At 47.7% G+C, this 57,671-nt stretch carries 47 protein-coding genes and 1 pseudogene (1 of these 48 running past the window's edge); 40 read left to right on the top strand and 8 right to left on the bottom strand.

What is annotated here, in order from left to right; translation table 11 throughout:
• The 8 genes from DWZ61_RS08710 to DWZ61_RS08675 all read left to right on the top strand — a co-directional run.
• On the top strand, window positions 1–1,098 hold the 3' portion of the coding sequence (locus DWZ61_RS08710) for an ABC transporter substrate-binding protein (protein ID WP_117465049.1). It extends 237 nt beyond the left edge of the window; the window shows 1,098 of its 1,335 coding nt (coding positions 238–1,335); its start codon lies off the left edge, out of view; the stop codon is at window positions 1,096–1,098.
• Window positions 1,099–1,223: 125 nt separating this feature from the next.
• Window positions 1,224–2,138, top strand: coding sequence for a sugar ABC transporter permease (locus tag DWZ61_RS08705; protein ID WP_117465050.1), 915 nt, complete (start codon window positions 1,224–1,226; stop codon window positions 2,136–2,138).
• A complete protein-coding gene (locus DWZ61_RS08700) occupies window positions 2,122–3,003 on the top strand; it encodes a carbohydrate ABC transporter permease (RefSeq protein ID WP_227063484.1) in 882 nt (293 codons plus the stop codon). Before DWZ61_RS08705 ends, DWZ61_RS08700 begins: the two co-directional genes overlap by 17 nt.
• 76 nt (window positions 3,004–3,079) lie before the next feature.
• Window positions 3,080–6,202: an alpha-mannosidase gene (locus tag DWZ61_RS08695; RefSeq protein ID WP_118538094.1), complete on the top strand. Its 3,123-nt coding sequence runs from the start codon at window positions 3,080–3,082 to the stop codon at window positions 6,200–6,202.
• Window positions 6,203–6,224: 22 nt separating this feature from the next.
• On the top strand, window positions 6,225–7,583 hold the full coding sequence (locus tag DWZ61_RS08690) for a glycosyl hydrolase family 28 protein (RefSeq protein WP_118538093.1): 1,359 nt from the start codon (window positions 6,225–6,227) through the stop codon (window positions 7,581–7,583).
• Entirely contained in the window at window positions 7,570–8,736 is a 1,167-nt protein-coding gene (locus DWZ61_RS08685) for an MFS transporter (protein ID WP_118538125.1), read from the top strand. Before DWZ61_RS08690 ends, DWZ61_RS08685 begins: the two co-directional genes overlap by 14 nt.
• Window positions 8,737–8,764: 28 nt before the next feature.
• On the top strand, window positions 8,765–9,658 hold the full coding sequence (locus DWZ61_RS08680; protein WP_118538092.1) for an ROK family protein: 894 nt from the start codon (window positions 8,765–8,767) through the stop codon (window positions 9,656–9,658).
• Between the two features lie 394 nt (window positions 9,659–10,052).
• Window positions 10,053–10,820, top strand: coding sequence for a zinc ribbon domain-containing protein (locus DWZ61_RS08675; RefSeq protein WP_118538091.1), 768 nt, complete (start codon window positions 10,053–10,055; stop codon window positions 10,818–10,820).
• Window positions 10,821–10,859: 39 nt separating this feature from the next.
• Here the strand turns inward: DWZ61_RS08675 and DWZ61_RS20380 are convergent, their stop codons facing one another.
• Window positions 10,860–10,985 carry a hypothetical protein gene (locus tag DWZ61_RS20380; RefSeq protein WP_265104439.1) on the bottom strand — a complete coding sequence of 42 codons (126 nt, stop codon included), beginning with the start codon at window positions 10,983–10,985 and terminating at the stop codon, window positions 10,860–10,862.
• Between the two features lie 19 nt (window positions 10,986–11,004).
• A complete protein-coding gene (locus DWZ61_RS08670) occupies window positions 11,005–11,838 on the bottom strand; it encodes an AraC family transcriptional regulator (protein ID WP_118538090.1) in 834 nt (277 codons plus the stop codon).
• 263 nt (window positions 11,839–12,101) lie between these two features.
• Here DWZ61_RS08670 and DWZ61_RS08665 point away from each other — a divergent pair, with 263 nt between their 5' ends.
• From DWZ61_RS08665 to DWZ61_RS08645, 5 genes are all read left to right on the top strand, one after another.
• Window positions 12,102–15,011, top strand: coding sequence for a glycoside hydrolase family 2 TIM barrel-domain containing protein (locus DWZ61_RS08665; protein WP_118538089.1), 2,910 nt, complete (start codon window positions 12,102–12,104; stop codon window positions 15,009–15,011).
• 52 nt (window positions 15,012–15,063) lie between these two features.
• Entirely contained in the window at window positions 15,064–18,393 is a 3,330-nt protein-coding gene (locus DWZ61_RS08660; protein ID WP_118538088.1) for a DUF5107 domain-containing protein, read from the top strand.
• A 55-nt stretch (window positions 18,394–18,448) separates the two neighbouring features.
• A complete protein-coding gene (locus DWZ61_RS20180; protein WP_118538087.1) occupies window positions 18,449–18,847 on the top strand; it encodes a beta-galactosidase in 399 nt (132 codons plus the stop codon).
• On the top strand, window positions 18,745–20,478 hold the full coding sequence (locus DWZ61_RS08650) for a beta-galactosidase (protein ID WP_243026380.1): 1,734 nt from the start codon (window positions 18,745–18,747) through the stop codon (window positions 20,476–20,478). The genes DWZ61_RS20180 and DWZ61_RS08650 overlap by 103 nt, the downstream gene beginning before the upstream one ends.
• 61 nt (window positions 20,479–20,539) lie before the next feature.
• Window positions 20,540–21,874, top strand: a complete 1,335-nt coding sequence (locus DWZ61_RS08645; RefSeq protein ID WP_117465058.1) for an MATE family efflux transporter — start codon at window positions 20,540–20,542, stop codon at window positions 21,872–21,874.
• Between the two features lie 28 nt (window positions 21,875–21,902).
• Here the strand turns inward: DWZ61_RS08645 and DWZ61_RS08640 are convergent, their stop codons facing one another.
• Window positions 21,903–22,901 (bottom strand): helix-turn-helix domain-containing protein, encoded by a 999-nt coding sequence (locus tag DWZ61_RS08640; protein ID WP_117465059.1) that lies wholly within the window; start codon window positions 22,899–22,901, stop codon window positions 21,903–21,905.
• A gap of 441 nt (window positions 22,902–23,342) precedes the next feature.
• Between DWZ61_RS08640 and DWZ61_RS08630 the strand changes: the two genes are divergently transcribed.
• From DWZ61_RS08630 to DWZ61_RS08590, 9 genes are all read left to right on the top strand, one after another.
• Entirely contained in the window at window positions 23,343–24,296 is a 954-nt protein-coding gene (locus DWZ61_RS08630; RefSeq protein ID WP_118538085.1) for an ABC transporter permease subunit, read from the top strand.
• A 12-nt stretch (window positions 24,297–24,308) separates the two neighbouring features.
• The gene (locus tag DWZ61_RS08625; protein WP_117465061.1) at window positions 24,309–25,238 is read left to right on the top strand and encodes a carbohydrate ABC transporter permease; all 930 of its coding nucleotides are present in this window, start codon (window positions 24,309–24,311) and stop codon (window positions 25,236–25,238) included.
• 143 nt (window positions 25,239–25,381) lie between these two features.
• Window positions 25,382–27,109: a sugar ABC transporter substrate-binding protein gene (locus tag DWZ61_RS08620; RefSeq protein ID WP_117465062.1), complete on the top strand. Its 1,728-nt coding sequence runs from the start codon at window positions 25,382–25,384 to the stop codon at window positions 27,107–27,109.
• Window positions 27,110–27,318: 209 nt separating this feature from the next.
• Window positions 27,319–28,371 carry a glycoside hydrolase family 88 protein gene (locus DWZ61_RS08615; protein WP_022313448.1) on the top strand — a complete coding sequence of 351 codons (1,053 nt, stop codon included), beginning with the start codon at window positions 27,319–27,321 and terminating at the stop codon, window positions 28,369–28,371.
• A complete protein-coding gene (locus DWZ61_RS08610; RefSeq protein ID WP_117465063.1) occupies window positions 28,372–29,784 on the top strand; it encodes a rhamnogalacturonan acetylesterase in 1,413 nt (470 codons plus the stop codon).
• 37 nt (window positions 29,785–29,821) lie between these two features.
• The gene (gnpA, locus tag DWZ61_RS08605) at window positions 29,822–32,017 is read left to right on the top strand and encodes a 1,3-beta-galactosyl-N-acetylhexosamine phosphorylase (protein ID WP_243026377.1); all 2,196 of its coding nucleotides are present in this window, start codon (window positions 29,822–29,824) and stop codon (window positions 32,015–32,017) included.
• 71 nt (window positions 32,018–32,088) lie between these two features.
• Window positions 32,089–33,399 carry a glycosyl hydrolase family 28 protein gene (locus tag DWZ61_RS08600; RefSeq protein ID WP_117568633.1) on the top strand — a complete coding sequence of 437 codons (1,311 nt, stop codon included), beginning with the start codon at window positions 32,089–32,091 and terminating at the stop codon, window positions 33,397–33,399.
• Between the two features lie 89 nt (window positions 33,400–33,488).
• On the top strand, window positions 33,489–34,997 hold the full coding sequence (locus tag DWZ61_RS08595) for an alpha-L-arabinofuranosidase C-terminal domain-containing protein (protein ID WP_117465148.1): 1,509 nt from the start codon (window positions 33,489–33,491) through the stop codon (window positions 34,995–34,997).
• A gap of 15 nt (window positions 34,998–35,012) precedes the next feature.
• Window positions 35,013–35,285 (top strand): DUF6171 family protein, encoded by a 273-nt coding sequence (locus tag DWZ61_RS08590; protein ID WP_022313442.1) that lies wholly within the window; start codon window positions 35,013–35,015, stop codon window positions 35,283–35,285.
• 9 nt (window positions 35,286–35,294) lie between these two features.
• Here DWZ61_RS08590 and DWZ61_RS08585 read toward each other — a convergent pair whose 3' ends face one another.
• Window positions 35,295–36,926, bottom strand: coding sequence for a mannitol dehydrogenase family protein (locus tag DWZ61_RS08585; RefSeq protein WP_118538084.1), 1,632 nt, complete (start codon window positions 36,924–36,926; stop codon window positions 35,295–35,297).
• A 44-nt stretch (window positions 36,927–36,970) separates the two neighbouring features.
• A complete protein-coding gene (gene uxuA / locus DWZ61_RS08580; RefSeq protein ID WP_118502857.1) occupies window positions 36,971–38,044 on the bottom strand; it encodes a mannonate dehydratase in 1,074 nt (357 codons plus the stop codon).
• 186 nt (window positions 38,045–38,230) lie between these two features.
• Here uxuA and DWZ61_RS08575 point away from each other — a divergent pair, with 186 nt between their 5' ends.
• The 3 genes from DWZ61_RS08575 to DWZ61_RS08565 all read left to right on the top strand — a co-directional run bounded on the left by DWZ61_RS08575 (window position 38,231) and on the right by DWZ61_RS08565 (window position 41,437).
• Window positions 38,231–39,148 (top strand): AraC family transcriptional regulator, encoded by a 918-nt coding sequence (locus tag DWZ61_RS08575; protein WP_181968612.1) that lies wholly within the window; start codon window positions 38,231–38,233, stop codon window positions 39,146–39,148.
• Window positions 39,149–39,297: 149 nt separating this feature from the next.
• Window positions 39,298–40,449 carry a GGDEF domain-containing protein gene (locus DWZ61_RS08570; RefSeq protein WP_243026376.1) on the top strand — a complete coding sequence of 384 codons (1,152 nt, stop codon included), beginning with the start codon at window positions 39,298–39,300 and terminating at the stop codon, window positions 40,447–40,449.
• Between the two features lies 1 nt (window position 40,450).
• On the top strand, window positions 40,451–41,437 hold the full coding sequence (locus tag DWZ61_RS08565; RefSeq protein ID WP_118538083.1) for a Gfo/Idh/MocA family oxidoreductase: 987 nt from the start codon (window positions 40,451–40,453) through the stop codon (window positions 41,435–41,437).
• A gap of 102 nt (window positions 41,438–41,539) precedes the next feature.
• Here DWZ61_RS08565 and DWZ61_RS08560 read toward each other — a convergent pair whose 3' ends face one another.
• Window positions 41,540–42,271, bottom strand: coding sequence for an HAD family hydrolase (locus DWZ61_RS08560; protein WP_182427037.1), 732 nt, complete (start codon window positions 42,269–42,271; stop codon window positions 41,540–41,542).
• A 292-nt stretch (window positions 42,272–42,563) separates the two neighbouring features.
• Between DWZ61_RS08560 and DWZ61_RS08555 the strand changes: the two genes are divergently transcribed.
• The 3 genes from DWZ61_RS08555 (at window position 42,564) to DWZ61_RS08545 (ending at window position 46,414) form a co-directional block, all read left to right on the top strand.
• On the top strand, window positions 42,564–43,844 hold the full coding sequence (locus DWZ61_RS08555; protein ID WP_118502851.1) for a putative glycoside hydrolase: 1,281 nt from the start codon (window positions 42,564–42,566) through the stop codon (window positions 43,842–43,844).
• A gap of 72 nt (window positions 43,845–43,916) precedes the next feature.
• Window positions 43,917–45,575, top strand: coding sequence for a transglutaminase domain-containing protein (locus tag DWZ61_RS08550; RefSeq protein ID WP_118538082.1), 1,659 nt, complete (start codon window positions 43,917–43,919; stop codon window positions 45,573–45,575).
• Between the two features lie 212 nt (window positions 45,576–45,787).
• Complete coding sequence (locus DWZ61_RS08545; RefSeq protein ID WP_118538081.1) at window positions 45,788–46,414, top strand: flavin reductase; 627 nt, start codon at window positions 45,788–45,790, stop codon at window positions 46,412–46,414.
• On the opposite strand, the gene DWZ61_RS08540 is transcribed toward DWZ61_RS08545, so the two are convergent.
• Entirely contained in the window at window positions 46,411–47,058 is a 648-nt protein-coding gene (locus DWZ61_RS08540; RefSeq protein WP_022313576.1) for a Crp/Fnr family transcriptional regulator, read from the bottom strand. The genes DWZ61_RS08545 and DWZ61_RS08540 overlap by 4 nt on opposite strands.
• 141 nt (window positions 47,059–47,199) lie before the next feature.
• On the opposite strand from DWZ61_RS08540, the gene DWZ61_RS08535 reads away from it, so the two are divergent.
• The 7 genes from DWZ61_RS08535 (at window position 47,200) to mgtE (ending at window position 52,657) form a co-directional block, all read left to right on the top strand.
• Entirely contained in the window at window positions 47,200–47,523 is a 324-nt protein-coding gene (locus tag DWZ61_RS08535; RefSeq protein WP_118538123.1) for a cupin domain-containing protein, read from the top strand.
• A 335-nt stretch (window positions 47,524–47,858) separates the two neighbouring features.
• Complete coding sequence (locus DWZ61_RS08525; protein ID WP_118502844.1) at window positions 47,859–48,587, top strand: 4Fe-4S binding protein; 729 nt, start codon at window positions 47,859–47,861, stop codon at window positions 48,585–48,587.
• Window positions 48,588–48,641: 54 nt separating this feature from the next.
• On the top strand, window positions 48,642–49,067 hold the full coding sequence (locus DWZ61_RS08520; RefSeq protein ID WP_118538079.1) for a hypothetical protein: 426 nt from the start codon (window positions 48,642–48,644) through the stop codon (window positions 49,065–49,067).
• A 575-nt stretch (window positions 49,068–49,642) separates the two neighbouring features.
• Complete coding sequence (locus DWZ61_RS08515; RefSeq protein WP_118538078.1) at window positions 49,643–50,095, top strand: NUDIX domain-containing protein; 453 nt, start codon at window positions 49,643–49,645, stop codon at window positions 50,093–50,095.
• A 71-nt stretch (window positions 50,096–50,166) separates the two neighbouring features.
• Window positions 50,167–50,655, top strand: a complete 489-nt coding sequence (locus DWZ61_RS08510) for an HD domain-containing protein (RefSeq protein ID WP_022312746.1) — start codon at window positions 50,167–50,169, stop codon at window positions 50,653–50,655.
• Window positions 50,656–50,800: 145 nt separating this feature from the next.
• Complete coding sequence (locus DWZ61_RS20170; protein WP_243026375.1) at window positions 50,801–50,959, top strand: hypothetical protein; 159 nt, start codon at window positions 50,801–50,803, stop codon at window positions 50,957–50,959.
• Window positions 50,960–51,298: 339 nt separating this feature from the next.
• Window positions 51,299–52,657, top strand: a complete 1,359-nt coding sequence (gene mgtE, locus DWZ61_RS08500; protein ID WP_118538077.1) for a magnesium transporter — start codon at window positions 51,299–51,301, stop codon at window positions 52,655–52,657.
• Window positions 52,658–52,727: 70 nt separating this feature from the next.
• Here the strand turns inward: mgtE and DWZ61_RS08495 are convergent, their stop codons facing one another.
• Window positions 52,728–53,153 (bottom strand): MerR family transcriptional regulator, encoded by a 426-nt coding sequence (locus DWZ61_RS08495; RefSeq protein WP_117465077.1) that lies wholly within the window; start codon window positions 53,151–53,153, stop codon window positions 52,728–52,730.
• Window positions 53,154–53,349: 196 nt separating this feature from the next.
• Between DWZ61_RS08495 and DWZ61_RS08490 the strand changes: the two genes are divergently transcribed.
• The 5 genes and pseudogenes from DWZ61_RS08490 (at window position 53,350) to DWZ61_RS08465 (ending at window position 57,615) form a co-directional block, all read left to right on the top strand.
• Complete coding sequence (locus tag DWZ61_RS08490) at window positions 53,350–54,951, top strand: fused MFS/spermidine synthase (protein WP_227734029.1); 1,602 nt, start codon at window positions 53,350–53,352, stop codon at window positions 54,949–54,951.
• A gap of 207 nt (window positions 54,952–55,158) precedes the next feature.
• Window positions 55,159–55,386, top strand: a pseudogene (locus DWZ61_RS20455) (LysR family transcriptional regulator); the annotation flags it as partial.
• Window positions 55,387–56,063: 677 nt separating this feature from the next.
• Window positions 56,064–56,984 (top strand): ParM/StbA family protein, encoded by a 921-nt coding sequence (locus DWZ61_RS08475; protein ID WP_015568731.1) that lies wholly within the window; start codon window positions 56,064–56,066, stop codon window positions 56,982–56,984.
• Between the two features lie 11 nt (window positions 56,985–56,995).
• Window positions 56,996–57,436: a hypothetical protein gene (locus DWZ61_RS08470; RefSeq protein ID WP_005603533.1), complete on the top strand. Its 441-nt coding sequence runs from the start codon at window positions 56,996–56,998 to the stop codon at window positions 57,434–57,436.
• Window positions 57,437–57,441: 5 nt separating this feature from the next.
• Window positions 57,442–57,615 (top strand): hypothetical protein, encoded by a 174-nt coding sequence (locus DWZ61_RS08465; RefSeq protein WP_015568730.1) that lies wholly within the window; start codon window positions 57,442–57,444, stop codon window positions 57,613–57,615.
• The last annotated feature ends 56 nt before the right edge of the window (window positions 57,616–57,671 follow it).

Below are 57,671 nucleotides of genomic sequence, written 5' to 3'. Positions count from 1 at the left end.
CCCAATGTAGAGATCAAGGTGGAGTTTACCGACTGGTCCGGCTACTGGGATAAGCTTTCTGCAATGGCAGCAGGCGGCAACCTTCCCGATATTATCCAGATGGATTACTCCTATCTGCAACAGTATCAGCAGAGCGGCCAGCTTGCTGATCTGAGCCAGTTCATTGACAGCGGTGTCATTGACACCAGCAAGATTGCAGACAGCGTTATCGATAGTGGATCTATTGATGGAACCTGTTATGCATTAAGCCTTGGCAGTAATGCTCCTATGATGGTATATGACAAAGAAATCGTAGAACAGGCCGGTGTAGAGCTTCCCGAGCAGCTGACCATCGAAGAACTGTATGATATCGGACAGACCATTTACGAGAAGACCGGTGTGAAGACCTACTACGATGGCGGCATCAATATGATGCAGGTCATCGCAAGAACCCAGGGATCTCATTTGTTCGATGAACTGGCAGCAGGAACCAAGACTGCAAGCGAAACCCACTTCGCTAATGTAGATAAGTTCAACAAGGCTGAATCCGCTATTTCTCCTGATCTTCTGGCAGAGAAGAACCCGGATGTAGTAGAGACCAAGCCCATCATTGATGGAACCACATGGAATGACTTTTCTTATTCCAACCAGTACATCAGTATTGCCAATACAGCCGGTAGAGATCTGGGAATCACCATGTATCCGACTACCAGCGATGCAACCACCCAACCGATGTTCTTAAAGCCCAGCCAGTTCTTTTCTATTGCTGAGACTTCCCAGAATAAAGAGGAAGCTGCAAAATTCCTGGACTGGTTCACCAACAGTGTTGAGTGCAACAATATCCTGCTGGCAGAGAGAGGTATCCCTGTGAACAGTGATGTAGCAGAAGCAATCAAACCTAATGTGGATGAGAATTCCCAGAAGGTATTTGACTATATCGCAGAAGTATCCAAGATCGCAACTCCTATTGATGATCCCGATCCCTCCGGTAAGGGTGAAGTAGAAGCACAGGCCAAGACCATTGTTGAGAACCTGCGTTATGGAGATACAGATGCAGCGGGAGCAGCAGAAGAATTCGTAACCACATCTCAGAAGATTCTGAGCGAGGCGGCAAAGTAAGACGAGAAGTAAGACTTCTGAAGTAAGACCGTTATAACAAATTGTAATCAAAGGGCGCCTGGATCCCATCCGGCATCGGGCGGGAGCCGGGCGCTTGTTATAGAAACGGCAGAAGGAGAGGAAAAATGAGCAAAGAAAAGACTTCCCCAAAGAGAAAAAGAACATTGGGCCAGTGGCTGGATAGTCCTAACGTATCCGGATATGTGTTTGTCGGACCGTTCATTATCGGATTTCTGGCATTCATGATGGTTCCCATGCTTTTATCTTTTGCATTTTCATTTACAAGATACAATATTTTACAGTCCCCGACATTCATTGGGCTGGAAAACTACATTACCATGTTCACGGATGATCCGAAATTCTGGAAGGTATTCGGTGTCACCATGTATTACGTGGTATTTTCCGTACCTCTTCGTCTGATCATGGCATTGATCGTAGCAATGCTTCTGGTGAAGAGCACCAAGCTGTCCGGCTTTTACAGAGCAGTGTATTACCTTCCTTCCATTATCGGTTCCAGTGTGGCGGTTGCCATTCTGTGGAAAAGAATGTTCGCCAGTGACGGTGTGATCAACGGTCTGTTCGGACTGGATATCGCATGGCTGGGACGTTCCGATACTGCAATCTGGACCCTGATCATTTTGGCAGTATGGCAGTTCGGATCCTCCATGCTGATCTTCCTGTCAGGATTAAAGCAGATTCCCGTAAGCTTATATGAGGCAGCCACCATGGATGGAGCTGGCGGTGTCCATAAGTTCTTCAAGATCACACTCCCCATGCTGACCCCCACGATTTTCTTCAATCTGATCAACCAGTTGATCAACGGCTTTATGGCATTTACACAGAGCTATATTATTACACAGGGAAAACCAAGGGATACCACCCTTTTCTATACTGTATATATGTACCAGAACGCATTTACCTATAACAAACTTGGCTATGGATGTGCACTTGCATGGTTTATGATTCTGGTAGTAGGAATTTTGACACTGATCTTGTTCAAGACCCAGAACAAGTGGGTATATTATGAATCAGAAGGTTGATGGTGAGCGTATGAAAAAAGGATATAAAGAAAAAAGATTTGCTATCGGAGTGATTTATCATATCTTCACCTTCTGTTTTGCCTGCGTGATGATATATCCGTTAGTATGGATGGTACTTAGTTCTTTTAAGGATACCAATGAGATTATAAGAACGGCATCGGAATTGATCCCAAGACACTTCTCTCTGGAGAACTACAAGGTAGGCTGGCAGGGATTTGCCGGATACAATTTCGGAACCTTCTTCAAAAACTCTTTTGTGATCGCAGGTTTATCCACCATCGGAGCAGTGGCTTCCTCTGCTGTGATCGGATATGGCTTCGCAAGAATTAACTTCAAATTCAAGGGATTCTGGTTCGCCTGCATGCTGTTGTCCATGATGCTTCCGTTCCAGGTAGTAATGATCCCGCAGTACATAATTTTTAATAAATTAGGCTGGGTCGGTTCTTACCTTCCTATCATTGTTCCCCAGTGGTTCGGTCAGGGATTCTTCATTTTCCTGAATATCCAGTTCATCAAGGGGATTCCCATGGATCTGGATGAGGCGGCCAGAATGGACGGATGTTCTACCTATACGATCTTCTTCCGTATCATCCTTCCTCTGATCAAACCGTCACTGGTAACCAGTGCAATCTTCTCCTTTATGTGGAGATGGGATGATTTCCTGGCAGCACTGTTATACTTAAGCGATCCGCTGAAATATCCGGTGAGTTACGCTCTGAAGATGTTCTCGGATCCTACCGCAGGTTCTGACTGGGGTGCTATGTTTGCAATGGCAACCTTGTCCCTGATTCCTATATTTGTTATTTTCCTGACTATGCAGAAATATCTGGTAGAAGGAATTGCATCCACCGGTATCAAGGGCTAAAGCTGTCCGGCGGGGAGACTGTTCCGGTTCTCCCCGCTTTTCTTGTTTTCAGATAAAAATCAGAGGAGAGTGTGTTATGGACACTGTTAGAAATCGGATCAAAGCTGTTCTCGAAGCCGTAGAGCAGATGATATATAGTGACAGACAACCGGTAACTTCCGTGAAGATCGCCAAAGCGGATTACCATTTTGAGGAGGAATTCCACAGAGAAGGAAAGGATTTCCGGGATTTCGGCCGCAATGAGACCTGGGGTGAGCTGGATCAGCATTATTTCTTCCTGGCAGATGTGGCGGTCCCGGAGCAGATGGAGGGGCATACAGTCCGTGCCGTGCTGAATACCGGAGCCACAGATATCTGGAATACGGACAATCCCCAGATCATGGCTTATGTGAACGGCAGATTTGCAGCTACGCTGGATATGAACCATCAGTTTATCATTCTGTCGGAGCATGCCAAAGCAGGAGAGACTTACGAACTGGCTTTTTATGCGTATTCCAGTGCGTATGCAGGCACGTTTACCGGTACGAATTTCTTCCGCCTGGAGCTGGCAGTCTACCGGGAAGAGGCGGCGGGACTCTATTATGACATGCAGGCTGTCTATGAAGCTGCGGATCTTCTGCCGGAGGACAATCTATCCAGGATCGAGGGCTTTAAAGCACTGGAAAGATGCATAAATCTGTTGGATCTGCGCAGACCCGGATCCGCAGAATGCTTTGAGAGCATGAAAATGGCGGCGCAGGAGCTGGAAGGTACTTATTATGCCGACAGAAGACCGAATCCGGTGACGGTGCACAGTATCGGCCATACCCATATTGATGTGGCATGGAAATGGCCCCTGCGTCAGACCAGACAAAAGGCAGTGCGCAGCTTTGAGACGGTACTGAACCTGATGGACAGATATCCGGAATACCGTTTTATGTCCAGTCAGCCACAGCTCTATGAGTTCGTGAAGGAAGATGCTCCCGGGGTATTTGCCAGAATCAGGGAACGGATCAAAGAGGGCAGGTGGGAAGCGGAAGGGGCCATGTGGCTGGAGCCGGACTGCAACATTTCCTCCGGAGAATCCCTGATCCGGCATATCATCTATGGCCGCAGATTTTTTGAACAAGAGCTCGGTGCGGAAAAAAATGAAGTATTGTGGCTGCCGGATGTCTTTGGTTACAGTGCGGCGCTGCCGCAGATCCTGCAGAAATCCGGGATTCCTTATTTTATGACCACGAAAATCGGATGGAATGAGTTCAACCGGTTTCCTCACGACACCTTTCTCTGGAAGGGCATTGACGGAACGGAAGTGTTGACACATCTGATTTCTACCAGAAACTATCAGAAGCCGGGTGACCTGAAGATGGTGGGAAACCATTCCACCACTTATAATGGTCTGCAGAATGCCTCCCAGCTCATGGGTACCTGGCAGCGGTATCAGGATAAGGATGTGAGCACTGAGGTGCTGACCTGTTACGGCTATGGCGATGGCGGTGGAGGCCCCACAGAAGAGATGCTGGAGCAGAGCAGAAGGCTGGAGCACAGCATCGTGGAATGTCCTGCAGCAAGACAGACAAGGGTGAAGGAATTCTTTCATATTCTGGAAGACAAAATGGACAAAAAGCGTCTGGCGGTATGGGATGGTGAACTATATCTGGAATTCCACCGTGGTACTTATACTTCCATGGCACAGAATAAAAAATATAATCGTAAGGCTGAGTTCAAAAACGGCGAAACCGAGCTGTATGCAGCAATGGCATCACTTCTGGATCAAAAGTATCTCTATCCACAGGAACAACTGGAACACAGCTGGAAACTGCTTTTGCTGAACCAGTTCCACGATATTCTGCCCGGTTCCTCTATTAAGGAAGTGTATGAGGATTCCGCCGCACAGTATGAAGAGATTTTTGCTGCGGATGAAGAAATGATGAAAACAGCGAAGAAGAGCATCCGGGAAAAGCTGTTCCGGTATCGTGCGGAGAAGAATGAGGAGGTCTGCGCAGTATGGAATCCTTTGAGCTTTGCACGTACGGCACTGATCCGTAATGCAGAGGGCAGTTGGCAGAAAATAACAGCAGGACCCAGCGGTGTTACTGTGTGCAGAGCGGTGAACTCCGGAGAGGACAACTGTTTCACTGAGCTTGTAATGGAGGAAAACGGACGACCGGTAAGCTTCAAAACGCCCTATTTTACCGTAAGATTTGATGCCAATGCTGAGATCACAAGCCTGGTGGATATCAGGGAGGACCGGGAACTGATCCAAAAGGGCAGGATGGGTAACCGTCTCACCGTATATGAGGATCGGCCGGCAGAATTCGATGCCTGGAATATTGACGAGGGATATCTGGAGAAATCCTGGGATGTCATTGATGTGGAAGAATTCAAAGTATTGGAGAACGGACCGGAGACGGCGGCATTACATGTGCGCAGACGGTTCCAGGATTCCATGATCGAACAGACCATTCGTTTCTACCGGCACACCGCAAGGATCGATTTTCAGACCAGAGTGGACTGGCAGGAACATCAACAGCTGCTCAGAGTATCCTTCCCTGTGGATATTCTGGCACATGAAGCGGATTATGAGATCCAGTTCGGCAATGTAAAGCGGCCGACACACAAGAACACATCCTGGGATCGTGCAAGATTCGAGGTATGCGCACACAAATGGGCAGATCTTTCCGAGCCCGGTTATGGTGTGGCACTGATGAATGACTGCAAATACGGTTATGATGTCCATGAGGGTGTGATGGGACTGACATTGATCAAGTCAGGTATTTTCCCCAATCCCGATGCAGATCAGGGACAGCATGAATTTACCTACGCATTGTTCCCTCATCAGGGAGATTTCCGCAAGGGCAGTGTGGTAAGAGAAGCTTACGATCTGAACTGCCCGATGGCATGGGAGAAGGTACAGGGTATCTATGAAGACAGCTTCTCAATGCTGCAGATAGCAGAGGAAAATGTGATGGCAGATACTGTGAAAGCAGCAGAGGACGGCAATGGCATCATCGTACGTATCTATGAGACTTGGGGAATGCGTACCAAAGTGCATGTGAACTTCCCACTTGCTCCGGATGCACAGGTAACAGTCTGTGACTGCATGGAGAATTTTTCCGGGGTGGAGAATGCGGATATGACCCGTGCACAGGACGGATGGAGCTTTACTATGAAGCCTTATGAAATCAAGACCCTGCGTATTGTGAATGAAAAAAAGTGAGAGGGTTACGAAGGAGAAAATTATGATCAATATATTAGAATACGGTGCAGTGGGCGATGGACAGACCAATGATGCCCCTGTCATTCAGAAAGCAATCGATACGTGTGCAGAACAGGGAGGAGGCGTAGTCCTCTTCCCCGGCGGCAGGACATATTCTTCCGGATATGTGCTGTTGAAATCCAATGTGGAGGTACATCTGGAGCCGGGCGCTGTCTGGAAAGCCAGCAGCAATATAGAAGATTATTACCCGCTGAGCAACAATGGTAAAATCACAGCCCATGAATCCGGCCTGCCTTCTTTCCTGAACAGTGAATATGCAGGACGCCCGTTCCATGCCTTTATCTATGCGCTGGGACAGGAAAATGTGACGATCTCCGGACAGGGTACCATTGATGGCAATGAATCTGTCTTTTACGGAGATGACTCGGGTTATCATATCGAGGGTTCCTATTATCCCAGAGTTCCGCTCCTGCTATTGGAGGATGTAAAGCATCTGACCATCAAGGAAGTCCGCCTGACGAACTGTGCCTTCTGGACAGTGCATCTGGTAGGCTGTAAGGATGTGCTGATCGACGGTATCCGCCTGCTGAATAATCTGAAGATGGCGAATTCCGATGGCATCGATCCGGATCACTGTCAGAATGTCCGGATCAGTAACTGTCACATTGAATGTGGAGATGACGCCATCGTATTGAAAAATTCCGGGGATTATAAGAAATACGGTCCCTGTGAAAATATCGTGGTCACCAATTGTACCCTGGTATCCACCAGTGCTGCCATCAAATTCGGCACGGAGGGAGAGTCTGACTTCCGGAATATTCTGGTGGAAAATTGCTGTATTTCCAGAAGTAACCGTGGAATTTCCATTCAGATCAGAGATAATGGCAACGTGGAAAATGTAATCTTTTCCAACATCATTATGGAGACCAGAAGGTTCTCTTATGAATGGTGGGGAAGAGCGGAGGCTGTCTGCCTGACTGCGCTGGATCGCAAACCCGGAGTTAAGGCCGGTAAGATCCGCAATATCCGCTTCCAGAATATTACCTGCGAGGGAGAAAACGGCATTTTCCTGCTGGGCAGTGAAGACAATTATATTGAAGATGTGACCTTTGAGGGCATTCGGCTGACACTGGATAAGAAATCCAAGTGGGAGATCAACGGCTACGATAAGAGACCCTGCCAGGGAGAGGGAGAGATCCACACAAAGATTTCCGGAATCTATGCGGATTATGTGAAGAATGTCTCCTTCCATGATATTCAGATCACGAAGAAAGAAGGAATCCTGCCTTTTTACGAGGAGGACGTGACACTGGGAAATGTAGAAAATGTACGGATCGATGTAGAAGAGCCGGAAGATGGGAGCCAGAATGGAGAAGAGTAATAGAAGGATCGCTCTCATCGGATTTGCAATCCTGATGGTCGGCCTGGGAATCAGTGACAGCCTGAGAGGTATTTTCTCCGGCATTTTTCAGACGCATTTTGCATTGACGGCAAAGGGGCTGTCCACGATCATAGCCGTAAGCTATGCGGGAAATCTGTGCTTCCTGCTGGCCGGAGGCAGAATCATGGATAAGATCGACCGCAAAAAGGCTTTTTTGGGATTTCTCGCAGTATGGATGTGTGCAATGCTGGTATTCCTGCTTACAGATAACTATTATGCATTGCTGGTGGGAATGTTCCTGGCAATGGGAGCTTCTACGCTGTTGAATACGTCCATTACACTGATCACACCGTTCATTTTTGCCACATCACCGGCCATGATCGTCAATGTATTGTTCTTTACGCAGGGAATCGGTACCAGCGGAGGACAGAGTCTGATCGGAAATCTGGCTAACGATTTTGGCGGATGGAAAGCTGTGACAGGGGTGCTTTTTGCCATCGGCGTTCTGGCGTTTCTGATCATTTTAAAACTGCAGATCCCGGACAGCGGAGAAGTGAAGAAGGCAGAAAAGGATCAGCAGGGAAGGAAAATGAAGGGAAACTACCTTTGGATTGTCATGGTGGTGATCTTTGGTGTATACTTTATTGCAGAACATGGAATGCTGAACTGGTTTGTGATCTACGGAACCAATGCGCTGGGACTGGAGCAGGGAAAGGCTGCCAATTATATGGCGTTGTTTTTTGGCGGAATGACGGTGGGAAGACTGGTCTTTTCTCCGTTGGTTGACCGGCTGAAGGTATTCCCGAGCATTGCCTTGTTTTCTGTGATTTCTGCAGTGCTTTATGCGGCAGGGATCTTCAGTGGGGCACTCTGGATGCTGAGTCTGGCCGGACTGTTCTGCTCGATCATTTATCCGACACTGGTTATGGCCATCGGGAGACTTTATGATCCGTCGCAGGTGTCTACGATGTCCGGATTGATCATCAGTGTGGCATCCCTGTTTGATATTGGATTTAACTATATTTACGGAGACATTGCTGAAAAAACAGGATATGGCAGGAGCTTTCTGATCATGCCGGCAGCAATGATACTCTTTACTCTGTTGTTTGTGCTGGTGTTCCATAAGCGGATCCTGAACAGGGAACAGGCATAGTAAAAAGTTGTAATGGGAGGATGTTAGAATGAAATTAGGCGGAATTGAAGCCGGCGGCACAAAGATGGTATGTGCCATAGGAGATGAGCAGGGAAATATTTTCGATAGGGCAGTATTCCCTACGGAGACACCGGAGAGTACGGTGCCGAAAATGATAGCATATTTTCAGGATAAAGGAATCGAGGCACTGGGGATCGGCTGTTTCGGCCCGGTGGATCTGAATAAAAAATCGGCAACCTACGGCTATATTACCAGCACTCCGAAGTTGGCATGGAGATTTTATGATTTTGCGGGAGCGTTCCGGGAAGCACTGAAAGTCCCTGTAGGTTTTGATACAGATGTCAATGGAGCAGTGCTTGGCGAGGTACGCTTCGGCGCAGCCAAGGAGTGTGAGAATGCGCTCTATATCACCATTGGTACGGGAGTAGGTGTAGGGGCATATATTAACGGCAGACTGCTGCATGGCCTGATGCATCCCGAGGGCGGACATATCTTCCTGCGCAGGCACCCGGAGGATACCTATGAAGGCTGCTGTACTTATCACGGTGCCTGTCTGGAAGGACTGGCTTCCGGTCCTGCGATTCAGGGCAGGTATGGCAGAAAGGGAGCTGAACTGGCCGGAAGAGAGGATGTCTGGGAACTGGAAAGTTACTACATCGGACAGGCTGTGGCAGATTACATGCTGACTTACTCGCCGGAGAAGATCATTCTCTGGGGCGGCGTGATGCACCAGGAGAAGGTTTTCGACATGGTGAGACAGAATGCGGTGGAGTTTCTGAATGGCTATCTGCCGGAGACCAGCCTGCCGAAGGATATGTCACAGTATGTGGTGGCTCCTGCACTGGGCGAGAACCCCGGAATCATCGGTGCAATGTGTCTGGGAATGGATGCATACCTGATGGAATGTGGGAAGAATCTGTGAGGAGGCTTGATGAAGTAGCGGTTGATAATCCAGAGAGGGTGAGATCACCAGAGAGTTTTCGGCGATCTCGCCCTCTTTTTTGCGGTCCTGTAAGGCAAGGATCTCGGGAGAATCCGGTTTCGCCGTGTCGGGGTTGGCACCGCCGAGACGCCGGGGTACTGTAAGTGGTGTGTGGAACGTTGCTGGGCAGTTCCAAGATTGCGGAGATGAAAACGTGTAACAAAGATTTGAAATTATGTAATAAATAATCATAATTTTGTCAATACACTTTTGGCACTAAAAGCGAAAAGTGCCGAAAATATTTTGGTGGATGACAGGCATAGAGTATGGCAACAGCAGGTTGCTTTTCATAACATGAATTTATCTATATGATATGGTTATGGAGGTAATGACTATGGAAACAAAAAATATAATTTTGAAACTTCGCACAGAAAGAGGAATGTCACAGGACGAGCTGGCAGATAAAATCATGGTTACAAGGCAGGCGGTATCGCGTTGGGAAAACGGTGATACCGTTCCCAATACTGATACACTTAAGCTCTTATCAAAAGAATTTGATGTCTCCATCAATACGCTTTTGGGAGAACCCAGAAAGCTGATCTGTCAGTGCTGCGGAATGCCAATTGATGATGATTCCATATTGGGACGTGATAAGGATGGCACATTAAATGAGGAGTATTGTAAATGGTGCTATGCAGATGGAACGTACACATATAATGATATGGATGAATTGATTGATGTGTGTGTAAAGAATATAGTAAATGAAAACTTTACCGAAGAACAGGTACGTTCTTATCTGAAAGAAATGCTTCCAAAGTTAGATTACTGGAAAAGGTATGATGAACTTAGTGACAATGGGCAGTTTGAAGAGTTTAAAATGCAGTTGATAAATGAAATAAATGATCTGCATATAGACGGACTTCCCAGGGTAGATAAACTAAATGCACTTGTGGGGAAACATGTGAATCTGGAATATAGTCTGCCAAATGGACAGAAAATGAAATTCCTTGATGATCAGAAAACCTATCTGGGGAACCAACTGGAGTCTGAATTCGGAGGAGACAGATGCTTTGGCATTCTGGCAGGTATGGATTTTATTCTGGTATGTACATATGAGAAGAATGGTGAAAATCCGGAGCTTCTGATTTATAAAAAGAGATAATGTTAACAAAAAGAAAATTTCAGCTAACAAAATAGTGGTTTAAGCCGCTACTGCTTCCGGATGAAGTGCATTCCGCAGATATCTCGGTAGTCTTGATTCAAAATCAGCAGTAAATACAGCCAACTGCTCATTGCTGAGCTTTAGGATTTCCTGAAGGCTTGCCATTAAGGCATCCATCAGGATACTAAGTGATCTGCAGAAAGTAATGGGGTTCTTTTTTGGAAAAATATTGTGTAGGGGTCATGCCGTAGTGTTTTTTAAAAACCCGGTAAAAATAAGAAACGCTTTGGAAACCACAGGACTTGCTGATGACAGAGAGAGAATTGCCGCCCTGTTCCACCTGGTGTATGGCATGACGGAGGCGAAGCTTATTAATATATTCTTTTACGGTGAGGGATTCTGTCCGCCGGACAGCCCGGTGGACATAGCTTTCGGACACACCGCAGGATTCGGCGATATCCCGGACGGTCTGAAGCGTTGTATAGTTTGCGTTAATATAATTAATGATCCGCTGAAAACCGGAAGCTTTATTCTCACTGACAGAAATTTCATTTTCAAGAGGATACTGATAGCGAAAAGCTGCCAGATCTGTAAGAATCTGTGCAAGCAACAGGTAGGCAGTGGGAGATTTGCAGCAGGAAGCTGCGTTCCAGTCGACGAGCTTTTGTCTGTAATCCTCGGGAATGAAAATAATCGGTGCCTTGAAACAGGTCAGGTAGGAAGATACTACGGCAGGTAAAAAGTATTTTTCAAGATAGACTTTTGAAAAATGGATGCAGATCCCGGTATAATCCGTGTCACCGACGCTTCGGTGAGAGATATTGCTCTCAAACAGGCTTGCCATGCCGGCTTTTACCCGGTAGGTGATATCGCCGATGGTAACCAGACGCTCCCCGGAGAGCAGAATATAGATTTCATAGTTGGTGTGGTGATGCGAATAGGGCATGGACCATCCTTTTTTTGTATCTTCATAGGAAATTTCAAAATCTTCGCATAAAAAAGTTCTTCTATCTGTCATTTCTGATTCACTCCTCTCAGGTATTATGATGTCGGGGTCAAAAGCCCTTAACTTTGATGCCTACGGATTGTTCCGTGCTTATTGGCTTAGACCTTTCGCCCCTGGCATCATATTATATCAAAAAGGTTCAGAATAATGCAATGAATATAAAAAATAGTTCATGATAGTGAATTTAAAACACTAAAGTTAAGCTATATAATGATTCCGTGATCAAGGAGAAAACATCAGAAAATTTACTATGGATCCGCTAGGGGATTTTCTGTATGGAAAAGGGTCTGTGGGATGGAGCTTATATGAGAATATTGTTGAATGGAAAATGGCATGTAGTACTGGAGGACGGAACCACGGGACAGATGGATCTGCCGGGGACGTTGGATGAGAACGGGATCGGACATAGAGATGTGGGGGCGAATCAGTGGCATCCGGATGCGGTACTGGGGAATGCGGCGGGAGAGATAGACAAAGATGCACCGATCGCTACGAGATTTACCAGGCGGCATACCTATGAGGGAGAAGCCAGGATCAGTCGTAAGATAACGGTACCGGATTACGGAACCGACAGGCTGTTCGTACTGGCGGAGCGGGCACGGGCACTCCGGCTGCTAGTGGATGGAGAAGCGTGTGCGGTGTTCCGGCAGGGGACACTAAGTACACCTTATATTTTTGAACTCACCGGGGCGGCACCGGGAGAACATGAATTTACGTTTCTTTCGGATAACAGCTATCCGGGAATGCCCAAAGCTGCCATCTATTATTCTTCCGCAGCGACGGATGAGACACAGACAAACTGGAACGGGATACTTGGCGAATGCAGCATGTATACCAGACCGCAGAATTTTATAGACAGCCTCCGGGTATATCCGAGAGCGGTGAAAAAGGAAGAGAAAAATAAAGCAGGCGGATATGTGCTGGATGTATGTGTGGAACTGGCACCTGGCGCAAAGAAAGTATATAAAGATGCGAAAATCATATTACAGTCAGAGGCTCTGGCGGCAGGAGAGTTAGAAGACACACAGACATTGACGGAAATTATCAGCTATTCCGGGGAGGGATTAGCGGAAGCCGGAACAGATAAAGAGGAGAATCCGAAAACAATGGAAATCTGGTTCCGTGATCTGCCTCTGCGGGAGAATGTGAAACTGTGGGACGAAGATGAGGGCAATCTCTATGAGATGGCTGTAACCCTGGACAACGGTATGTCAGCAGAAGATAAAGGCGGTAGCACTGCTGAGTGCAGGACCCGTTTCGGCATCCGCTCTTTTGGTGATAACGGCAGCGGCAGACTGGCACTGAACGGTAGGGCAATTTTTCTGCGGGGTGAGGCAAATTGCGCAGAATACCCGGAGACCGGGCATCCACCCATGACAATTCCGGAATGGAAAGAGATGTTATTAAAATATCGCAGTTATGGAATCAACTTTGTAAGATTCCATTCCCACTGTGAGCCGGAAGCTGCGTTTGCGGCAGCGGATGAACTGGGAATGCTTCTGCAGCCGGAGCTGTCTCACTGGGATCCGAAGGATGCCTTTGGAACGGAGGAAAGCTATCGGTATTACCGGGCAGAACTTGTGGACCTATTGAAAACCTATGCCAATCATCCCTCTTTTGTAATGCTGACACTGGGCAATGAATTGCAGGCACAAGATGAAGGCAGAGAACGGATGCGGGAACTGGTCAGAACGGCGAAAAGGATGGATCCGACCAGACTGTATGCGAACGGATCCAATGCCTTTTATGGTGAAGAAGGATGTGACCCAGAGAGCGATTTCTATACATCGCAGAGTTGCAAGGATGTGGTGATCCGCGGAACATTCTCCGGCATGCGGGGGTATCTCAATGAAAACTATCCCTCCGCAGATCGAACCTATGATGAGGCGATGGCAGAGATACGAAAAGAGTATCAGAAGCCGGTATTCAGTTTTGAAGTGGGGCAGTTCGAAGTGCTGCCGGATTTTGAGGAGCTGGAAAGCTTTCATGGAATATCGGATCCGGTGAATCTGAAACTGATCAAAAAACGTGTAGAGGAACGGGGACTTTTGCCCACATGGGAAAAATACGTGGAAGCCACCGGAGAACTGTCGAGGCTGGCATACCGGGAAGAGATTGAAGCAGCTATGCGGACGAGAGAGCTTTCAGGGATTTCGCTCCTCGGACTGCAGGATTTCCCGGGGCAGGGGACGGCACTGGTAGGCATGATGAATTCCCATTTAGAACCGAAGCCCTATGATTTTGCCAGACCGGAAAGGTTCCGGGAATTTTTTCAAGAGTGTAGGATTTTGGTAAAGCTGCCACATTATACCTATGAGGCAGGAGAACGGCTGATCGCAGAAGTGGAAGCAGCGAATTTCGGCAAGGAAAATATCGAAGGAGTATTTTGCTGGACCCTTGCGGGAAAAAAGAGTGTGTCTGAGAATGGAAACTGTGAGCCGGCGGAGATAAAAAGCAAAAATACAGTTATCGCAACCGGAGAAGATACAGAGATAACAATCTGCCGCCCGGGAAGTTATACAGAGGTAGGAAGTCTGGATATTCCGCTCGACTTTGTGGAGAAGAATACCGCACTCACGCTTAAGGTGCGCATCGGTGACAGTATCAGTGCTTATCCGATATGGGTGTATCGAAAGACCACTCCGGTATGCCCGGAAAATGTATATGAGACCAGAGCCTTTGATATGAAGACGAGAGAAATCCTTCAAAATGGTGGAAGAGTCTATCTGTCTCCGGATGCAGACAAAGAGAGTCTGCCCAATTCCATTAAAACACAGTTTACGACGGATTTCTGGTCGGTGGGAACTTTTGCAGATCAGGAAGGCGGTATGGGGCAGCTGATCGATACGGAGCATCCAATTTTTAAGGAATTTCCGACGGATTTTCATACGGACTGGCAATGGTGGATTATGGCAACGAAGCGGGCGGTGATTCTACCGCATCCCATGAAGACGATCATTACGGAGATGGACAGCTATGCATTCTTACGTCCCATGGCACAGATGATAGAGTTTCGATGCCTGAAGGGAAAAGTATTGCTATCCACCATGGAATTGCATAAGAGTCAGCAGTATCCGGAGGTGAGGGCACTGCAGGCGTCAATTTATACGTATCTGTCGGGAGAGAATTTTGAGCCGGCGGAGGAAATAACGGAAGAAGAGTTAAGCATGCTGGTGCGAGGTTAAAATAATATCGGGCGGCGGAAAGAAAGCTGCACGGAGATAAAAGGAGGAAACCATGAATAAGGTTCAGGTCTGGGAAGAAAAAGTGATCATTCCCACATACGAAGCAGGAAAGCCGGATAAGAATCCGATGTTTTTGGAGAAACGTGTCTATCAGGGAAGCTCGGGAAGGATCTATCCCCACACGGTGATTGAGAAGATCAGCGATGAGAAAGTGGATAAGGAGTATACAGCGCTTTTTTTGGAGAACGATTATCTGAAAGTAATGATGCTGCCGGAGCTGGGAGGCAGGATCCAGAGAGCTTATGACAAGACAAATGGCTACGATTTTATATATTACAATCATGTCATCAAACCGGCGTTAGTGGGACTGGCGGGACCATGGATCTCCGGCGGTATTGAGTTCAACTGGCCGCAGCATCACAGACCCAGTACCTTTGATCAGGTGGAATATACCTATGCGGAAAATGAGGACGGGAGCGCTACAGTATGGATGGGAGAGATCGAGAATATGTTCCGGACAGAGGGCGTGCTAGGCATAACTTTGTATCCTGATAAGGCATATATCGAATTATCTGCACAACTCTACAACCGTACGAAAATGCCCCAGACTTTTCTATGGTGGGCGAACCCTGCCGTGGCGGTAAATGATGACACCATCTCCGTCTTTCCAGAGGATGTGACGGCGGTCTATGACCACGGCAAGCGGGATGTTATCAGCTTCCCCTATGCGGAGGGAACCTACTATAAGCACAAATACGATCATGTGAATATCGCACAGTATAAAAATATTCCGGTTCCCACCTCCTATATGGCATACCGTTCGGATTATAATTTTATAGGGGAGTACGATTACGGAAAACAGGCAGGACTTCTGCATGTGGCAGATCATCATATTGCTCCCGGGAAAAAGCAGTGGACCTGGGGATGCGGAGAATTCGGCAAAGCATGGGACCTTGCACTGACCGACGAGGACGGTCCGTATATCGAACTGATGACAGGCTGTTTTACGGATAATCAGCCGGATTTCACATGGATCCAGCCCCAGGAGACCAAGAATTTCAAACAGTATTTTATGCCCTATAAAAATATCGGCTATGTGAAAAATGCCACCATAGATGCCGCAGTGAATGTGGAATATGATGAGACTAAGGGACAGCTTACGGTATCGGCCTATACCACATCCGTGCAAAAAGAGGCAAAAATTCAACTGACACTGCCTGGAGAAAACGGCGGACAGGGAAAGGTACTGTATGAGGAAGTCTCAGATCTGTCACCTGAGCAGACCTGCAAGGTGAAGGTCGATCGGGAGACATTGCAGCAATTTATATCACAAAAAACAGAGAAGCAAAACGACACAGAGGCAATCTGCGGTCTGCGGGTAAGCGTCCTTGCTTCAGATGGCAGAGAACTGGTCTCTTACCGAATCCCGGAAAAGATCGAAGCGGAAGTGCCGGAACCGGCGAAGGCAGCACCGCTTCCCGAAGAGTGTGAAACCACGGAGGATCTGTTCCTTTATGGTCTGCATGTGGAGCAATACCGGCATGCCACTTACCATCCGGAGGATTATTATGTGGAGGGACTGCGCAGGGATCCTACCGATATCCGCCTGAACAATGCCTATGGAAGATGTCTGCTTAAAAAGTGTGATTTTGCCGGGGCGGAAAAATATTTCCGGAAGGCGGTGGAGAAGTCTGTCCGTTCCAATCCGAACCCTTATGATTATGAGCCGTACTATAATCTGGGACTTTCTTTGAAATATCAGGGAAAAGAAAAAGAAGCCTATGATGCCTTTTACAAGGCCATCTGGGGTGGCAACTTCCAGGCACCCGGATTCTATGAACTGGCCTGTCTGGATGCAAAAGCGGGAAGATTTGCAGAGGCTCTGGAACATGTAAACGAATCTATTCTCAGACAGTACCAGTGCATGAAAGCCCGGGCATTGAAGGAAAATATTTTAAAAAAACTGGGAAGAGTGCAGGAAGCGGAAGAATTACATAAGGAGAGCCTTAAGATCGATCCGCTCTATGACAGACAGCCGGAGAAGATCAACCATAACACCCTGCTGGAGCTGATGATCGATCTCTATGAGGCGGGAGATTACGCACAGGGAATCACCCTTGCCGAAAAATGGGTGGAACAACAGAACGTATCACGGCAAGAGGATATTTATCCGCTGGTATATTATTATATTGCTTACGGATACCAGAACCTGCATGGGAAAGAAAATACAGAACAGACAAATCATTACATGACAGTGTATGTGACACTGGGAGAAAATGCGGTAGCGGACGGCTGCTTTCCCCACAGAACGGAAGATTATATCGTATTAAAGAGTCTGGCAGAAGATTATTATCTGGATATGGTTTACTATTATCTGGGCTGCCTGCTCTATGACAGGAGAGCGTACGGCGAAGCCATAGCGGATTATGAAGAAGCGGCTCGCAGGTACCCGGATTTCCCGACGGTACACAGGAATCTGGCACTGGCATATTACAATGTGAAAAAGCAGCCGCAGAGAGCGTACGAGGAAATGGAGAAAGCTTTTGCACTGGATGAGACGGATGCCAGAGTGTATCTGGAACTGGATCAGCTGAAGAAGCGTCTGAATGTTCCCGTGAAAGAACGCTGGAGTGACATGGAAAAATATTTTGACCTGGTGGAAAGCAGGGATGATCTGTATCTGGAGTATGTGACACTTTTAAACACTCTGGGAGAACCTGAGAAGGCTCTCGGCCTGATCAAAGCAAGGAAGTTCCATCAGTGGGAAGGCGGTGAAGGCAAAGTGGCAGCCCAGTACCTGACCGCCTTGTATCAGCTGGCAAAAGCGGCTGTGGAAAAAGAGGACTATGCGGAAGCAAAGGAACTTCTTCTGCGGGCAGTCGGGGAATATCCTCATAACCTGGGAGAAGGAAAACTAGAGTCAGGGCAGGAAAATAATCTGTACTATCTGCTGGGACTGGTGCAGGAAAAACTGGGTGAAGCAAAGGATGCTTTCGAGAGCCTGACAAGGGCCTGTTGCGGAGAGTCAGAACCGGTGGGCATGATGTATTATAACGATCAGCCGCCCGAAATGATCTACTATCAGGGACTTGCATACCGAATGCTTGGGGAAGAAGAACAGGCAGTTCGCAGATTCCAAAAGCTGGTGGATTATGGCAGAGAACATATCAGAGATGATGTAAAAATAGATTATTTTGCGGTATCTCTGCCGGATCTGCTGATTTTTGAAGAAAACCTGAACGAGCGGAACAGAAAGCATTGCCTGTTCATGATGAGCCTGGGACTTAAAGGACTGGGACGGATAGACGAAGCGGAAAAGTGTGCGGAAGAACTACTTGCCATGGACAATGCTCACCAGGAAATCCGGGTACATGATCTGTAAAAAAGCTTGAAAAGAAAGACTTGAATAGGAAGGTTTTTGAGGAAAGGATTACAAAATGGAAAACATGGGAAAAGAGGTATATAGCTATAACAGCGAATGCTTAACCTGCAACGACAGACCGATCCTGCCCATCATGGGAGAATTCCATTTCTCCCGCTATCCGGAAGGGGAATGGAAAACAGCACTTAAGAAGATGCAACAGGGCGGCGTAGACATCGTTGCTGCGTACGTGTTTTGGATCCACCATGAGGAAGCGGAAGGTGAGTGGGATTTCTCCGGCAGAAGGAATCTGAAGGCGTTTTTGAACTGCTGTCAGGAAGCCGGGATGAAAGTATGGCTGCGTATCGGTCCGTGGGCGCACGGAGAGTGCAGGAACGGTGGCTCCCGGACTGGCTGGTGGAGAAAGAAAAGCGGGGCAAACTGTCTCTTAGAACGGATGATCCGCAGTATCTGAAGTATGTGGACATCTTTTTTACCAAGATTGCCGAGCAGGCGGATGGCTATATGCATAAGGACGGAGGTCCCGTCATCGGTATTCAGATCGAGAATGAGTACGGGCATGCCGGAGGTCCTTCCGACAGGGAGGAGGGCATGGCGCATATGCGCACACTCAGAGTTATGGCGGAGAAGAAGGGACTGACCGCTCCTTATTTTTCAGCGACCGGCTGGGGAGGTGCTTATGGGCCGGAAGGATTCCTGCCGGTGCTGGGCGGGTATGTGGATGCTCCGTGGGCGAATCATACCCACGAACTTGCGGCAAGCGAGAATTTCTTGTTTCAGCCTTTTCACGACGATGCCAATATCGCATCGGATTTCGCCGAAGGACAGAGTGGTTTTACCTTTGATACGTCAAAATTCCCTTACCTGACGGCGGAGCTGGGTGGGGGACTGCAGGTGACGGCACACAGGCGCACTTACCCGTATCCGGAGGACATCGAGGCACAGACGATCTGTATGCTGGGAGCCGGGGCAAATCTGATCGGATATTATATGTACCACGGCGGCGTGAATCCTGACGGAAAATATACCACCCTGCAGGAGTCGAAGGCGACCGGCTATGCCAATGACCTTCCTGTGAAAAGCTATGATTTTCAGACGTGCCTGAGGGAAAACGGTCTGCCGTCAGAAAGCTATTATCGACTGCGCAAGCACCATTTTTTTATAAAAAACACACAAGAACTGCTGGCACCGGCAAAGGTGTACCTGCCGGATAATATCTCCGAGCCTGCGAGTGCGGAGGACATGGAGACGCTGCGGGCAGCCTTCCGTTATAATAAAACGGCGGACTGCGGGTTCTTATTTATCAATAATCACCAAAGAAAACGGAAAATGACGGAGAAACAGATCACACCGGAAAAGCCATTACAGTTTACGGTGACAGATGTTGAAGGAATACAGAGGCAGATTATTTTCGACCGGATTCATGTGCGGACGGATGCGATTCTGGTGCTGCCTTACAATCTGCCGGTGGTGATACGGGGAGAGCAGTTCAGACTTCGGAAAACCAATGCCTCTTATCTGGGATGCTTTGGCGGAACTTATTATTTCTATACGGATGAGAAGCCGGAGGATATTTATTTCGAGTGGAGTGATGGCAATGATCATGCGGAAGCGGTAAGGATCCTTACCATACACGATGCGGAGCATTTTTGTTATGCGCAGGAAGGGGCAGATGAAAAGGGCAAGGTGAGTCTGCTGCCGGATCTGCACTTTGCGGAAGCCGGTAAGGTGCGGATCGCGGATGCCGGACAGGCAGTGGAAAGCATCTGGAACGTATATGGTCAAACAGAACCGAACGTCTATGAATTAACCTTGGAATATGAGTATCACCCGGCGGATGCACTGTCTGGCGATGTCTGGCTGGAACTGGATTTCGGTGGGGACTGCGCACGCTTGTATCAGGACGGAAAACTGATTGACGACTGGTTCTCCAATGGCGAGTTATGGCGCGTGGCACTGAAACGCTATGACTATCCGACAAAACTGACCCTGGAACTGGATCCTTTCAAACCGGATGTCTATTATGATCTGCCGCCGAAGCGGGAGAACCGCCTGGCAGGGGCGAGACTGCTGCGGTTAAGTTGACCGGAACCCGGTTTGGCAGGACTCACTTTGGAAACAGAAGGATAGAAAAGAGGATACAGATATGAAAGACATGACACAGGGAAAACCGTTAAAACTGATCATCGGCTTCGCCATACCGATGCTGATCGGCAATATCTTTCAGCAGGTATATAATGTGGCGGATACAGTGATCGTAGGAAGATTCTTGGGAGAGAGCGCGCTGGCGGGCGTGGGAAGCACGGGAACGCTGACCTATTTTCTGCTGGCACTGGTCAGCGGCATGTGTAACGGCGCAGGACTGGTGGTTGCGCAGTGTTTCGGCTGCGGGAATAAAGAGCGTCTGGCGAAGACGGTGACAGCACTGATCTGGGTGGCGGGAGTGCTGACCTGCATCATGTCACTGATCGGTATTTTCGGTGCGGAATTTTTCCTGCGGCTTTTAAGCGTGCCGGAAAATGTTATCGGCTATTCTGCTACGTATCTGCATATCATTTATACTTTTGTTTTCGGCAGTGTGGTCTACAACGGCTGTGCGGCGATCTTAAACAGTGTGGGGGATTCGAAGACTCCGCTGCGGGCGGTGATCGCTTCCTCGGTAGTGAACATCGTGTTTGACCTGTTTTTCATCATTGTGTGTAAGATGGGAGTAGCGGGAGCAGCTTATGCGACGATTCTGGCACAGTGTACTTCGGCGGTGATCTGTTTTGCAAAAGTCATGAAGGGGAGAGAAGAGATTGGCCTGTCTCTGATGAAATGGAAGCCGGAGGCTGGTTATATCCGGTTGGTAGTGAAGACCGGATTCCCGGCGGCATTCCAGTCCTGCATGATCGCACTGGGCGGCATGAGTGTCCAGAGACTGGTGAATTCCTTCGGCTCGTCCACCATGGCGGCCTACGTGGCGGCAAATCGTGTGGACAGTGTGGCGATCCAGGTCATCGTCTCTATTGGAACGGCACTTTCGGTATTTACTGGGCAGAACATTGCGAAGAATCAGTATGACCGGATCAGGGAAGCTCTCTATAAGACATTGGGTGTCATGGTGGGAGCCAGTATTTTTATTGCCTCCATGGTACTTATTTTCCGGGTTCAGTTAATGACGCTGTTTTTGGATGCGAACGAATCGGGAGAAGCCATCGGCATCGGCTGCACCTATCTGACCATTATCGGCGTGGCTTATGTGATCGCGGGGGTGATGCAGAGCTACCAGAATGTGATCCGGGGAGCCGGAGACGTCAATACCTGTATGGTAGCGGGACTGACGGAGCTGTCCGGCAGGATCGTGTTCGCGTATCTATTGTCCGGAACCCTGGGCGTCACGGGAATCTGGATCGCCACTCCTCTGTCCTGGAGTTGTGGCTGTGTGATTCCGGTGATCCGGTATTATTCCGGCAAATGGAAGCACAAGAGGCTGGCCTGATGACCGGAGTGACCGGAACACAGAGGGGCTATTCCGGCCGCATCCATCCGGCAAATTCCAGAATGGACTGGTTCTCAGCCTTTTTCTCGCTCTGCTGCATCTGCTTGCGGTATTCTCTGGGAGACATCTGCATAAGTTTGATAAAGTAGCGGTTGAAACTGGACACGGAATGGAACCCCACCATCTCGGAAATGTCCAGAATAGAGTGTTCCGTACTGCGTAACAGAATACAGGATTTTAAAATCCGGGTGTTGTTGACGTAGTCTAACGGTGAAGTTCCCATAATATCATGGAAAACCCGGCGGAAGTGCGTCGGGCTCCAGTGGCAGAGATCGGCCAGATATTCGATCGAGAACTGTTGCATATAATTTTTCTCAATATATTCCAGAGCGGGTGAGATCACCAGAGAGTTTTCGGCGATCTCGCCTTCTTTTTTACGTTCCTGTAAGGCCAGTATTTCAAGAGAGTCCGGTTTGGCCGTGTCGGGATTGACACCGCCGAGACTTTCGATCCGGTACAATTCAATATAAAGGGAGCATAACAGGCTTCTGGCACTGATCTGATAGCAGGGATTCTGCTCTTCCAGCTCGTGGATGATATGGGACACCAGATAGTTGATGTGGGGAAAAGACTCTTTGCTGAAAATATAGCGGAACCCCGGGAAGCCGTCTGTGGAGAGGTCGTGATTTTTCCAGGAAGCGGGGAGAAGATTGCGGAACAACTCCTTCGGATCCAGAAACAGATAGGACCAGTGGCTTTTTGTGCCCGGGGCACTATAAGTGGTGTGTGGAACGTTACGGGGCAATACGGTGACATCACCGGCATGGAAGGTCTGTTTTTCGCCATTGATCTCTAATGTGCCGCTGTCGGAATGACAGATCCCGATCTCCAGACAGTTATGAAAATGAAGGCTTCCGCTGGGAATATCGGAAATCTTCCAATAATCACCGGACAGAAGCAGTACCGGGAAGTGTGTTGGCAGATAATAACTTCGGTATTCTGTGACAGCTCGTTTGGATTTCGCCATAGTGTGCCTCCTGTTCCAGAGTTTCCTGAATCGCTTTGTGCATCCTGTATGATGATGCAACGGAAAGACATGCTGCAGTAGAAATAATGTCTATACATTATATATAACAATTAAAATGGATAAAATCAACCATTATGTTGCGAAAATGATTTTTTTAGGGTTTGCAACGTTTCCGTGGAAGAGATTAAAAAAGGCTAAAAATACCGTGAAACAGCGAATCCTACAGCAAAAACGCTCCAAAATTCACGTAAAATTTACGAAAATGCAACGAAACTTCAAAACTTACGAAAAACGACCATGATCTATAATGATTGTTTTTGCATAGTTTTCTATATTGATTGATTAGAAAAATATGACAACATGTATGATAATATGCTTACAAGGTTACAAAAAGTGTACAAAATGACGAGAAAATATAGTTGACACTTGAGGAGGTTCGACATGGCGAAGAAGAATGCAGCCAATGTGGTGGGTGTGAAAACAAAAACCACTTGGAAACAAGCTTTTAAAAGAGACTGGCAGTTGTATCTGCTGTTATTGTTTCCGTTGATCATGGTAATTGTATTCAGCTACGGAGCATACCCGGGACTACGGATGGCCTTCATGGATTACAAGCCGGCGAAGGGATATGCAGGCAGTGAATGGGTGGGAATGAAGACATTCATTAAAATATTTAAGGATGCCGATTTCATGAGAGCGCTCCGCAACTCCGTAGTGTTCAATCTGGCAGACCTGTTAGTTGGTTTCCCGATGCCCATCATTCTGGCATTGATCCTGAATGAATTAAGATATCCCAGATTCAAGAAAGTATCACAGACGATCCTGTATCTGCCGCACTTCCTTTCCTGGGCCATCATCGGAAGCGTAGCCATGACAATGTTCCGTCCGAACTCCGGTCTGGTGAACATTCTGCTGACCAACCTGGGAGTGATCTCCGAAGGAATTCCTTTCCTGAATGAGAAATGGCACTGGGCAATTACATATCTGCTGATCGGTGTATGGCAGACGATGGGATGGGGCACGATCCTCTACCTGGCAGCGATCACCGGTATCAACGGAGAATTGTACGAAGCAGCCATGATCGATGGAGCGAACCGTTGGAAGAGAATGTGGCATATCACACTTCCCGGTATCAAGAGCACAGTAGTAACACTGCTGATCCTGAACCTCGGACGTGTCATGGGAAGTAACTTAGAGCGTCTGACCGCGTTAGAAAATTCACAGGTCAAGGACTTCCAGTATCAGCTGGCTGTCTACATTTACAACAAAGGTATTGGAGCCGGAAAATTCAGTGCGGCGACCGCAGTTGGTCTGTTCCAGTCATTGATCGGATTGATCCTGGTTCTGTTATCTGATAAATTCGCAAAGAAGCTTGGCGAAGACGGATTACTGTAGGAGGTGAGAGAGATGAAGAAAAAAGAAGTTAATATTAATGAAGAATCTACCTCCGCAGGCGGAGCACATGCGGTCAACAAATTCCGCATCAGTGATTTCGTCATGATGGCAGTGATCGTCATCCTCTGCGCCAGCTGTGTATTACCGTTCTTACATGTAGCAGTAAAATCCATATCCGGTAATACCGCAGTAATGTCCAAGAGCGTTTACTTCTGGCCCAAAGACATCACCTTTGATGCTTACAAGAAGGTATTTGCAGATAACTCCATGACCTACTCCATGATCTTCTCGGTGATCGTTACCGTGATCTTCACCGCTCTGGGAATGCTGGTATGTACTTGTGCCGCTTATCCTCTCTCTAAGAAGAGATTAAAAGGTAAAAAGCTACTGACCTTCCTGCTGATGGTACCGATGTACTTCAGTGCCGGCATCATTCCCAGCTACCTGTTATATCAGAAGCTGCATGTGCTGGATACCATGTGGGTGTTGATCTTACCTCTGATCTATTCCCCGTACAACATGCTGATCATGAAGAACTACTTCCAGAGTACGATTCCCGACAGCTTAGAGGAATCCGCTTTCCTGGATGGTGCAAGTAATTTCCAGATCTTAAGCAGTATCGTATTACCGCTGTCCAAACCGATCCTGGCAACGTTGTCTCTGTTCTATGCGGTAGGCCGCTGGAATTCCTACGCAGACAACATGTACTATACCAAGAGCGCCGATCTGAAACTGATCCAGTATAAGTTATATCAGTTGGTGGCATCCGCAGCAGAAGCACAGACTTCCTCCCTGGCAGATACCGGCAGTGCGATCCAGTCCACTCCCGAAGTATTACAGGCAGCAAGTATCATGTTTGTAACAATTCCTATCATTATTATTTATCCTTTCCTGCAGAAGTACTTCGTACAGGGTACCATGATCGGAGCAGTTAAGGGCTAAAAGTTAAAAGGAACAAAACAACCAAGTTAGTTTTCCCCAAAACTGGGGGTACACATAAAACTATGTATAATTTTTAAAGAGGAAAATCCTCTCCTCGCCAGGGACTCGGATTTTTCCTTCGGAAAAACAAGGAGGATTGATTTATGAAGAAGAATACTCTTCACAAGGTAATGGCAACAGCACTTGTTGGTGCTATGGCAATGAGCACTCTGACCGGATGCGGCAGCAGCGCGGACAACACAACCGCAGATGCCGGAACAAAGGAATCTGTAGCAGAGAGTTCTGCAGCAAGCACAGATGCAGGAGCATCCACAGCAGTAGCAGGTATTGACGGATGGGAGCCTTTCGCAGACAATGTTACTCTGCAGATCCCCGTATACGATCGTGGTTCTTCCGGAAACGGATGCTCTGATGTAGAGAACAACTACTGGACCAACTGGGTACAGGAGAACTTCGGTGATAAGTACAACATCACGGTAGAATATGTAGGAATTACCCGTAGCGACGTTATGACTGATTACGCTATGCTGGCAGCAAGCCAGAGCCTTCCTACCATCTGTATGGAATATGACTATGATAAGCTGGCAAGCTGGCAGGCAGACGGCTATCTGCAGACCTACGATGTAGAAGAGTTCAAGCAGATCGCTCCTACTTACTGGGAGACCATGGTAGAGCACGGCAACGACGCTTACACCAAGCTGTCTGATGAAGATTATCTGGTACTTGGCTATAGACCTTACGGCAACACTACTTATACCTGGTGCACTTTCTATCGTCAGGACTGGCTGGAAGAAGCCGGCTTCTCTGAGTATCCTGTTGGCGACAACACCAAGCTGTTAGAGCTGTATGCAAAACTGGTAGAAAATGGTCACAAGTATCCCTTAAGCGGTAAGAAAGTAAGCGGCGCAGGTATCGACCAGAACTACGGATACAGAGATTATCCTCAGGATGAGACTACATGGGCAACCACCGGTGACTACCAGATCCCCGCTCTGTCCACCGAGGCTCAGAAGAGATTCTTAAAATGGGAGAATGAGCTGTACAATGATGGTTACTACAATCCTGAGTACTATCTGAGAGATGCTTCCGAGGCAGAGGCAGATTTCATCAACGGTGAAGCATTTACCTGGACCGGATATATCTCCTCCAGCATGAACGTACTGAACTCCTTCTATGATGCTAACCCCGATGCCAAGCTGGCAGTAGCAGTGACTCCTTCCACCTGGACACAGGATGAGACCTGGGGATCTTCCGCTTCTTACAGACCCGGAACCAACTTCGGCATGATGATCGGCTTCGCTAACGATGCTACCGAGGATGAAGTAAAGGCAGCTATGATGTACCTTGAGTGGCTGAACCAGCCCGAGAATCTGTTCACTATGCAGTGGGGTATCGAAGGCGTGAACTTCAATTATGATGATAACGGCGATCCCGTAGCAGTAGCAGATCAGACCGGTCTGGCTGAGCAGCAGGGACACAACAACAACGTAGACTACTGGTGTGCAGTAACCGCAGTTAAGACCCTCGGATCTATCGAGAAAGATATCCAGGCAGTTACCCCTCAGGGTATTCCTCAGGACTTCTATGATCAGATCCTGGCTAACTACAACGGACAGGTTGCTATCTATGAAGCAGGCAAGGCTAACTCCGACTGTCTGTTCGCAACTTCTATCGATGCAGTAACCGAGTACAACCAGACACTGTATGATCTGTACACCGAGTACCGTGATAAGCTGACCATGTGTTCTAAGGACCAGTTCGACGCTCTGTATGACGAACTGAGCCAGAAGTATCTGGATGCAGGTTATCAGGAAGTTATCGATGAGAGACAGGCTGCTCTGGATGCAGGTAACACCACCAGACTTCAGTAAGTAAAAAGTTTTATTACAGGAAGTACATACAGCCCCCAGGCATGAATGGCTTGGGGGCTATATTAAAAATGTAACTATTCAGAGCGATTTTGTGAATGGGGTTCTGAATAGTTGAAGATACTTTATGTCCTTTTCCGACCGACTGTTTTACAATAAAAACAACTGTGGGAAAAGAATATAAAGAGCCAAAAGGCAGAAATGGAGGAGCTATGTTAAAACTGGAATATGATAAGAAAGAAATAGAGGGAGTCATTGACAAGATCGTCAAAAAGACTATGAATATGGATCTCACTTGGGACTGGCCCTGTGGTGTGGCATATTACGGAATCAGCGATGCCTATGAAAAGACAGGCAAGAAGGAATATCTGGATCTGTTAAAGGATCGTATCGACGAACTGATCGATCTGGGACTGCCCAAGGTATGGACAGTAAACGCCTGTGCCATGGGACATTGCCTGATCACCTTATACCAGGCCACCGGAGAGCAGCAGTATCATGACATTCTTATGAGTAAGATCGCTTATTTAAGAAAAGATGCCCTGCGTTTCGGAGATCATGTATTGCAGCACACCGTATCTGCCAACAACGATTTTCCGGAGCAGTGTTGGTGTGACACTTTGTTCATGGCAGCGTTCCTGATGCTGCGTGTGGGCGTGATGGAACACGATGAAGAACTGATCGATGATGCCTTGAACCAGTACTACTGGCATATCAAATATTTACAGAATCCCAGCAGTGGACTCTGGTATCACGGCTATGACAATATTGCCGGAGATCATATGTCCGGCATCTATTGGGGAAGAGCCAATGCCTGGGCAGCATTTACCATGTCGCAGGTAGGCGGTATTCTGCCTCAGTGCTATCTGTATCCGAAGTATATCGATGTGGCCGGCTCCTTAAATGAGCAGTTGGCAGCCCTGAAGGTATACCAGACGGAGAATGGATTGTGGAGAACCGTAGTGGATGATCCGGAATCTTATGAAGAGATTTCCGCATCTGCAGGAATTGCCGCAGCAATGCTGACCAGAGGCAATCCTTTACACAGCAAATATATCAACAAGGCCATCAAGGGCCTGCTTGCCAATGTCAGCGAGGATGGTAAGGTGATGAATGTCTCCGGCGGAACTGCCGTCATGAGAGACAAGGAAGGATACAGAGGCATTCCCAAGGCGTATATTCAGGGATGGGGACAGGGACTGGCACTTTCCTTCTTTGCAACCTTGTTAATTTCCGATGATATTGAGAAGGATGGTGCGTTATAGATGTTTCGCAGGAATTTCCTGTTCGGAAAGGATGGAGGAACGGCCAATCTGATCGATGTGGGCAGCGAAGACCTCTATCAGCCGGGCAAAGGTTACGGTTTTGTAACAGAAAAAAACAGAAGAGAGCAGAAGTTGCTGCAGATCCGGGAACTGAATTCCTCTTTTGATACGATGTACTGGTATCAAAACGAACAGCTGTCCTTCCTGAAGGAAGATGAGAACGGCTGCTATCTGGATTCTGCGGAAGAAGTGGCAGCGTTGGAGAGGCAGTCGGGAGAACCGATGTCTGGCTCACCCAGGAGGATTCCGCTGATCTTCAAGGTAGATGTACCCAGACAGGGGAACTACAGGATCACCCTGACCATCCGATCAGAAGAGGAAATGGGAGAGATACTGATCTTCACCGGAAGAAGACGGCTGGCTTTTCATGGCACAGTGGGAGCCGGAGAGTTCACTTATACAATGATTACAAATGTCTGCGATATTGTACCTGTGGGTTATTCCCGGATTTTTGCGGATAAGACTGTGGATATTGCAGTACTGGCGGACAGACCAAGGATCAGTGCTCTTACGGTAGAAGAGGTGAACGGTCCTACGGTTTATCTGGCGGGAGATTCCACAGTGACAGATCAGCCCGGAGATTATCCCTATTATCCAGGCACCTGTTACTGTGGCTGGGGACAGATGCTTCCGGCATATTTTGACACACGTGTGGTAGTGTCGAATCATTCCCACTCCGGACTGACTACCGATAGCTTCCGCAAGGAAGGGCATTATGCGGTGATCTCTCAGTACAGCAAGCCGGGAGATTATGTGTTTTTCCAGTTCGGGCATAATGATCAGAAGCTTCCCGGGCTGCAGGCAAAGGGCGGATACCGGGCGAATCTGCAACGCTATATCAAAGAAAATCAGGCAAAGGGGGTCTATCCGGTATTGGTGACACCCATTGCAAGAAATACCTGGAGACTGCGGGATCAGACTTATCTGGATCTGCTGGAGGAATTCGCGGATGTATGTCTGGAACTGGGAGCACAGTACGGAATTCCGGTGCTGGATCTTCATGCCCACAGCAAGAAATATGTGTTGGAAAAGGGCTTACAGGATGCCAAACCCATCTTTTTCCCCGGGGACTATACCCATACCAATGACTTCGGTGCTTATAAGATGGCAGGATATGTGGCACAGGAGATCCGGGAGAAATGCAAAGGTCATTCTGAAAGAGCCTACGCTTATCTGGCAGAGTGCGTGACGGATGGTTTCGGCGCATGGGAGCCTGTGGGACAAATCAATGTTCCTAAGAAACCGGAGATCTACAAGGACATTCCGGATCCTGCAGGAGATCAGGTGCTGTTGTCTGAGGCAGAGCAGCTGGAACGTGTGGTCAGACTGTGTCTGAAAGAGGAATTGCTGTAACAGGACAGATATTGTACTGGAAAATAGAAGTGAAGAAATGACAGGAATGAAAAATAAGCAGGAATATGAGGAGGAACTCAGAATGGGAAAAGGTGGTTTTACCTTACCGGGAGAATCAGGATATGAAGAACTGACTCTGAAAATGGCGGAAAAATGGGGAGCAGATGTGATCCGTGACAGTGATGGGACCGTGCTTTCCGACGAAATCACCCATGCCGGTTACGGAATCTATTCTACCATTTGTATTATCAGAGATCACAATGCCTGGGCAAAGGAGAATCAGGACAAATTACAGCAGACCTTCCTGTGCACACCGCCCCAGGTAGCAGAGAGTGACACCCTGACCATCGGACTGATGGACAGCTTTTTTGCGGAGCAGTTCCGGATCAATGATAGCGCAGAGAGTCTGGAATATTGGGAGATTTATGACAGAACTACCAATGTGAAGATCGACAATGCGGACTGGAGCTATGACAAAGAGAAGGGAAGCGTGTCCCTGAGCGGCATCATCCCTTTTCATAAGTATACAGTAAGCTTCTTAGCCTATCGTATCTGGGAAGAAATCTCTATGTACAATCATACTACGAACCACTGGGACAAGGAGCATCTGATGCAGATCGATCCCAGATATCCTGAGACTCAGGAGTATCTGCTGGGCTGGATGAAGCACTGGTGTGAGACCCATCCGGATACCACGGTGGTGCGCTTTACCTCCATGTTCTACAATTTCGTATGGATCTGGGGCAGCAGTGAGAGGAACCGGAATCTGTTCTCTGACTGGGGTTCCTATGATTTCACTGTGAGCGTTCCTGCTTTACAGGAGTTCGAGAAACAATACGGATATCGCATGACAGCGGAAGATTTTATCAATAAGGGACAGCTGCATGTGACTCATATGCCTGGCAATGCGAAAAAGGCGGATTGGATGGCATTTATCAATGATTTCGTTATTTCCTTTGGCAGGAAGCTGATCGATATGGTGCATTCCTACGGCAAAAAGGCTTATGTCTTCTATGACGACAGCTGGGTAGGCGTGGAGCCTTATAATGGCAGATTTCAGGAGTTTGGTTTTGACGGACTGATCAAATGTGTATTCTCCGGTTATGAAGCCAGACTGTGTGCGGGCGTGGATGTGCCTACACATGAACTGCGTCTGCACCCCTATCTGTTCCCGGTGGGGCTGGGCGGTGCTCCGACTTTCATGGAGGGCGGCAATCCCACACTGGATGCGAAAAAATACTGGAACAGCGTAAGACGTGCCCTGCTGCGTGCGAAGATCGACCGGATCGGTCTCGGCGGATACCTTCATCTGGTGGAGGGTTTCCCGGATTTCTGTGATTATATTGAAAAAGTGGCAGATGAGTTCCGTCTGATCCGCAGCTTCCACGATGCGGGAGAACCTTACCGCATCAAGACCCGTGTGGCAGTGCTGCATTATTGGGGAAGCTTACGTTCCTGGACCTTGTCCGGACACTTTCATGAGACTTATATGCATGACCTGATCCACATCAACGAAGCTTTGTCCGGACTTCCTGTGGATGTGAAATTTATTTCCTTTGAGGATGTAAAAAATGGTATACTGAAGGACGTAGATGTCGTAATCAATGCAGGTAGAGCCGGAAGCGCCTGGAGCGGCGGGGATGCCTGGAAGGATGAGGAGCTTGTTACTGCACTTACAAAGTGGGTACACGAGGGAGGCTGCTTTATCGGTGTGAACGAGCCTTCCGCTGTGGAAGGATATGATACGTATTTCCGTATGGCACATGTGCTGGGAATTGACGAGGACACCGGCGCAAGAGTCTGTCACGGCAGATGGACCTTTGAGACAGCGGATCCTGAGCATCTGATCCCAGAGGGCGCAGATGTGGAAGCGAAGGAGAACCGGTATCTGACGGATGGAAAAGCACAGGTACTTCTGGCAGACGGCGGGAAGCCACTGATCACACTGAATCATTTCGGCAAGGGACTGGGAATCTATCTGTCTTCCTTCCAGGTGAACCTGTGGAATACCAGAATGCTGTACCAGCTGATCCGTTATGCCGGTGGAGAAGGCACCTTCGGCAGCTATATGACGGATAACCTGTATACGGAATGTGCTTATTACCCGGAGAGTAAAAAACTGGTAGTCATCAACAACAGTGATACTGAGCAGACTACCACCATCCCCACGGAAGCGGGCGCATGTACGGTAACCATTGCACCTTACGACACTACCTTTGTAGAAATCAGATAACCAACGATAACGATCAGGGCGGAAATCCTGTGTTCGTTTTCTGAGGGAGCAGAACGCAAAGGAGGCAGAGAATGCATAACGAAAAAGAAAGACCTACGGAATATTTCCCGGACGGAACTCCCATAGATGACTGGTTTTATGATATAGGGATGCCGGAGCTTGAGGAACTGGGCAGACCCTATGTCCTCACAGAGTACGGGATCTGGGACGACGGAAAAGTTTATACCAAAGAGATCCAGAAGGTGATCGACCTGGCGGCAGAAGAGGGCGGTGGTGTCCTGGTGGTGCCGCCGGGAACCTATCTGACGGGAGCACTTTATTTCAAACAGGGAGTGAATCTCTATGTTTCCGCCGGTGCGACGTTAAAGGGCAGCGATGATATCTCGGATTATGATCTGGCCGAGACCCGGATCGAGGGAGAGACCTGCCTGTATTTTACGGCACTGATCAATGCGGACGGTCTGAATGGATTTACCATGTGCGGACCGGGCACTATTGACGGTAACGGACTTAAGACCTGGAAAGCCTGCTGGCTGCGCTGGAAATGGAGTAACGGCACCAACAAGGATGGTCAGAGACCCCGGCTGGTCTATCTGTCCAACTGTAGAAATGTGCGGATCGCCGGTCTGAATTTACAGAATTCCCATTTCTGGACCACACATATTTATAAATGTGACCATGTAAAATACTTGAACTGCCATATTTATTCCCCGGCAGGTCCTGTTGCGGCACCCAGTACGGATGCCATTGATATCGATGTGTGTACGGATGTGTTGGTGAAAGGCTGTTATATGGAAGTCAATGACGACTCTGTGGTGCTGAAGGGCGGTAAGGGCCCCTGGGCGGACAGCCAGCCGGAGAACGGCTCCAATGAGCGGATTCTGGTGGAGGATTGTGTCTATGGCTTCTGCCATGGGTGTCTCACCTGCGGTTCGGAATCAGTACATAACCGCAATATCATCATGCGCAGGATTCAGATCAAGGGGGCAGCGAGACTGTTGTGGCTGAAAATGCGGCCGGACACCCCGCAGCACTATGAATATATCACGGTGGAGCAGATCGAAGGCCGGGTAAAGGAGTTCCTCAAGATTTATCCCTGGACCCAGTATTATGATCTGAAGGATCGGAAGGACCAACCGCTGTCTTATGCGGAGCATATCACGATGAAGGACTGTGACTGCATCTGTGATACCTTTTTTGATGTGATGCCGGATGAGAGCCAGTATCTGCTTTCCGATTTTACCCTGCAGGATCTGCGGATCAGGGCAAGAGTGGATAACTTTTCGGAAGACAAGTTAAGAAGTGTAGTATATGAGAATGTACAGGTGGAAGAAAGTACGGAGCCTGCGGAGAGCTGGCATGAAGTGAAGGGCTTCCAATAATAAGCGCTCTGCGGGAATCGCACTGCGACGGAATGGCGTGATGCCGCAACAGTGGTAGGAAACGGATGCCTGCCACAGAAAGGATCAATATGGCAAAGGTTTATATTAACGAAAAGAACAAAAAGGGACATATCAATCCGGAACTTTACGGCAATTTCTCTGAGCATCTGGGAAGATGTATTTATGAGGGATTGTATGTAGGAGAGGATTCCGAGATCCCCAATACCAAAGGCATGCGTAATGATGTGGTGGCAGCCCTGAAGGAGATGAAGCTTCCGGTACTGCGCTGGCCCGGTGGGTGCTTCGCAGACGAATACCATTGGAAGGACGGCATCGGCCCGAAGGAGAACCGCAAGAAAATGATAAACACTCATTGGGGTGGTGTGACCGAGGACAACAGCTTCGGTACCCATGAGTTCTTCGAACTGTGTGAACAGATCGGTTGTAAGACCTACATCAATGGCAATGTGGGAAGCGGTACCGTACAGGAGATGTCCGAGTGGGTAGAGTACATGACTTTCGACGGGGTATCTCCTATGGCAGACCTGCGTAGAAAAAACGGCAGAGAGAAAGCATGGAAGGTGGATTACTTCGGTGTCGGTAACGAAAACTGGGGATGCGGCGGCAATATGACCCCATCCTACTATGGCAATCTGTACCGCAGATACCAGACCTATGTGAGAAATTATGATCAGAAGCACCCAATTTTCAAAGTCTGTTGCGGCCCCAATGCGGGAGATACTTATTGGACTGAAAATGTGCTGAAGACCTGTTTTGAAAATGCACCGGAATGGATGCATGGCTTTATGGACGGACTTTCCCTGCATTACTATACACTGCCGGAGGATGACTGGTCTCACAAGGGAAGTGCACTGGACTTCGACGATGCAGCATGGTATAAGACGCTGGCAAAGGCTTTTAAGCTGGATGAACTGATTCATAAGCATTCTACGATCATGGACAAATACGATCCGGAGAAGAAGATCGGCCTGATCTGCGATGAGTGGGGCACCTGGTATGATGTGGAGCCCGGCACGAATCCCGGATTTTTATACCAGCAGAGCACCATGCGTGATGCACTGGTGGCCGGACTGTCTTTAAATATTTTCAACAAGCACTGTGACCGTGTGAAGATGGCAAACATCGCACAGCTTATCAACGTACTGCAGGCAGTGATCCTGACCGAGGGACCGAAGATGCTGCGTACCCCGACTTACCATGTATTCCATATGTACAAATACCATCAGGATGCGGATCTGGTGGAAAGCTATATCGATGGTGTGGAACAGATCGGTGAAGATGAAAAGTTCAAGGTTCCCCATTTACAGGAATCCGCTTCCGTGGATAAGGACGGTGTTGTGACCATCACCCTGAACAACCTGTCCATTGATAAGGCAGAAGAGGTGGAGATCGCTTTCGCAGAGTGTAATCCAAAGTACGTGTCCGCTGCGATTCTTACCAATGATATGCATGCTTACAACACCTTTGAGGATCCCGATAAGGTACACGAAGAAGTATTTACGGAGTATAAGATCGCAGATGGCAGGATCACCTTTACCATGCCGGCATGCAGTGTCGTTATGTTCCGGATAAAATAAGCGATAAGAACAGTTATGGAAGAAGAACAAATAAGAGAAACAATAAAATATTCCTGTCGGAAATGTCTGTTGCGGGAAATGGACAAGAATGCCTATATGGAGAATCTGTATGCCTACATAGACAGGATCGAAGAGGATAGTAAAGCAGATAAGGCGGTCTATGAAGACCGCCTTGCTGTATGTAAGGAATGCAAATATCTGAATGAGGGCCTGTGCGGTGCCTGTGGCTGCTTTGTGGAACTGCGGGCTGTAATCGCCGTCAACCGGTGTCCTTATGAGAAGTGGTAACTTCTAAGATCAAAGGGTTACCTTCTCAGGAACATATTTTTTCAGGGCTGCAGCCACGGCCCCCACACCGGAGCTTAATTCTGCAAAATACTGTTTTACCAGAGTATCCATGCCGATGGCGTGGAGGTTCACACCGAATATTTTCTCATTGGCAAGTAATGCGTCCAGCTTTGACAGATCCTTGGGAGAGAAACTAAGTTCGTAGTCTGCAACGTACTGACGGGCTTCCTCTAACAGGGGGTCGGAGCTGGGCGTAAATTCTCTGCCCTCATCATCGATTCCCATGAGATACCGGAGCCATCCGGCATAGACCAGAGGAATCAGCTTCAGGTCTTCCGTATGCAGGTCTGGAGAAGCTTCGTAAGCTTTGATGGTCTCGCCGAAGCGGATGGAAAGCTTCTGGGAGGTATCGGTAGCGATTCTCTGGGGAGAATCCGGCAGGAAGGGATTGGGGATCCTCACATTCACCACTTCGTCAATGAATTTCTTCGGATCCAGGATGCCGGGATTTACCACTACGGGAAGTCCTTCTTTGTAACCGATGACTTCCACCATATTTTTCAATAACGGGTTCTTCATCTCTTCGGAGATCAGGGTATATCCCAGAAGGCAGCCATAGATGGCCAGTGCGGTGTGCAGAGGATTCAGGCAGGTACATACCTTCATTTTCTCCACTTTGTCTACGGTCGCTCTGTCGGTGAAGATGATGCCGCCTTTGTCCAGTGCGGGTTTACCGTTCGGAAAAGCATCTTCAATGACCAGGTATTCGCATTCTTCCGCATTGACAAAGGGAGCGATATAGGTGTTTTTGGAAGTAACTACGGCATCCAGACCGCCGATATGATCCTCGGCCAGCATAGCTTCTACTTTGGCATCAGGTCTGGGGGTGATCTTGTCGATCATGCTCCAGGGGAAGGTGACTTTCGTCTGGTCATTGACGTAGCCTAAGAAGCCGGCTTCCACCAGTCCGTTGTCGGTCCATGCCTTGGCGAACGCATTGACAGCGGCATATAATTTGTCACCGTTATGGGAGCAGTTGTCCATGCTGACCATGGCAATGGGGAGCGCTCCGTGAGTGTATCTGGTATAAAGCAGGGAGACTACCTTGCCCAGGTAGCTTTCGGGGGCTTCGGGACCTTTTTCGAAGTCAGCGGCTACTGCGGGGAAGAATTCTCCTTTGGCATTGGCGGTAGCATAGCCTTTTTCAGTGATGGTAAAGCTGGCCATCTGGAGAGAAGGATTTTTAAAAATCTCCCGGAGACGTGCGTATTCTGCTTCGTTTTTACTGTCCAGGATCAGAGACTCCATGATGCTGCCTACGATGGTCTTTTCCACGGTGTTGTCGGCTTTTAAGGTGGCGAGAATGCTTAAATTGTCGTGGGGACGGTAGCTTTTTTCAATGATCTCGTAGTCATAGCCTTCCGCTGCGATGAGACCGGTATCCAGAATGCCGCTGTTTAACAGATTCTGAGCTACGTTGGCCTGAAAGGCACGGAAGATATTGCCGGCACCGAAGTGGATCCAGTGGGGATGTTCCACGGTGTTTTTATGAACGGTATCGTAATCGAATTCCGGCAGATGATAACCGGCAGCGAGAAATGCGTCCCGGTCGTCATGAAGACTTTTTAAGGTAAGTTCCATAATGGTTTCCTCCAAACTGATTTATGAGTTTTCAGGTGCGATGATTATTTCTGCTTATGGGACTTCTCGATAGCTTCCCACAGACCGTTTAAATAGGTGGCGCCTAAAGCTCTGTCGTACAGTCCGTATCCGGGCATGGCCACTTCATCCCAGATCATACGTCCGTGATCGGGGCGGATGGGACCGTCAAAACCAATATCATAAAGAGCCAGCATGATCTCGTACATATCGAAGGTTCCATCGCTGGACAGATGTGCAGCCTCCTCAAAATCAGTAGGAGAGTTGAACTTCAGGTTTCTGACATGGGCGAAATGAATGCGGCCTTTCAGGGAGCGGATCATATCCGGCAGATCATTTTCCAGGTTGGTGCCGTAGGAACCGGAACAAAAGGTAACGCCATTGTGAGGGTTATCTACCATCTTCATCATACGCAGGATATTCTGCTTGTTGATGATGATACGGGGCAGTCCGAAAACACTCCACGCAGGATCGTCAGGGTGGATCGCCATGTTAATGTCATATTTATCACAGGTGGGCATGATACGCTCCAGAAAATATTTCAGGTTGGCAAAAAGCTTTTCGTCATCCACATCTTTGTACATTTCGAACAGTTCTTTGACATGAGCCATACGCTCAGGCTCCCAGCCGGGCATTACAGTGCCGTTCATATCGCCGGCAATGGATTCGAACATTTTGGCCGGATCAATAGCGTCTACAGCAGCCTGATTGTAAGCAAGGACTGTAGAACCGTCGGGACGCATTCTGGCAAGTTCGGTTCGTGTCCAGTCAAAGACCGGCATGAAATTGTAGCATACCATATGGATGCCTGCCTGACCGAGCCGTTCCAGGGTAGTGATATAATTCTCTATATATTGCTCACGGTCGGGAGAACCGATCTTGATGGCATCGTGAATGTTGACACTCTCGATACCGGCCAGTTGTAAGCCGGCAGCTTCAATCTCAGCCTTTAGGGCCAGGATGTCATCCATTTCCCAGACTTCTCCGGGAGCGGTGCCGTAGAGAGTGGAGATGACTCCGGTGACACCGGGAATCTGACGGATCTGTTTTAAGGTAACCGTGTCGTACTTGCTGCCATACCAGCGTAATGTCATTTGCATAATAGAAATCCTCCTTGTAGGGAATGCTTTGGTTTCGTTTTTTGCTGTCTTAAGCATAGCAGAATGGCAAATGCATTAAAACTGCATGAATTGCTTGAAATAGTGCAAAAATTGCTATATAGTAAGACAGGGGATATAAACCATGGAAAATAAAAACTGAACAGAATGATACAGGAGAGAAAATGGATGGTCGTGAACAGAAAAAGCAGCCTGCGCTGCAGGGATGCGGCGGACGAACGGCAATATATGTTGAGCGGTGACTATGAGGTCTATGAGAAGGTAGGGGAGCCTGTCGGAGCGGTGTCGTTCCATTATCATGATTTTTATGAGCTGATCTATATTATAGAGGGGGAATTTTCTTCCCTGATCGAGGACCGGGCGGTGCGGATGCGGAAGGGAGATTTCCTGTTGATCGATAAAAATGTCATGCACAAATATCATCCCACGGAGAAGAAAATGGATTCGTCCCGCCGGATCATTTTGTGGATCAGTGATCAGATGCTGCGGGAGCTGGCGGCGGGAGAGCCGTTTCTTGCAGAATGCTTCTGGGGAGCGGGGCCGAAACTGTATCATTTCCCCATTTATTATGAGGAAATTTTGCGTGGTTTTCTGCTAAAGCTTGCTATGTCGGAGATCTTAGAGGGGGATGATGTCCAGAACTGCGGAATCCGTAAGGTCATGGACAGAGGCAATTTGAGCCTGTTTTTTGGGTATCTGAATGTGTTGTGTAAACGGGAGGAATATTTGTCTTCCACACAGGAGATCGTGGATCATCCTCTGGTGGAGCAGGTGACAGGGTATATCGAAGCCCATATCGGTGAGGAGATCACCGTAGAGGATGTGGCGGAGACTGTGCATATGAGTAAGTTCTATTTTCTGCGGAAATTTAAAGAAATCACCGGAATGACGGTGCATAATTTTATTGTGAACAAGCGGATCATTGCTGCCTGTCAGATCATGGCGGAGGGGAAGAACATTACTGAGAGCTGGCAGCAGACCGGCTTTGCGGATTACTCCTCTTTCCTGCGGAATTTCCGGAAAATCTATGGCATTTCCCCAAAAGAGTACCGGGAAAATAACCGCAGCTTGATTATTTCCCAGTAAAGAGGTCGATTGCCGGGGCACCGACAGCATGAAACAGAATGTGGAAAAATAGGATTTTAATTATGCTAAGTAAGCTCATTTAATGCAAAAAAAATCATAATATGTTATACTGTATCTGTTATGCGCTGAGCACTGAATGAAGAGAACAAATGATAGAAGAACATAGGGATGTTATGATGGAAAATTATCAGGAAAAGTATAAAAAAGAATTATACCAGCAGGAGATCAACTCAAATATACACACACTAAAAGGTTTTTTCTGGATTTTTGTGACTATTCTGCTCCTCTGGCTGTTGACATTAGTGAGAATCTTTATTGTGGATGCCAGAATTTTTACCATGGCAGCAGGGGTGTCGGCGGTGATGGGAATTCCTGTTTTATACATTTATAAAAAGGTGGATCTGTCAAAGCATTGGGTAAAGTATGTGTTTTTGACACTGATCTGTATGATATCGGCAGTCATTGCGGCATTTTTGTCATTCCATGCGGTGCTTATCTATGTGTTGCCGTTGCTTTTGGCGGTACAGTACAGGGAGCGGATGACACTGTGGATCACCTATGTTGTCAATGACGTGACAATGGCTGTCAGTATGGTGACGGGATTCTATCACGGAATCTGTGATCTGAATCTTCTGCTTGGCAGTAATCATACCAGAGACTGGTATATGGAGCAGTGGGGGGCAGGAACAATGCAGTTTAGTCTGGAACCTGATCCTGTATTTACCATTTTGTTCTACGGAGCCTTGCCACGGGCAGTGATCCTTCTGGCATTTACCTTTATTTTGCGGTATATCAGCATTACCAGCCACGAGGATGCACAGAGGATTGCCGACCTGACATATCGTAAGGAGACTGATCTGGGAACCCATGTGTATAATAAGAACAAATATGAGGAAATGATTGCTGACTATTATCTGGGGGTTGACAGACTGGCTGCCATTTTCTGGGATGTGAATAATCTGAAATATGTTAACGACCAATATGGACATGCTGCCGGGGATGTGCTGATCCAGACGTTGTCTTCCGTATTATATGAATTATCCACTGACAGGAGGAAGGTTTATCGTGTGGGTGGAGATGAATTCGTCATGCTGATAGAGAATCCGGTAGAAACAGAGATCGAGTCAATGGTAGAGTCTGTCAGTGCTGCATTGCAGGAGAAAAACAGTCAGGGCGAGATGCCGTTCTCCAGTGCCGTGGGCTGGGCGGAAGGCTGTGGCATGGACATCCGCAAGATTGTGAATGAAGCGGATGCAAAGATGTATGAGAATAAAAAACGTGAGAAGGAAGGCAGAAGATAGGATGGCAAACTGGGTAAGTGCAGGCTGTGGCGTCATTGCCAACGAACTGGCGCAGGCTATGGAAAAAAGAGGACAGAAGCTGTACGGCGTTGTAAACCGGACACCGGAGAAGGCAGTGGCCTTTGCGGAAAAATACGGTGTGCAGAAGGTGTTTACGAGCTTTCAGGATGTATGTGCGGATCCTGCGGTGGATATCATTTATATTTCCACACCTCATAACACTCACATTCACTTTCTGCGGAAAGCGCTGGCAGCCGGCAAGCATGTGCTGTGCGAAAAATCCATTACGCTGAATTCCGAAGAACTGGAAGAGGCAGTGCAGCTGGCGAAGGAGCATGGTGTGGTGCTGGCGGAAGCTATGACTATCTATCATATGCCGATTTATAAGGAGTTGAAAAAACGCATGGATGCCGGAAAATTCGGAGAATTGCGTGTGATACAGATGAATTTCGGAAGTTATAAGGAATACGATATGAAGAACCGGTTCTTCAACCGGAATCTGGCCGGAGGAGCACTGCTGGACATCGGTGTGTATGCCCTTTCCTTTGTCAGAATGTTCTTAAATTCCTGCCCGGATCAGATTACTTCGCAGGTGAAGATTGCACCTACCGGTGTGGACGAGCAGGCGGGAATACTTCTGATGAACCGGGAGCAGGAGATGGCAACGGTCACATTGTCCCTGCATGCCAAGCAGCCCAAACGGGGCATGATCTCTTTTGACAAGGCTTACGTGGAAATGTATGAGTATCCCAGAGGGCAGAAAGCAGTGATCACGTACACGGAAGACGGACACACCGAGGAAATTGTGGCGGGAGCTACGGCAGACGCACTGGGATACGAGGTGGAGGATATGGAACAGGCCATCGCCGGACATCCGGAATTAATGAAGCTTGAGCTTACCGAGGATGTTATGAAAATGATGACCCGGATCCGAAAAGACTGGGGACTGACTTATCCAGAGGAAGAGCATGCCACGGAAAAAATCTGAGGAGCAGCCCTGATGCAGTTCCTGACAGGCTCCATGATCTGTGTGGCAGCCTTTGTATGGATGAAAAAACACCCGGGAAAGCTGACTTCCGGGTGCTTTATCTTATCTCGCTAAACTTAGAAGAAGTTTTTGCAGCGCATAAGAGTCACCATCCATAACTGTAAAGCGGGCTTTTTTTGGTGGCTCATCTGCGGAACCGGAAGAGGTGGCGGTGTGCAGGTAACAGCAGTCGATCCCCGCAGCTATAGCACCTGCCAGATCACTGGTGCGTTCGTTGCCGGTCATCAGACAGGTGGTGAAATCTAATCCGTAGCGGTCAAACAGGATCTGAAAAAAAGCGGGATCCGGCTTGCAGCACCCCTCGTCAGAGGAGATAAGGATACCGTCGAACAGATCCCAGAGTCCCAGCGAGCGCAGCTCGTATTCGGTGAAGATCCGCTGGGCATTGGACAGGAGGTAGATCCCACAGCCTTTTGCATGGAGCTGCTGCAGTGTGCCGATCGTGGCGGGATAGCATTGTAAAATATTGAGGGATTCGATCCGGAAGAACTGACCGGTAGCGGTCAGAAGAGCCTCTGTGGGTTGGATCCCTTTTTCGACATAAAGAGTTCGAAAAATATCTGCGGCGCAGATCTCCGGACAGGTGTAAGATGAGGGAACCTTGCGGGCAGCCGTTTCCAGCTGGCGATATCTGTTCCTCAGTTCCCTCCCCGTATAGGAAGCACCCTGGAAGGAATAGAACAGCGCAAGCCTTTTCCAGAGGGAAGTTTTATTTTCATTAGTGTGGATGTCTACTAAGGTGCCGTAGAGATCAAAGATAAAATTATGATACATGGAAGACCTCATTTCTTGTGGTGAAAAACCTTATTCCAGGGAAAATCAGGACGGCTCTTTTCTCAAGCGGAGGCAGAGCCGATAGATATAGTATAGCATTTCTTGCATTTTTCAACAATTAAAAATATAATGATACCAGGGTTAAAAGGTCTAAGCTCACACGAGCTTGCTCATAAGTGGGTGAAAGACCTTTTGACTCCGACGGAACTATTCAGAACCATGAAATTATGAAGCTTTTGTACCGCTGGATAAAGAAAACAGGAGCGACCGGCGGTATGCAGGGAGAGTACCGATGATACGAAATACTGGTCCGGGGAAGAGACTTCTGGCAGCAGGGATTGTACTTATACTAGGCATGACCGGCTGTGGAACAGACAATGAATTATCTCTGACAGGGACGGAAGAGACAGGAATAGAAGTAATGGCCACGGTGGATTTCACAGAAGAGGCTGCCACCGGGGAGAATGCACCGGATGTCACGGATGGGGATGCCGCCGGAGATGCAGAGCAGACTACGGCGGACCGCATGGCGGGACGGACGAAGGTAAAGGGAATCTACGTCACCGGCCCGAAGGCTGGCAGTGGCGGAATGGAAGATCTGATCCGCCTGGTGGATGAGACGGAACTGAATGCCATGGTCATCGACGTGAAAAACGACGAGGGAAATTTGACGTTCCGGCTGACTAATGAGGAGATTCCACAGGACATTCCCGTGCTGGACCGGATATCCGAAATGCAGGCCGGAATACGTTACATCCGGGACATTCAGACAATGATGCAGGAATTGAAAGATCATAATATATATACCATTGCGCGGATCGTATGCTTTAAGGATCCCATTCTGGCGGCGGCACAGCCGGAACTGGCACTGACGAAGCCGGACGGTAAGCCGGTGACAGATGCCAATGGACTGGCCTGGGTAAATCCCTACAGGCAGGAGGTCTGGGAATATCTGACAGAGCTTGCGGAGATGGCGGCAGATCTGGGTTTTGATGAGATCCAGTATGATTATGTGCGATTCCCGGTAGGTTCGGATGCCGATGCGGCAGATTACGGTGTGGATATGGAAGCCTATCCGAAGCGGCAGGCTATACAGGATTTTCTCTCCTATGCGGGAGACAGACTTCACGAAAAGGGCTGTGTGGTCACGGCAGATGTCTTCGGCACTATTATCGGCAGCGAGACGGATGTGCAGACCGTAGGGCAGGATTACACGGCACTGGGACAGACAGTGGATGCCATCAGCCCTATGGTATATCCCTCTCATTATGCTAACGGTGTGTTTGGTCTGAAGGTGCCGGATGCCCATCCTTATGAAACGGTATCGGCCGCCATGCAGGGGTCTGCAGAAGAATTGCAGGAGATTCCGGAAGCGGAGAGGGCTGTAGTACGGCCATGGCTGCAGGCATTTACCGCAACCTGGGTTCCGGGACATATTTCCTACAACGGAACACAGATCAGAGAACAGATCCAGGCAGTCTACGATGCGGGATATGAAGAATGGATCCTGTGGAATGCAACGAACCGCTATTCTCCGGATGGATTACTTGCCGCAGGAGAAGAGAAGCAATAGCGGCAGAAGCTGGCTTTATAACAAATCCGGGCAGGAGCACAGGCCAGGAGCCCGGTCTGATAGGAGCATAAGATGAAAGTAGTCAATAAGATCATGATAGGAATTGCAGTGTTGTGTCTGCTGTTGTGTGGCGGAATCCTGGTATTCGCATTGAACCCCGATATGACCAGTTCTCTGGCGCAGAAACTGTATGGCAATACAGTGGATATGCCCCCTGGGATCGAAGAGACCGAGGAAGGACAGACTTCCGGGAATGGAAATATCAGTGTGACGCTTCCTAATGGTATGCCGGGGGAAATGAACGGCTACGTGGCGCCGTCCATGGATCAGATGCAGATTCCGGAGGATGTCAGCGGCAGGACAGGGTTTACTCCCGTGCAGCCGGAAGAACAGCAGATTCCGGATCAGGAAGCACAGAATCTGAAGGAAACATTAGGTTCCGGAGAAACGGGAGAGGGGCTGTCATTTTCCGCAGAGGAGTATCCGTATTATCAGATGTTGTCGGAGAATCAGCAGTCCGTATACCGGCAGATTTATGCCAACGCACAGAACCTGACGGAAAAGTTTGCACCGGAGAAGACCGTGTCTGCCAGTGATGTAAAGACAGCGTTTGAGGCGGTGATCGGTGATCATCCGGAAATGTTCTGGCTGGAGACGGGTTATTCCAGCAAATATCTGACCAACGGGCAATGCGTGGAGATCGATTTAAAATATAACAGTACGGCAGATGATCTGGAGAGCGCAAAGCAAAGATTTGATGCGGCGGCACAGAAGCTGATTACCGGGGCAGCGTCCCTTGACAGCAATTATGAAAAAGAGAAATATGTGCATGATGCACTGGCATCGGCAGTGACCTATGATCTGACAGCGGATATGAACCAGAGTGCTTACAGTGCACTGGTGAATGGGAAGAGCGTGTGTGCCGGTTATGCCAGAGCTTATCAGTATCTGTTACAGCAGCTGGGAATTCCCTGTTATTACTGCACCGGTTATTCCGGTGGGGATCATGCCTGGAATATCGTAAAGCTGGAGGATGGTTATTACAATGTGGATGTGACCTGGGATGACGCAGCGGCCATCCGATATGACTATTTTAACAAGACGGATGCAGATTTTGCCTCCACCCATGTAAGACAGAATCTGTCGGTGTATCTGCCAGCCTGCAACGGTACCGCTTACAGGCAGGAAAATACCACAGGGGCAGCGGGTACCGGTCAGCCGTCTGAAGCAGGCGGAGCCACATCGGATCCGGACGCAGGCACCACGCCCTCTGGCGGTCAGACAGACGGGAGCGTTACAGATCCCGGACAGCAGGGAGACGGTACGCAGGAACCGGAGCAGCCTGGCAGCTCTCTTAGTGATTATATCAATCCGGATCCTCAGGAGCCGTTGCGTTATCCCTCCGGCAATACCGCAGGCTCTGCAGGCAATACCACAGCTGCCGCTACGCCGGAGCCCAGAGCCGATGCGCTGACGGATTTAAGTTCCTATTATGAAGACTGCAGGAAGCAGCTGACCGGCCTGGGAAGTGGTGACCAGCATTTTGACAATGTTGTGCCTAAGAGCCTGTGGAGTACCATTGAGCAATCCTATCATACCGGAGCCTACGAGCAGGGATATGTGGTGGATGTGTTGAAAAATCTCGGTATGGAGTATTTTGCAATACAGCTGCAGCTGGTGGATATCGGAGACGGATATTACAGAGTGTATCATAACGTTGTGACCTATTAGGAAACAGATAAGAAACACTGGTATCGAAAGGTATCGGTGTTTTTAAATTATAGAAATAAAAATAAGAATAATTACTAATATTATTGACAGATAATTTCAACTGTGTTATTATCAGATAAAGAAAATAAGTAATGTTAAGAAAATAAAATATGGTAGATAAGAGATACTAAAAAGGAAGCGAAACAGGCTGAAGGAGAAAAGGAGAGAATATAATGAATAACAAGGCAATGCACAAATTAAGTTATGGATTATATATCGTAACGACGAAAGATGGAGAGAAAGCAAACGGTTGTATCGTCAATACTGCGATTCAGGCGGCATCCACTCCGAATCAGCTCTGCATATGCATCAATAAGGCAAATTATACCCATGATATGGTGTTAAAGACTGGCGTGTTCAACGTATCGGTGCTTAGTAAGACAGCACTATTCCCTCTATATCAGCGCTTTGGTTTCCAATCCGGCCGGGAAGTGGACAAATTCGCAGACTACACAGCGTATAAAAATGCGGAGAATGGCGTGCCCTACATCACAGAAGGCACAAATGCTTATCTGGCGGTAAAGGTCAGTCAGACCGTGGATCTGGGATCCCACACCATGTTCATTGGTGAAGTGACAGAGATGGAAGTGTTAAGCGAGGAGCCATCGGCAAACTATGAGTACTATCAAGAAGAGGTAAAGCCGAAGCCGGAGGAAGTGGGAAAAACCGCAGACGGCCAGACGGTATGGCGCTGCACCATCTGCGGTTACGAATACGTGGGCGAGGAACTGCCGGAAGATTTTATCTGTCCGCTGTGCAAACACCCAGCTTCCGATTTTGAAAAGGTGATCAAAAATTAATCCAGTGGTTTTAATAAGGTGAAATGACTGCGCTGTGTCCGGAGGATGCCAAGCTTTGTGAGCTTGCCCAGCTCTGCGGACATGGCGCTTCTTTCTACCCCGAGATAATCCGCCAGCTCCTGCCGGTTGAAAGGGATGGTAAAATCGTTGCTCCTTTTCAATTTTGCCTGATCGGTAAGATAGGCCATCAGTTTTTCCCGGGTGGTCTTACGGGAGGTATATTTGATCTTCTGATTCAGATACATATTTTTCTGCGCTACGATTCCTAGGAGATTGCGTATCAGGGTATGATGGAAAGTGCAGCTGTTGTCGCAGGTGTTTAACAGTGTTTTCCCATTTAGGAACATCACTGTACAGTCCTCTGCTGCCACAATATCCACGGGAAGATATGGAATTCCTGCACAGGCAAAAGCCTCCCCAAACAGGGAATCCGGGGGGATAGAAGCGGTGATATTGCGGTTGCCGTAATAATCGTCCTGTAGGATGTGAACGGAGCCGGATTCGATAATGCCGATGAAATCCGCAGGATCACCGGCATGCTTGATGTATTCTTCCTTTTGATAGGATTTCGTATATGCATTCAGACGCTTCAGCATAACAGGGATATCTTCGGGTAAAATATTTTGAAAAAGAGTGCTAGTCATAATGAATTCTCCTTTTGTTGGAAAATCAACATACTTGATGGGATGATTCTAGTATAATCACCTCAGAAAGTCAAGGAGAGCTCTGGTGGGAGCATGCCGGGCAGGCACAATAACGATGTGTTTAAGAAAGGATGGACAACGATGTATAAAAATATCGACAAGCAGACCAAATTAACTCTGAAGGAGCTGGTGGAATACCAGGAAGGCCAGGTAGTCAGCAAGACTCTGGTACAGAACGATTATGTGAGCATGACAATCTTTTCCTTTGACAAGGGCGAGGAGATATCTACCCATGCAGCAGGCGGAGATGCCATGGTGACCGTTCTGGAAGGCAAGGGCAGATTTACCGTGGGCGATGAGGTATTCTATGTGGAAGAGGGCGAGACACTGATCATGCCCAAGGATATTCCTCACGCAGTATACGGTGAAGAGAGATTCAAGATGCAGCTGACCGTATCTTTCTAAATTATAAGTCGTGCTGTATATACCGCTTGTGTGGAACTAATATTCATGCAGGCGGTACTTTTTTGCCCTTTGTGTTCAGAATTTTACCGCTGGAGCTGGGCGAGAACATGATGGTGCCCATAGGTTGGACTGGTTCACTATCGGTTCTTTTTATGAGGCCATTGGTCATAAGTTGGAAGGAGAAGCGCTGCTTACGATTAATCGCAGGGCGGTGGAGAAGATGATCTTGTATGCGAAGAAAATAATGATTTTGTTGGAAAAACAACATAATGACCTGCTTAAGTTTGCTATAGTATGGAAAGAGACAAAGAGAACAGCAAAATTAAGGAGGCAACATGATTCGAAAAATCATTCATATTGATGAAGAAAAATGCAATGGCTGCGGTATTTGTGCCACAGCATGTCATGAAGGTGCCATAGATATTATTGATGGCAAGGCAAAATTGGTCAGGGAGCATTTCTGCGACGGCTTCGGTGACTGCTTGCCGGGGTGTCCCACGGGAGCCATCACCTTCGAAGAGCGGGAGGCGCCGGCCTATGATGAGGCGGCAGTAAAGCAGGCACAGCAGCTGAAACAACAGGAAAAAATGCAACGGGAAGGTATGCAGATTCCCCATGGAGGATGCCCAGGAAGCAGAATGCGTCAGATGAACCGGACGGAGAACGCAGAAATTGTGGCAGAGAGTAGTGCGACAATGAAATCCCAGTTGTGTAACTGGCCGGTCCAGATCAAACTGGCACCTTTGCAGGCACCGTATTTTGACGGGGCAAAACTGCTCATCGCGGCAGATTGTACCGCTTATGCATATGCGAATTTTCATAAGGAATTCATTCGCGGCAAAGTGACGCTGATCGGCTGTCCGAAGCTGGATGCAGTGAATTACAGCGAGAAGCTGACGGAGATTCTGCGGAACAACGACATTCAGTCCGTGACCATCGTGCGCATGGAAGTGCCCTGCTGCGGAGGACTGGAAATGGCGGCAAAGAAGGCTATACAGGACAGCGGAAAGTTCCTGCCCTGGCAGGTAGTGACCATCTCCATTGACGGAGAAATTATGGAATAATCAGGATTGCCTGTACGGAAAGCAGGCATCTGAAAAATGGAGGTTTGTAGGAAAATGCAGGGAGACAGAATCATCAGCGCCCTGATCGGGCTGGTGGGAGCCATGTCTAATAATGGCAAAACAGAGCGGACGGACAGTGTGGTCCGGGAAGCATTTCTGCGGTTGACAGACGGCGATAGCGAAGAAGAGACAGTCCAGAAGATTCATGCGGAGAAATTCGCCATTGCACCGGACTGCGCTAACTGTCTCAGCCCCTGTGGCAATACTTCAGATTACGATATGGCGCAATTTTACGCAGCAGATGTGAAGATCATCGCGGCAAAGCGGGATCTGATTGAGGCTATTTGTAAAAAAATGAGTTCATCGGAGCTCATTCCGGAAACAGTGTATCAGGGAATTGCCTATCTGGGCTATGATCTGGAGCCGAAGGCTTATGCGCAGATACAGCAGAAGATTATGTGCTATGATTTGATTCAATAAATTGAGAGTTAGCGAAATAATCCCGTAGCCCTTGGCAGGGTATAAGAAACGCGGCACGCTCGTACTTTAGTACGATGCGCTCCTGTCGCAGAGCGTAGCGGTCCATAAGCGGTCATAATACGACCGCAATGCGTCCCTTGGGACGCTATGGTACCGACGTCTGCTTACGGCACTGCTTATTCTTATACCCGCCGGGGCTACTGGTTTTTGAAAGCTTTCCAAAACGCAGAACTCCCGGAATATGCGGTGCCATGTCGAAGATGTTTGTCGGAGGATGTTGATATTTTCTAGAAAAGTGCTGAAAGGCAGGGGGAAAGCGGACACGATGTCCGCGTCAGCCGATTGTCGACATGGATGTCGACTGTAGGCGGCCCCGTCATGACGAGAACCACTCATCACTTTTCGTAGAAAATTCACATCTGGAGACCTTACATCGAGACATGTGTATCGCATGCTCCGGGAGTTCGTGGATTTTGCCAATGTATTTCACTAACTTTCAAGTTACACTAACTCGATTTGCCGGCATAGCAAGATTATGTTATATTAAGTTTATCTTAGAGAAATGAGAGAAAGTAATGGCTGGAATTGAAAAAGTGATTTTCATGAATATGTGTATGGTCTATGATAAAGAAGGTAATGTGGTGGCGCTGGACAAGGTGGGGAAGAATTATTCGGGAACGACATTTCCCGGAGGGCATGTGGAGCCGGGTGAGACTTTCAAAGAATCGGTGATCAGAGAAATCTATGAGGAGACCGGACTGACGATCCAAAATCCCAGACTGACCGGCATTTATCACTGGATGACAGGGGATATAAGGAATGTGGGATTTTTATATAAAACGTCGGAATATGAAGGAAAATTGATCTCATCCGAGGAGGGAAAGGTCTACTGGATCTCCGGAGAACAGTTTTTGAAGAAGCCGCTGGCGCCCGGTATGGAGCAGGTGTGGCAGATGATGCATGATGAGAATGCACAGGAATGTTTGCAGACATTGACGGAAGAAGGCATTGTATCAAAGATCCAGTAGGATATTTCGGAGGCAGGAGGCCCGTGAAAACGGAAAGCATCACAAAGGAAACCCGGTAGGAGGAAAATAAAATGATCAACAAATTACATATGGCAATGATCGAACTTTACCATGGAGATGCAAAGCGCATTCAGCATTTTTGCAAGGTACACAGCTATGCGAAGCTGATTGCGGAAATGGAGAATGTGGATGCTAAGACCTTATTTATTTTGGAGACGGCAGCACTGACTCATGATATCGGCATCCATCTGTGTGAAGAAAAATACGGAAACTGTAACGGAAAATTACAGGAAAAAGAAGGCCCGGTCATTGCTGAAAAGCTGCTGTCAGATCTTGGTTTTTCCGGAGAAGTTTCTGAGCGGGTACAGTATCTGATTGCCCATCATCATACCTACAACAATATAGACGGCATTGATTATCAGATTCTGGTGGAAGCGGATTTCCTTGTAAACATGTGTGAGGACGAACTGTCTGAAGAAGCCTTGCAGAACGCTTATCGGAATATTTTCCGGACGGAAACTGGGAAAAAGATCTGCAGAGAGATGTATGATATAGCATGACTTTTTTGCGAATGAAAAGATCGCCGGAGAGCTTGACATGACGAAAGGAGCATTATACCGCCATTACAAGGGTAAAAGAGATATTTTTGACTGCATTGTAGAGCGGATGGAGTAGGGAGACAGCGAGCAGGCTGCAGAGTATGACATGTCGGAAGATGATAAAGAGAGTATGCCGGATCAGTACAAGACAGTGTCTCTGGAGGAATTTGTCGAATATAGTAAGTCTATGTTTGCATACTGGACGGAGGATGATTTCGCATCCGTGATCAGTAGCATGGCACAGGAATGGATAGAAAGGCGATGATCCGGAAGTGCTTATTTACAAAAAGAGATGATGATACAATAAAAAATGCAATTGAAAAATAAGAAAAACAGCTTGCAAAACAAATGGCACAGTGCTACTATAACCACGAAAAAAACAAGTTGGAGGTGAATTTCATGGACAGTTGCGATGGTTATGGGCGAAGTAGAAAACACGGTGCTTTTTCCTGCGAGCAGGGTACAGCTGTCTGTGGAAAGTGACGGCCGTATTTTGATTTGTTGTGCATAGAGATTTATGCAGAGGAAGCATCGTGTGATGCTTCTTTTGTTTTGCCCTTTACGTTGCATTTAAAAGATGAGAACGAGAAAGGAGACTTAGACTATGAACAAGAAATATTCCGAACTGGCAGAATTATTTCGCAGCGAGAAAACGGATGAGGAGATTCTGGATTTTTTATTGAATTATCATAAAAACGATATTGCCGATATGATGGCGGGGATGACAGAGGAAGAACGGAAGCGATTGTATCATCTGCTGGGAGCGCAGAAGGTCGCAGAGATCTTCAAATACATTGAGGAACCCCGTAAGTATATCCGGGAACTGTCTGTGGAGAGTGCTGCGAGAGTGATCTCCGAGATGGATTCCGATGACGCTGTCGACTTGTTGGAAGATCTGGATCCGGAAGAGAAAGAACAGATTGTCCGGATGCTGGACGAGGATGCGAAAAAAGATGTGAAGATGCTGCTGTCCTATGATGAAGAAGAGATCGGCAGCTGCATGACGACGAACTACATCTGTATCCCGGAGAACCTGACCATCAGGCAGGCTATGAGCGAGTTGGTAAAGCAGGCCGGAGAAAACGACAATATCATGACCATCTATGTGGTAGATGAAAAGGGTGTTTTCGCCGGAGCCATCGATCTGAAGGATCTGATCCGGGCAAGGGAAAATGCGCATCTGGAAGATCTGGTGTTGAAATCTTATCCTTATGTGACCGATCATGAGAAGATCGATGATTGTATGGACAGGATCCTGGATTATGCGGAGGACTCGATTCCCGTATTGTCAGAAGATAAGAAAATCCTCGGTGTCATCACATCCGAAGACCTGATCGAAATGGTAGACAATGAGATGGGCGAGGACTATGCAAAGTTAGCAGGTCTGACCGCAGAAGAGGATCTGAAGGAGCCCACACTTCAAAGCATGAAAAAGCGACTGCCCTGGCTGATCATCCTGCTGTTCTTAGGCATGGCGGTATCCTCTGTGGTGGGACTTTTTGAAAACGTGGTAGCAGTGCTTCCCATCGTGATATGCTTCCAGTCATTGGTGCTGGATATGGCGGGAAATGTGGGAACCCAGTCCCTGGCAGTGACAATCCGTGTGCTGATGGACGAGAACCTGACAGGAAAACAGAAGTTCCAGCTGGTGGTCAAGGAAGTAAAGACCGGTTCCTTAAACGGAGCACTGTTGGGCATTATGGCATTACTTTGTCTCGGTGTCTATGTGCATCTGTTCAAAGGATATACCTGGATGGGAGCCTTTGGAATCTCCGGCTGCGTGGGAGTCTCCCTCTTAGTGGCAATGGCGATCTCCAGTGCCGTAGGTACGGTGATCCCCATGTTTTTCCATAAGATCAAGGTAGACCCTGCAGTGGCATCCGGTCCCCTGATCACCACGGTAAACGATCTGGTGGCAGTGGTAACCTATTATGGAATGGCATGGTTACTTTTGATCCGGTAATAACAGAGATGAGTTTTCATGGTGGCCATGCTTTAATCGCATGGCCGCTTTTTAGATTGCGCAAACAGTTTCAGGAAGCTGTGCTTTCGGAAGCATCCGGTGTCGTCTCAGGGATAAGATTGCTGTAATAAGCGGTCTTTCCGGATAACACGTCATCATAGAATCCTTGTTTCCAGTCGATGTAGTCCACGGCCTCCTGCAGCTGCTGCATGGAGGTTAACAGTGCTTCTTTTTTCCGGGAGAGGATGTCTTTTCTGGCGGGAATGGAGGATTCGCCCTCCAGACATAAATGCAGATATTCTTTCATTTCGGCGATGGAGAGACCACAGTTTCTGAGGCACCCGAGACTCTGGATCCATTTGATATCGTGGTCATCGAAGACACGATAATTGCGGCTGTCCCGCTTCACGTTGGGTACCAGTCCCTCCTTGCAGTAAAATTTTAAGTTCTCATAGGTCATGCCGGTCAGGGCACAGGCTTCTTTCATAGAATACATAAAATGGCTTCCTTTTTGCTCATGTGGTTACTTCGCCATATAAAACTGCTTATCTGACTGAATGCAAGCATTCGCAGAACGCAGTTTTGCATGGCTCTGAAAAGTTACAAAAAAGTATTGCCGGTAGTTACTACCGTTTGATAAAATCATAACGTAACATAGACGCACTGTCAATGCGGAAAGGATTACAACACTTATGAATCATTCAGGAATTTTGAAAAATAAGCTGTTCTTGTATCTCACAGAGTTCTTCGCCGGGATGTCCGTCATGGCGGTGGAACTGGGAGCCAGCAGACTGTTGGCACCGTATTTCAGTTCTTCCCAGATCGTATGGACCATTGTCATCGGCACCATCATGATCGCCATGGCGCTGGGCAATATCTACGGCGGTAAAAGTGCGGACAAGTCCCCGAACCCGGACAAACTCTACGGCAGGATCCTGATCGCGGCCATCTGGATTGCCCTGATCCCTGTGGTGGGCAAGTACATTATCCTTGGGATCTCCGCACTGCTGATCTTTACCGTCAGCAACAATTTCCTCATCATTGCGGCGTTTGCAGCCTGCATGGTGATCTTCGTGTTCCCCTTATTTTTACTGGGAACTGTGACCCCTTCTCTGGTAAAATATTCCGTGGATAGTCTGGATGACAGCGGACAGACCGTGGGAACTTTAGGTGCATTCAATACCGTGGGAAGCATCATCGGAACCTTCGTACCGACTTTCGTGACGATCCCGGCGGTGGGAACCTCCATTACATTTCTGATCTTTTCCGGAATTCTGATCCTGCTGTCTGTGATTTACTTTATCTGCCAGCATACGGGAAAGAAAAAGATTGCAGCATCGGTACTGATCTTTATTTTATGCTGTGGTCTGGGATATTCGGATTCCTTTGCTTTCTGGCAGAAGGATCTGACCTACGAAGGAGAGTCCATCTATAATTATCTGCAGGTATCGGAGACGGACAGACAGGTGGTCCTGTCCACCAACGTGCTGTTCGGTGTCCAATCCCTCTATATGAAAGAAGGGGGACTTACCGGCATGTATTATGACTATGCCATGGCGGCGCCCCTTATGGTGCCGGATAAACCGGTAGAGGACATGGATGTACTGATCCTTGGTATGGGAACCGGAACCTATGCGACCCAGTGCCGGAAATATTTCGGCGATATGAATATCGAGGGCGTGGAGATCGACGAAAAGATCACGGAGCTGTCGAGAGAATATTTTTCCCTGCCGGAGGATGTGAAGGTGACTACCTATGACGGCAGGGCTTTTTTGCAGGCGGTGGATACCACCTATGATGTCATCATGGTGGATGCCTATCAGGACATCACCATTCCTTTCCAGATGTCTTCCGTGGAATTCTTTACCATGGTCAAAGATCATCTGAAGGACGGTGGTGTCATGGTAGTCAATATGAACATGCACGGCAACAAGGAAGGGGATATCAATCAGTACCTTGCCGACACCATTGCCAACGTATTTGACAATGTCTATACTGTAGACGTGGCAGGCTCCACCAACCGCGAACTGTTTGCTTCCCAGCACAGTGATATGATAGAAGTATTATCCGATCATGTGGAGAATCTGTCAGATGCGGGACTGCAGAACATGATGCAGCGGGTAGCGGACAACAGCAGTGCCTACGTGACCGGAGATTACCTCATGACCGATGACAAGGCGCCTGTAGAACTTCTTGGCATGCAGGTCATCGATCAGCTGATTCAGGAAGAAGTAGCGTATTACAAGGATATTTATGAGGAACAGGGGATCAGCGGATTGATGGAACACCTGTAAATCGGCAGATTTGCAAATAGAGTTTGAAATAACATAAAGGGTAAGAATACGACGGTGGAGTCAACAGGCTTCACCGTTTTTTCCTAAAAAAATATAAAAACCATTGACCGGTAGCTACTACCGACTGCTACAATCACGCTATATGATGCAATAATGTTGGTCGTAGGAAGAAAGAGACCTTTTCAATAGAAGGAGGTAACAGAAATGATGTACAATCCCCAGTTGGATACCTTCATTTGTGTGGTGGAAGCAGGCAGTTTCAGCAAGGCAGCGGACAAACTGTATATTTCCCCACCGGCGGTGATCAAGCAGATCAATTCGTTGGAAAATAATCTTGGAGTACAGCTTTTTGCCAGAACCCACAGAGGTCTTGTGGTGACGGCGGCGGGAGAATCCCTCTATCAGGATGCAAAATATATGGTAAATTACAGTAAGTATGAGATCACTCCGGTAGAGCCCTATACCAGTGATGACCTGAACTGGACTAACAGCTCCAGCCGGGTATCCAGAGAGCATGATGATGAGAGCCTTCGGGATATTGCACTGACAGAGATTACTCCCGCAGACTGGGATTCTTATGATACCGTTTTGATCGGTGCTTGAGTTATAATTGGGACAAGTTAGAAGAAACCCAGTAAAATCAAGGGGTTGGAACTAATTTAGTCCTTATTTTTATACCTTTAAATCGGTACAGGATAGGGCAGCGCTGACATATCAATCCGAAATATGACCATTACATAGAGCAGTTCAGATTCATGGGCTGAGTGTGCTTTGTGTACCCAAGAGAGGTGAAAATTGAATAGTAATAATTTTAGGTAGGACTAAATTAGCTTTGCACTGAAAAGTGTATCCGGCTGTTTGTCCTGCCTTTTTTATTGGAAATGAGCAGGAGATGGCAGAAAAGAAGCTGATTTGGTCTGAATGTAAGTCATCTCGCAAAAAGAGAGGTGGCTGTATATGGAAGTATTGTCTTATGAAAGCAAGAGCAGAGTGTGATCGAATATAAATCGCTGGCAGATATTTCAGAGACAAGGAAAATAGGATAGAAACACAAACCGAAAGGTACGGGTAGCTGTATGAACAAAATTAGTAAGATTTGGAGGAACAGAAAAATGAATAACAAGTTAGAAGTAATAGGAATTGATCACGGCTGGTCAATGATGAAAACCGTAACTCAGGTATTTGTCACAGGGGTAAAGGAGATTACAACTACTCCGGCACTTTTTGGAGATGTTCTTGAGTACGACGGTAAGTATTACAAGATTGGAACAGTAAGGCAGGAAGTGAAAGATACAAAGGTTGAAGATGACAGCTTTTATCTTTTGACACTGGCAGCAGTCGCAAAGGAATTGAAGAAAAGAGGATTGTCAGATGCAAAGGTATTTCTTGCAGTAGGACTTCCACTTACCCGATTTGGAGCAGAGAGAAATAACTTTATTAAATACCTGACCAAGAATAAGCGTGTTGATTTCAGATATGAAAATGAAGCATACCATATTGAGATTGACGATGTGGCGGTATTCCCACAGTGCTATGCGGCAGTGGTTGACAAGATACCGACTATGGCAAAGAAAACGCTGGTTGTTGATATCGGTAGCTGGACAATAGATATTATGCCCGTGATTAACAAGTCACCGGACGAATCAAAGTGTGTTACCGTGCCGAGAGGACTTATTACCTGTATGCGTTCTATCAATGAGCAGTGTGTAAGACAGCTCAACGGGGAAGTTGATGAAACAGAAATCCAGAATATTATGCGATATGGCAGGTCTGATATAGATGATGAATACCTTGCGATTATCAAGGCTGAGATAGAGGACTTTGTTGAAAAGGTATATAACTCAATCCGTGAGTTTAGTTATAACCTTAAAACTACACCGATTGTATTTGTAGGTGGCGGGGCAGTGGTAATGAAGAATTTCAGCAATCACGAAGCAAAGAATATCTCTTATATCCTTGATGTAAAGGCAAATGCCAGAGGATATGAACAGCTTGCCATTATGGGACTGAAAACTGCTAAGAGACTTGCATAGGGGGTAGTCATATGGCACGAAGGCATATTATGGAGAGCACATTCCGACTGAATCTGCTCAATCCTCAACACGCTAAAATCAATGAGGTCATAAAGGGGCTTAATCCAAAGATATATAAGTCAAAGAATCAGTTCCTGATTGAAGCCTGTGAGTTTTATATTGACCACTATGGAGAGGATGATATTCCCTCCAAAGAGGAAAAGAGATATGAACAGTTTGTAACGAGGGACGAGATAGAAAAGATAAAAAAGGAAATTGAGTATTCTGCAATGAGTGAGGCAAGAAAAGAGGTCATTTCTTTACTTGGGGGAGCTTTGGCGGGAGTGAAGAACAGCCAGCCGGTAGTGATTGCAAACCCACAGGAAGATATGGAAGAACAGCCGGAAGAAGATGTTATGAATGATTCAGATGTTGCAGGATTGGCAATGGGATGGATGTTGAAAGGAGATTGATTATTATGAGAAGAATTGCAGGAGCCGTAGGAACCGCTGTTTTACAGATACTCAAGTGGATGCTGAAAATTGTTCTTGGAGCATTAAAGCTGTTCTTGGGACTTGTCAGGTTAGTTCTTCTTCTATTCTGTCTGATAGCAAGAGTATTTCTTTCATTCGTAAGAATGGGAACATTTTGAGGGGAGGTGACAAACTATAAATAGTCAAGTGTTTTTTGAAAAACATTTGTGACCTA

Source organism: Clostridium sp. AF34-10BH (assembly GCF_003478095.1).
Classification (GTDB): Bacteria; Bacillota; Clostridia; order Lachnospirales; family Lachnospiraceae; genus Acetatifactor; species Acetatifactor acetigignens.
Note: the sequence above shows the minus strand (reverse complement) of the source record. Positions and strands in the feature narration are given on the sequence as shown.

Coding starts and splice junctions, on each gene's coding strand:
- DWZ61_RS08590 (WP_022313442.1), top strand. CDS start 35,013: ATGGAAGAAGAACAAATAAGAGAAACAATAAAATATTCCTGTCGGAAA.
- DWZ61_RS08680 (WP_118538092.1), top strand. CDS start 8,765: ATGAAATTAGGCGGAATTGAAGCCGGCGGCACAAAGATGGTATGTGCC.
- DWZ61_RS20180 (WP_118538087.1), top strand. CDS start 18,449: ATGGAAAACATGGGAAAAGAGGTATATAGCTATAACAGCGAATGCTTA.
- DWZ61_RS08700 (WP_227063484.1), top strand. CDS start 2,122: ATGAATCAGAAGGTTGATGGTGAGCGTATGAAAAAAGGATATAAAGAA.
- DWZ61_RS08670 (WP_118538090.1), bottom strand. CDS start 11,838: ATGACAGATAGAAGAACTTTTTTATGCGAAGATTTTGAAATTTCCTAT.
- DWZ61_RS08585 (WP_118538084.1), bottom strand. CDS start 36,926: ATGGAACTTACCTTAAAAAGTCTTCATGACGACCGGGACGCATTTCTC.
- DWZ61_RS08540 (WP_022313576.1), bottom strand. CDS start 47,058: ATGACTAGCACTCTTTTTCAAAATATTTTACCCGAAGATATCCCTGTT.
- DWZ61_RS08705 (WP_117465050.1), top strand. CDS start 1,224: ATGAGCAAAGAAAAGACTTCCCCAAAGAGAAAAAGAACATTGGGCCAG.
- DWZ61_RS08660 (WP_118538088.1), top strand. CDS start 15,064: ATGAATAAGGTTCAGGTCTGGGAAGAAAAAGTGATCATTCCCACATAC.
- mgtE (WP_118538077.1), top strand. CDS start 51,299: ATGAACAAGAAATATTCCGAACTGGCAGAATTATTTCGCAGCGAGAAA.
- DWZ61_RS08525 (WP_118502844.1), top strand. CDS start 47,859: ATGATTCGAAAAATCATTCATATTGATGAAGAAAAATGCAATGGCTGC.
- DWZ61_RS08520 (WP_118538079.1), top strand. CDS start 48,642: ATGCAGGGAGACAGAATCATCAGCGCCCTGATCGGGCTGGTGGGAGCC.
- DWZ61_RS08575 (WP_181968612.1), top strand. CDS start 38,231: ATGGTCGTGAACAGAAAAAGCAGCCTGCGCTGCAGGGATGCGGCGGAC.
- DWZ61_RS08645 (WP_117465058.1), top strand. CDS start 20,540: ATGAAAGACATGACACAGGGAAAACCGTTAAAACTGATCATCGGCTTC.
- uxuA (WP_118502857.1), bottom strand. CDS start 38,044: ATGCAAATGACATTACGCTGGTATGGCAGCAAGTACGACACGGTTACC.
- DWZ61_RS08685 (WP_118538125.1), top strand. CDS start 7,570: ATGGAGAAGAGTAATAGAAGGATCGCTCTCATCGGATTTGCAATCCTG.
- DWZ61_RS08515 (WP_118538078.1), top strand. CDS start 49,643: ATGGCTGGAATTGAAAAAGTGATTTTCATGAATATGTGTATGGTCTAT.
- DWZ61_RS08610 (WP_117465063.1), top strand. CDS start 28,372: ATGTTTCGCAGGAATTTCCTGTTCGGAAAGGATGGAGGAACGGCCAAT.
- DWZ61_RS08695 (WP_118538094.1), top strand. CDS start 3,080: ATGGACACTGTTAGAAATCGGATCAAAGCTGTTCTCGAAGCCGTAGAG.
- DWZ61_RS20170 (WP_243026375.1), top strand. CDS start 50,801: ATGTCGGAAGATGATAAAGAGAGTATGCCGGATCAGTACAAGACAGTG.
- DWZ61_RS08470 (WP_005603533.1), top strand. CDS start 56,996: ATGGCACGAAGGCATATTATGGAGAGCACATTCCGACTGAATCTGCTC.
- DWZ61_RS08550 (WP_118538082.1), top strand. CDS start 43,917: ATGAAAGTAGTCAATAAGATCATGATAGGAATTGCAGTGTTGTGTCTG.
- DWZ61_RS08595 (WP_117465148.1), top strand. CDS start 33,489: ATGGCAAAGGTTTATATTAACGAAAAGAACAAAAAGGGACATATCAAT.
- DWZ61_RS08475 (WP_015568731.1), top strand. CDS start 56,064: ATGAATAACAAGTTAGAAGTAATAGGAATTGATCACGGCTGGTCAATG.
- DWZ61_RS08535 (WP_118538123.1), top strand. CDS start 47,200: ATGTATAAAAATATCGACAAGCAGACCAAATTAACTCTGAAGGAGCTG.
- gnpA (WP_243026377.1), top strand. CDS start 29,822: ATGACAGGAATGAAAAATAAGCAGGAATATGAGGAGGAACTCAGAATG.
- DWZ61_RS08570 (WP_243026376.1), top strand. CDS start 39,298: ATGATAGAAGAACATAGGGATGTTATGATGGAAAATTATCAGGAAAAG.
- DWZ61_RS08555 (WP_118502851.1), top strand. CDS start 42,564: ATGATACGAAATACTGGTCCGGGGAAGAGACTTCTGGCAGCAGGGATT.
- DWZ61_RS08600 (WP_117568633.1), top strand. CDS start 32,089: ATGCATAACGAAAAAGAAAGACCTACGGAATATTTCCCGGACGGAACT.
- DWZ61_RS08620 (WP_117465062.1), top strand. CDS start 25,382: ATGAAGAAGAATACTCTTCACAAGGTAATGGCAACAGCACTTGTTGGT.
- DWZ61_RS08665 (WP_118538089.1), top strand. CDS start 12,102: ATGGAAAAGGGTCTGTGGGATGGAGCTTATATGAGAATATTGTTGAAT.
- DWZ61_RS08675 (WP_118538091.1), top strand. CDS start 10,053: ATGGAAACAAAAAATATAATTTTGAAACTTCGCACAGAAAGAGGAATG.
- DWZ61_RS08560 (WP_182427037.1), bottom strand. CDS start 42,271: ATGTATCATAATTTTATCTTTGATCTCTACGGCACCTTAGTAGACATC.
- DWZ61_RS08495 (WP_117465077.1), bottom strand. CDS start 53,153: ATGTATTCTATGAAAGAAGCCTGTGCCCTGACCGGCATGACCTATGAG.
- DWZ61_RS08490 (WP_227734029.1), top strand. CDS start 53,350: ATGAATCATTCAGGAATTTTGAAAAATAAGCTGTTCTTGTATCTCACA.
- DWZ61_RS08465 (WP_015568730.1), top strand. CDS start 57,442: ATGAGAAGAATTGCAGGAGCCGTAGGAACCGCTGTTTTACAGATACTC.
- DWZ61_RS08615 (WP_022313448.1), top strand. CDS start 27,319: ATGTTAAAACTGGAATATGATAAGAAAGAAATAGAGGGAGTCATTGAC.
- DWZ61_RS08545 (WP_118538081.1), top strand. CDS start 45,788: ATGAATAACAAGGCAATGCACAAATTAAGTTATGGATTATATATCGTA.
- DWZ61_RS08640 (WP_117465059.1), bottom strand. CDS start 22,901: ATGGCGAAATCCAAACGAGCTGTCACAGAATACCGAAGTTATTATCTG.
- DWZ61_RS08630 (WP_118538085.1), top strand. CDS start 23,343: ATGGCGAAGAAGAATGCAGCCAATGTGGTGGGTGTGAAAACAAAAACC.
- DWZ61_RS08690 (WP_118538093.1), top strand. CDS start 6,225: ATGATCAATATATTAGAATACGGTGCAGTGGGCGATGGACAGACCAAT.
- DWZ61_RS08625 (WP_117465061.1), top strand. CDS start 24,309: ATGAAGAAAAAAGAAGTTAATATTAATGAAGAATCTACCTCCGCAGGC.
- DWZ61_RS08565 (WP_118538083.1), top strand. CDS start 40,451: ATGGCAAACTGGGTAAGTGCAGGCTGTGGCGTCATTGCCAACGAACTG.
- DWZ61_RS08510 (WP_022312746.1), top strand. CDS start 50,167: ATGATCAACAAATTACATATGGCAATGATCGAACTTTACCATGGAGAT.
- DWZ61_RS20380 (WP_265104439.1), bottom strand. CDS start 10,985: ATGGCAAGCCTTCAGGAAATCCTAAAGCTCAGCAATGAGCAGTTGGCT.